The organism is Mesorhizobium sp. M0293 (assembly GCF_040321735.1).
Classification (GTDB): domain Bacteria; phylum Pseudomonadota; class Alphaproteobacteria; order Rhizobiales; family Rhizobiaceae; genus Mesorhizobium.
In genome coordinates this window covers 54320-108154 of sequence record NZ_JAMYSA010000007.1, presented here as the reverse complement: position 1 = coordinate 108154, position 53835 = coordinate 54320, and the positions used below count along the sequence as shown (strand labels likewise).

At 62.6% G+C, this 53835-nt stretch carries 61 protein-coding genes and 1 pseudogene (2 of these 62 only partly in view); 32 read left to right on the top strand and 30 right to left on the bottom strand.

What is annotated here, in order from left to right:
- Both NKJ06_RS05135 and NKJ06_RS05130 read right to left on the bottom strand, forming a co-directional pair.
- On the bottom strand, positions 1–567 hold the beginning of the coding sequence (locus tag NKJ06_RS05135; protein ID WP_352627700.1) for an ABC transporter substrate-binding protein. Its footprint begins 702 nt before the window's first position; 567 of the gene's 1269 nt are visible here — the first part of the coding sequence; its start codon is at positions 565–567; the stop codon falls past the left edge of the window.
- A gap of 209 nt (positions 568–776) precedes the next feature.
- Positions 777–1679, bottom strand: coding sequence for a transglycosylase SLT domain-containing protein (locus tag NKJ06_RS05130; protein WP_352627699.1), 903 nt, complete (start codon positions 1677–1679; stop codon positions 777–779).
- Between the two features lie 181 nt (positions 1680–1860).
- Between NKJ06_RS05130 and NKJ06_RS05125 the strand changes: the two genes are divergently transcribed.
- Positions 1861–2430, top strand: a complete 570-nt coding sequence (locus NKJ06_RS05125; protein ID WP_352809284.1) for a methylated-DNA--[protein]-cysteine S-methyltransferase — start codon at positions 1861–1863, stop codon at positions 2428–2430.
- A gap of 13 nt (positions 2431–2443) precedes the next feature.
- On the opposite strand, the gene NKJ06_RS05120 is transcribed toward NKJ06_RS05125, so the two are convergent.
- Positions 2444–2773 carry a hypothetical protein gene (locus NKJ06_RS05120; RefSeq protein ID WP_352627697.1) on the bottom strand — a complete coding sequence of 110 codons (330 nt, stop codon included), beginning with the start codon at positions 2771–2773 and terminating at the stop codon, positions 2444–2446.
- 277 nt (positions 2774–3050) lie between these two features.
- On the opposite strand from NKJ06_RS05120, the gene NKJ06_RS05115 reads away from it, so the two are divergent.
- The 3 genes and pseudogenes from NKJ06_RS05115 to NKJ06_RS05105 all read left to right on the top strand — a co-directional run bounded on the left by NKJ06_RS05115 (position 3051) and on the right by NKJ06_RS05105 (position 3986).
- Positions 3051–3263: a cold-shock protein gene (locus NKJ06_RS05115; protein WP_010910991.1), complete on the top strand. Its 213-nt coding sequence runs from the start codon at positions 3051–3053 to the stop codon at positions 3261–3263.
- A 272-nt stretch (positions 3264–3535) separates the two neighbouring features.
- A complete protein-coding gene (locus NKJ06_RS05110; RefSeq protein WP_352627696.1) occupies positions 3536–3736 on the top strand; it encodes a hypothetical protein in 201 nt (66 codons plus the stop codon).
- Positions 3733–3986 (top strand): annotated as a pseudogene (locus NKJ06_RS05105) (hypothetical protein). Before NKJ06_RS05110 ends, NKJ06_RS05105 begins: the two are co-directional and overlap by 4 nt.
- Before the next feature lie 124 nt (positions 3987–4110).
- Here the strand turns inward: NKJ06_RS05105 and NKJ06_RS05100 are convergent.
- The 3 genes from NKJ06_RS05100 to NKJ06_RS05090 all read right to left on the bottom strand — a co-directional run bounded on the left by NKJ06_RS05100 (position 4111) and on the right by NKJ06_RS05090 (position 6573).
- Positions 4111–4719 (bottom strand): glutathione S-transferase family protein, encoded by a 609-nt coding sequence (locus NKJ06_RS05100; protein ID WP_352627695.1) that lies wholly within the window; start codon positions 4717–4719, stop codon positions 4111–4113.
- A 115-nt stretch (positions 4720–4834) separates the two neighbouring features.
- The gene (locus NKJ06_RS05095) at positions 4835–5683 is read right to left on the bottom strand and encodes an EAL domain-containing protein (RefSeq protein ID WP_352627694.1); all 849 of its coding nucleotides are present in this window, start codon (positions 5681–5683) and stop codon (positions 4835–4837) included.
- Positions 5680–6573, bottom strand: coding sequence for an EAL domain-containing protein (locus tag NKJ06_RS05090; protein ID WP_352627693.1), 894 nt, complete (start codon positions 6571–6573; stop codon positions 5680–5682). Before NKJ06_RS05090 ends, NKJ06_RS05095 begins: the two co-directional genes overlap by 4 nt.
- Positions 6574–6793: 220 nt before the next feature.
- Between NKJ06_RS05090 and NKJ06_RS05085 the strand changes: the two genes are divergently transcribed.
- Both NKJ06_RS05085 and NKJ06_RS05080 read left to right on the top strand, forming a co-directional pair.
- Positions 6794–7996, top strand: coding sequence for a pyridoxal phosphate-dependent aminotransferase (locus tag NKJ06_RS05085; protein WP_352627721.1), 1203 nt, complete (start codon positions 6794–6796; stop codon positions 7994–7996).
- A 133-nt stretch (positions 7997–8129) separates the two neighbouring features.
- Entirely contained in the window at positions 8130–8276 is a 147-nt protein-coding gene (locus NKJ06_RS05080; RefSeq protein WP_352627692.1) for a hypothetical protein, read from the top strand.
- 221 nt (positions 8277–8497) lie between these two features.
- Here NKJ06_RS05080 and NKJ06_RS05075 read toward each other — a convergent pair whose 3' ends face one another.
- The gene (locus NKJ06_RS05075) at positions 8498–8893 is read right to left on the bottom strand and encodes a (R)-mandelonitrile lyase (protein WP_352627691.1); all 396 of its coding nucleotides are present in this window, start codon (positions 8891–8893) and stop codon (positions 8498–8500) included.
- 310 nt (positions 8894–9203) lie between these two features.
- Here NKJ06_RS05075 and NKJ06_RS05070 point away from each other — a divergent pair, with 310 nt between their 5' ends.
- A complete protein-coding gene (locus NKJ06_RS05070) occupies positions 9204–11255 on the top strand; it encodes an elongation factor G (RefSeq protein ID WP_352627690.1) in 2052 nt (683 codons plus the stop codon).
- Positions 11256–11985: 730 nt separating this feature from the next.
- Positions 11986–12483 (top strand): methyltransferase family protein, encoded by a 498-nt coding sequence (locus NKJ06_RS05065; RefSeq protein ID WP_352627689.1) that lies wholly within the window; start codon positions 11986–11988, stop codon positions 12481–12483.
- Positions 12484–12550: 67 nt separating this feature from the next.
- Here NKJ06_RS05065 and NKJ06_RS05060 read toward each other — a convergent pair whose 3' ends face one another.
- Both NKJ06_RS05060 and trxB read right to left on the bottom strand, forming a co-directional pair.
- Entirely contained in the window at positions 12551–13447 is an 897-nt protein-coding gene (locus tag NKJ06_RS05060) for a LysR family transcriptional regulator (RefSeq protein ID WP_352627688.1), read from the bottom strand.
- A gap of 78 nt (positions 13448–13525) precedes the next feature.
- Positions 13526–14500 (bottom strand): thioredoxin-disulfide reductase, encoded by a 975-nt coding sequence (gene trxB, locus NKJ06_RS05055; RefSeq protein ID WP_352657065.1) that lies wholly within the window; start codon positions 14498–14500, stop codon positions 13526–13528.
- Between the two features lie 247 nt (positions 14501–14747).
- Between trxB and NKJ06_RS05050 the strand changes: the two genes are divergently transcribed.
- Together NKJ06_RS05050 and NKJ06_RS05045 are read left to right on the top strand one after the other, a co-directional pair.
- Positions 14748–15227, top strand: a complete 480-nt coding sequence (locus tag NKJ06_RS05050; RefSeq protein ID WP_352627686.1) for an Lrp/AsnC family transcriptional regulator — start codon at positions 14748–14750, stop codon at positions 15225–15227.
- A 224-nt stretch (positions 15228–15451) separates the two neighbouring features.
- Positions 15452–16246 carry a glycosyltransferase family 2 protein gene (locus tag NKJ06_RS05045; protein WP_352627685.1) on the top strand — a complete coding sequence of 265 codons (795 nt, stop codon included), beginning with the start codon at positions 15452–15454 and terminating at the stop codon, positions 16244–16246.
- Positions 16247–16250: 4 nt separating this feature from the next.
- On the opposite strand, the gene NKJ06_RS05040 is transcribed toward NKJ06_RS05045, so the two are convergent.
- The 6 genes from NKJ06_RS05040 to NKJ06_RS05015 form a co-directional block, all read right to left on the bottom strand.
- On the bottom strand, positions 16251–16913 hold the full coding sequence (locus tag NKJ06_RS05040) for a D-glycero-alpha-D-manno-heptose-1,7-bisphosphate 7-phosphatase (protein ID WP_352627684.1): 663 nt from the start codon (positions 16911–16913) through the stop codon (positions 16251–16253).
- Complete coding sequence (locus NKJ06_RS05035; protein ID WP_352627683.1) at positions 16906–17478, bottom strand: D-sedoheptulose-7-phosphate isomerase; 573 nt, start codon at positions 17476–17478, stop codon at positions 16906–16908. The genes NKJ06_RS05040 and NKJ06_RS05035 overlap by 8 nt, the downstream gene beginning before the upstream one ends.
- A gap of 7 nt (positions 17479–17485) precedes the next feature.
- The gene (gene rfaE1, locus NKJ06_RS05030) at positions 17486–18979 is read right to left on the bottom strand and encodes a D-glycero-beta-D-manno-heptose-7-phosphate kinase (RefSeq protein ID WP_352627682.1); all 1494 of its coding nucleotides are present in this window, start codon (positions 18977–18979) and stop codon (positions 17486–17488) included.
- A gap of 136 nt (positions 18980–19115) precedes the next feature.
- Entirely contained in the window at positions 19116–19748 is a 633-nt protein-coding gene (locus tag NKJ06_RS05025; protein WP_352627681.1) for a LysE family translocator, read from the bottom strand.
- A 37-nt stretch (positions 19749–19785) separates the two neighbouring features.
- Complete coding sequence (locus tag NKJ06_RS05020) at positions 19786–20202, bottom strand: hypothetical protein (protein WP_352627680.1); 417 nt, start codon at positions 20200–20202, stop codon at positions 19786–19788.
- The gene (locus NKJ06_RS05015; RefSeq protein ID WP_352627679.1) at positions 20192–20428 is read right to left on the bottom strand and encodes a type II toxin-antitoxin system Phd/YefM family antitoxin; all 237 of its coding nucleotides are present in this window, start codon (positions 20426–20428) and stop codon (positions 20192–20194) included. The genes NKJ06_RS05020 and NKJ06_RS05015 overlap by 11 nt, the downstream gene beginning before the upstream one ends.
- A gap of 157 nt (positions 20429–20585) precedes the next feature.
- Between NKJ06_RS05015 and rfaD the strand changes: the two genes are divergently transcribed.
- From rfaD to waaC, 3 genes are read left to right on the top strand one after another with little or no spacing between them, the layout of a single operon-like run.
- A complete protein-coding gene (gene rfaD, locus NKJ06_RS05010) occupies positions 20586–21536 on the top strand; it encodes an ADP-glyceromanno-heptose 6-epimerase (protein WP_352627678.1) in 951 nt (316 codons plus the stop codon).
- Positions 21509–22516 (top strand): lipopolysaccharide heptosyltransferase II, encoded by a 1008-nt coding sequence (gene waaF, locus NKJ06_RS05005; RefSeq protein ID WP_352627677.1) that lies wholly within the window; start codon positions 21509–21511, stop codon positions 22514–22516. The genes rfaD and waaF overlap by 28 nt, the downstream gene beginning before the upstream one ends.
- On the top strand, positions 22513–23487 hold the full coding sequence (gene waaC, locus NKJ06_RS05000; RefSeq protein WP_352627676.1) for a lipopolysaccharide heptosyltransferase I: 975 nt from the start codon (positions 22513–22515) through the stop codon (positions 23485–23487). The genes waaF and waaC overlap by 4 nt, the downstream gene beginning before the upstream one ends.
- 96 nt (positions 23488–23583) lie before the next feature.
- On the opposite strand, the gene greA is transcribed toward waaC, so the two are convergent.
- Positions 23584–24057: a transcription elongation factor GreA gene (gene greA, locus NKJ06_RS04995; RefSeq protein ID WP_095090920.1), complete on the bottom strand. Its 474-nt coding sequence runs from the start codon at positions 24055–24057 to the stop codon at positions 23584–23586.
- Positions 24058–24329: 272 nt separating this feature from the next.
- Complete coding sequence (locus tag NKJ06_RS04990) at positions 24330–24863, bottom strand: tetratricopeptide repeat protein (protein ID WP_352627675.1); 534 nt, start codon at positions 24861–24863, stop codon at positions 24330–24332.
- Between the two features lie 147 nt (positions 24864–25010).
- Here NKJ06_RS04990 and NKJ06_RS04985 point away from each other — a divergent pair, with 147 nt between their 5' ends.
- The 6 genes from NKJ06_RS04985 (at position 25011) to NKJ06_RS04960 (ending at position 30250) form a co-directional block, all read left to right on the top strand.
- Positions 25011–25436 (top strand): DUF3775 domain-containing protein, encoded by a 426-nt coding sequence (locus NKJ06_RS04985; RefSeq protein WP_352627720.1) that lies wholly within the window; start codon positions 25011–25013, stop codon positions 25434–25436.
- A 186-nt stretch (positions 25437–25622) separates the two neighbouring features.
- The gene (locus NKJ06_RS04980; protein ID WP_352627719.1) at positions 25623–26708 is read left to right on the top strand and encodes an extensin-like domain-containing protein; all 1086 of its coding nucleotides are present in this window, start codon (positions 25623–25625) and stop codon (positions 26706–26708) included.
- A 116-nt stretch (positions 26709–26824) separates the two neighbouring features.
- Complete coding sequence (locus NKJ06_RS04975) at positions 26825–27628, top strand: extensin-like domain-containing protein (RefSeq protein ID WP_352627674.1); 804 nt, start codon at positions 26825–26827, stop codon at positions 27626–27628.
- 74 nt (positions 27629–27702) lie between these two features.
- Positions 27703–28404 carry an LssY C-terminal domain-containing protein gene (locus NKJ06_RS04970; protein WP_352627673.1) on the top strand — a complete coding sequence of 234 codons (702 nt, stop codon included), beginning with the start codon at positions 27703–27705 and terminating at the stop codon, positions 28402–28404.
- Positions 28405–28459: 55 nt separating this feature from the next.
- Positions 28460–28834, top strand: a complete 375-nt coding sequence (locus NKJ06_RS04965) for a hypothetical protein (RefSeq protein WP_352627672.1) — start codon at positions 28460–28462, stop codon at positions 28832–28834.
- Between the two features lie 105 nt (positions 28835–28939).
- Positions 28940–30250 (top strand): hemolysin family protein, encoded by a 1311-nt coding sequence (locus NKJ06_RS04960; protein ID WP_352627671.1) that lies wholly within the window; start codon positions 28940–28942, stop codon positions 30248–30250.
- Between the two features lie 27 nt (positions 30251–30277).
- Here the strand turns inward: NKJ06_RS04960 and NKJ06_RS04955 are convergent, their stop codons facing one another.
- Positions 30278–30532, bottom strand: a complete 255-nt coding sequence (locus tag NKJ06_RS04955; protein ID WP_352627670.1) for a DUF1127 domain-containing protein — start codon at positions 30530–30532, stop codon at positions 30278–30280.
- 224 nt (positions 30533–30756) lie between these two features.
- Between NKJ06_RS04955 and NKJ06_RS04950 the strand changes: the two genes are divergently transcribed.
- The gene (locus NKJ06_RS04950; RefSeq protein ID WP_352627669.1) at positions 30757–32286 is read left to right on the top strand and encodes a winged helix-turn-helix domain-containing tetratricopeptide repeat protein; all 1530 of its coding nucleotides are present in this window, start codon (positions 30757–30759) and stop codon (positions 32284–32286) included.
- Positions 32287–32334: 48 nt separating this feature from the next.
- Here the strand turns inward: NKJ06_RS04950 and NKJ06_RS04945 are convergent, their stop codons facing one another.
- The 3 genes from NKJ06_RS04945 to NKJ06_RS04935 form a co-directional block, all read right to left on the bottom strand.
- Positions 32335–33261, bottom strand: a complete 927-nt coding sequence (locus NKJ06_RS04945) for a DMT family transporter (protein ID WP_352627668.1) — start codon at positions 33259–33261, stop codon at positions 32335–32337.
- 286 nt (positions 33262–33547) lie between these two features.
- Positions 33548–34012, bottom strand: coding sequence for a cupin domain-containing protein (locus NKJ06_RS04940; RefSeq protein WP_352627667.1), 465 nt, complete (start codon positions 34010–34012; stop codon positions 33548–33550).
- A 27-nt stretch (positions 34013–34039) separates the two neighbouring features.
- Positions 34040–35080, bottom strand: a complete 1041-nt coding sequence (locus NKJ06_RS04935; RefSeq protein WP_352809278.1) for a helix-turn-helix domain-containing protein — start codon at positions 35078–35080, stop codon at positions 34040–34042.
- Between the two features lie 277 nt (positions 35081–35357).
- Here NKJ06_RS04935 and NKJ06_RS04930 point away from each other — a divergent pair, with 277 nt between their 5' ends.
- Genes NKJ06_RS04930 through NKJ06_RS04915 form a run of 4 tightly spaced genes read left to right on the top strand, consistent with a single transcriptional unit; the run spans position 35358 to position 38265 of the window.
- Positions 35358–36419, top strand: coding sequence for a methyltransferase (locus NKJ06_RS04930; RefSeq protein ID WP_352627665.1), 1062 nt, complete (start codon positions 35358–35360; stop codon positions 36417–36419).
- Positions 36420–36457: 38 nt separating this feature from the next.
- A complete protein-coding gene (locus tag NKJ06_RS04925) occupies positions 36458–37333 on the top strand; it encodes a class I SAM-dependent methyltransferase (protein WP_352627664.1) in 876 nt (291 codons plus the stop codon).
- 29 nt (positions 37334–37362) lie between these two features.
- Positions 37363–37629 (top strand): cyclic nucleotide-binding protein, encoded by a 267-nt coding sequence (locus NKJ06_RS04920; RefSeq protein WP_352627663.1) that lies wholly within the window; start codon positions 37363–37365, stop codon positions 37627–37629.
- A 30-nt stretch (positions 37630–37659) separates the two neighbouring features.
- On the top strand, positions 37660–38265 hold the full coding sequence (locus tag NKJ06_RS04915) for a cupin domain-containing protein (RefSeq protein ID WP_352809276.1): 606 nt from the start codon (positions 37660–37662) through the stop codon (positions 38263–38265).
- Positions 38266–38401: 136 nt separating this feature from the next.
- On the opposite strand, the gene NKJ06_RS04910 is transcribed toward NKJ06_RS04915, so the two are convergent.
- Complete coding sequence (locus NKJ06_RS04910) at positions 38402–39007, bottom strand: NADPH-dependent FMN reductase (protein ID WP_352627661.1); 606 nt, start codon at positions 39005–39007, stop codon at positions 38402–38404.
- A gap of 86 nt (positions 39008–39093) precedes the next feature.
- On the opposite strand from NKJ06_RS04910, the gene NKJ06_RS04905 reads away from it, so the two are divergent.
- The gene (locus NKJ06_RS04905) at positions 39094–39462 is read left to right on the top strand and encodes a winged helix-turn-helix transcriptional regulator (protein WP_352627660.1); all 369 of its coding nucleotides are present in this window, start codon (positions 39094–39096) and stop codon (positions 39460–39462) included.
- A 503-nt stretch (positions 39463–39965) separates the two neighbouring features.
- Here NKJ06_RS04905 and NKJ06_RS04900 read toward each other — a convergent pair.
- Together NKJ06_RS04900 and NKJ06_RS04895 are read right to left on the bottom strand one after the other, a co-directional pair.
- Positions 39966–40361 carry an acyl-CoA thioesterase gene (locus tag NKJ06_RS04900; protein WP_023761257.1) on the bottom strand — a complete coding sequence of 132 codons (396 nt, stop codon included), beginning with the start codon at positions 40359–40361 and terminating at the stop codon, positions 39966–39968.
- 106 nt (positions 40362–40467) lie between these two features.
- Positions 40468–41409, bottom strand: coding sequence for a phosphoribosylaminoimidazolesuccinocarboxamide synthase (locus tag NKJ06_RS04895; RefSeq protein ID WP_352627659.1), 942 nt, complete (start codon positions 41407–41409; stop codon positions 40468–40470).
- Between the two features lie 259 nt (positions 41410–41668).
- On the opposite strand from NKJ06_RS04895, the gene NKJ06_RS04890 reads away from it, so the two are divergent.
- The 3 genes from NKJ06_RS04890 to NKJ06_RS04880 are packed head-to-tail and all read left to right on the top strand — an operon-like array spanning position 41669 to position 45410.
- A complete protein-coding gene (locus NKJ06_RS04890) occupies positions 41669–43285 on the top strand; it encodes a GMC family oxidoreductase (protein ID WP_352627658.1) in 1617 nt (538 codons plus the stop codon).
- On the top strand, positions 43282–44496 hold the full coding sequence (locus tag NKJ06_RS04885) for a mandelate racemase/muconate lactonizing enzyme family protein (RefSeq protein WP_352809274.1): 1215 nt from the start codon (positions 43282–43284) through the stop codon (positions 44494–44496). Before NKJ06_RS04890 ends, NKJ06_RS04885 begins: the two co-directional genes overlap by 4 nt.
- Positions 44493–45410: an NAD(P)-dependent oxidoreductase gene (locus tag NKJ06_RS04880; protein WP_352627656.1), complete on the top strand. Its 918-nt coding sequence runs from the start codon at positions 44493–44495 to the stop codon at positions 45408–45410. Before NKJ06_RS04885 ends, NKJ06_RS04880 begins: the two co-directional genes overlap by 4 nt.
- A gap of 79 nt (positions 45411–45489) precedes the next feature.
- Here NKJ06_RS04880 and NKJ06_RS04875 read toward each other — a convergent pair whose 3' ends face one another.
- Entirely contained in the window at positions 45490–46428 is a 939-nt protein-coding gene (locus tag NKJ06_RS04875; RefSeq protein WP_352627655.1) for a diacylglycerol/lipid kinase family protein, read from the bottom strand.
- Between the two features lie 676 nt (positions 46429–47104).
- On the opposite strand from NKJ06_RS04875, the gene NKJ06_RS04870 reads away from it, so the two are divergent.
- The 3 genes from NKJ06_RS04870 (at position 47105) to NKJ06_RS04860 (ending at position 49387) form a co-directional block, all read left to right on the top strand.
- Entirely contained in the window at positions 47105–47539 is a 435-nt protein-coding gene (locus NKJ06_RS04870) for a DUF4383 domain-containing protein (protein WP_352627654.1), read from the top strand.
- Positions 47540–47545: 6 nt separating this feature from the next.
- The gene (locus NKJ06_RS04865; RefSeq protein ID WP_352627653.1) at positions 47546–48676 is read left to right on the top strand and encodes a hypothetical protein; all 1131 of its coding nucleotides are present in this window, start codon (positions 47546–47548) and stop codon (positions 48674–48676) included.
- 189 nt (positions 48677–48865) lie between these two features.
- Positions 48866–49387, top strand: coding sequence for a hypothetical protein (locus NKJ06_RS04860; RefSeq protein ID WP_352627652.1), 522 nt, complete (start codon positions 48866–48868; stop codon positions 49385–49387).
- A 67-nt stretch (positions 49388–49454) separates the two neighbouring features.
- On the opposite strand, the gene NKJ06_RS04855 is transcribed toward NKJ06_RS04860, so the two are convergent.
- The 4 genes from NKJ06_RS04855 to NKJ06_RS04840 all read right to left on the bottom strand — a co-directional run bounded on the left by NKJ06_RS04855 (position 49455) and on the right by NKJ06_RS04840 (position 52815).
- Complete coding sequence (locus NKJ06_RS04855; protein ID WP_352627651.1) at positions 49455–49985, bottom strand: dihydrofolate reductase family protein; 531 nt, start codon at positions 49983–49985, stop codon at positions 49455–49457.
- 104 nt (positions 49986–50089) lie between these two features.
- Positions 50090–50713, bottom strand: a complete 624-nt coding sequence (locus NKJ06_RS04850; RefSeq protein WP_352627650.1) for a hypothetical protein — start codon at positions 50711–50713, stop codon at positions 50090–50092.
- An 18-nt stretch (positions 50714–50731) separates the two neighbouring features.
- A complete protein-coding gene (locus NKJ06_RS04845) occupies positions 50732–52354 on the bottom strand; it encodes an FAD-binding oxidoreductase (RefSeq protein ID WP_352627649.1) in 1623 nt (540 codons plus the stop codon).
- Positions 52355–52572: 218 nt separating this feature from the next.
- Positions 52573–52815 carry a DUF1344 domain-containing protein gene (locus NKJ06_RS04840; RefSeq protein ID WP_140745412.1) on the bottom strand — a complete coding sequence of 81 codons (243 nt, stop codon included), beginning with the start codon at positions 52813–52815 and terminating at the stop codon, positions 52573–52575.
- Between the two features lie 109 nt (positions 52816–52924).
- Here NKJ06_RS04840 and NKJ06_RS04835 point away from each other — a divergent pair, with 109 nt between their 5' ends.
- On the top strand, positions 52925–53761 hold the full coding sequence (locus NKJ06_RS04835; protein WP_352627648.1) for a YegJ family protein: 837 nt from the start codon (positions 52925–52927) through the stop codon (positions 53759–53761).
- Positions 53762–53767: 6 nt separating this feature from the next.
- On the opposite strand, the gene NKJ06_RS04830 is transcribed toward NKJ06_RS04835, so the two are convergent.
- Positions 53768–53835 carry the 3' portion of a hypothetical protein gene (locus tag NKJ06_RS04830; protein WP_352627647.1) on the bottom strand. Its footprint extends 901 nt past the window's final position, so 68 of the gene's 969 nt are visible here — the last part of the coding sequence; the start codon falls outside the window, past its right edge — the gene reads right to left on this strand; it ends in the stop codon at positions 53768–53770.

The following is a 53835-nucleotide window of genomic DNA, read 5'->3' as shown; positions in this document are numbered from 1 at the left end:
ATAGGCATTGCCCTGGAAGACGAAGCCCCAGATATCCCGATTGCCCGCCGCACGCTCCTTGTCCATGACCAGCTTGGCGGTGTCTGCCAGTTCCTTCCAGGTCGCCGGCACCTTGGCGCCGTATTTGTCGAGGAGATCCTTGCGGTAGTAGAGCGCCGGCGCATCGGTGAAGATCGGCAAGGCGACAAGCTTGCCATTGACCGTCTGCGACCGGATGATCGAGGGGAAATGGGCGCCGACGACATCCTTGGTCGTGGCAGTCAGATCGACGAGCTGGCTGGCGAGCTGCGGCGCCCAGATCACGTCCGTCTGATAGACGTCGATGTCGCTGTTTCCAGCAGCGAGCCAAAGCCGGTATTGGCCGAACTGGTCGGTCCCGGACGTCGGCATGACGACGATGCCGACTTTGTTGCCGCTGTCTTTCTCGTAACGGTCGAGGATCTCGCGCAGCACCTTGATGCCATCGCCAGTATCGCCCGACACGATTGACAGCTCGACGGCCCGCGCCGGCGTGCCAACCAGCATGGCGGCGACGCCGAGCGTCAGGAATGCGTGAAAAAGCTTCATGATGGTGGATGTCCCTCCGCAGCCGGCGACGGAAAATCCTCCCACGCGCCGGCAGCTTGTCAGACCCCACCTTGCAATGAATGCGGAGCGGCGCTTTGGGTTCCCAAATCACGCGGCTGGAACGGTTTCAGCCATGCGGCGGAACCAGCGTCTCGTCGAGGATCTTGCGCAGCCGTTCAAAGCCGGCGGACGCGGTTCAGGCATCGCGCTCAGGCGTCGGGCTGCAGGCGGCGGCGCTGGCGGTCGACACCAAGGCCGGTTGCCTCGAGCAAGCCCTTGCGCTTGGCATCGAAATAGTAGCCGGTCTGGTAGAGCCAGTCGGCCTTCTTGGCGTTGCCGCCGGCCACCAGCCAAGCGCCGCGCAGATATTTGACCGCGTATTTCAGATTGGTCTCGGCGTCGAACAGGCCCTTGGCCGGTCCGTCATAGCCCATGCCGCGCGCCGTCGCGTGCTTGATCTGCATCAGCCCCCAATGGCCATTGTTGTAGGCTTTCGGGTTGAAGGTGCTCTCACGGTTGACGACATGGCGCACCAAATCCACCGGCACCTGATAGAGGGCGGCATATTTCTCGATCAGCCGCTCGACATCGCCACGCACGCCCGTCGAGCGTTCTTCCGTCGGCCCGATGGGACCCTGCACCAAAGTGGCCGGGTTCTGCGGCACGACATAGGCGACCTGCTGGACGCCGGGCATCCGGTCGCCCTTGGCGGTCGCCGGCATCACGAGCCCCGCGGTCGTATAGGCCTCGGCCGGCTTGACCGGCTCACCCGCATTTGCCGGCGCAGGCGCCTGCCAGGCATTGGCGGTCATTACGGCAGGCACGGCTGGTGCCGTCGGCGTCGAACCGGCAAAGGCGGCGGTCACCGCCGCCGGTTGTGCGGCGGGGTCGAGCGGCAGCTCGGACGTCTGAACGGGTGCGATACCGGAGGATTCAGGCAGCACCGAAACCGTCTCCGGCAACGGCACGGTGAAGCCGGCATCAGTGCCGGCGACGGTTGCGGTTTCAGTAAGAGCAGGTGCGGACTTCATCTGCGAGGTCGACGTGCAGCCGCTGATGCCGGCGGCGGCCAGGATCACGCCGATCGCGATAAGGTTGAGTTTTGCTGGCAAGCCGCGCTCGGGTCCGATTTGTCGGGTTGTTAAGAAATCCCTTACACCAGCGATTCATGAGCGGCAATCGGGGCCATCAGGTGGTTTTCGGGTGGCGAGACTTGCCCTCTGATGCCATATTGTTCTGGATATGTACTGGGACGAATCCCGGTTTTCGCCACTTTGCGGAAAGGAACGCAGCATGGACACCACGTCTTCGATCACGGCCGGCCACGCAGTGTTAGAAACAGTGATCGGTTTCATGGGCATTGCCTGGAGCGAAAAGGGCCTGATCCGGCTCTGCCTGCCCGAACGCAGCCGCGAAGCGGTGGAGCGGCGCCTGCTGCGCCATGGCGGCGTTTCCGCCTCCACGGCCCAGCCGCCCTGGGTGGTCGAGCTGATCGCAGCGATCAAGGCCTACGCGGCGGGCGAGGACGTCGATTTCTCCGGCGTACCGGTCGATCTCGATGGGGTCGACGATTTCCGCCTCGCGATTTACGACGCAGCGCGAAGGCTCAGCTTCGGCGAAACCACCACCTATGGCGAGTTGGCCAAAACCGCCGGCCATGCCGGGCTCGCCCGCGAAACCGGGGCCGCCCTCGGCGCCAATCCGGTGCCGCTGGTCATCCCTTGTCATCGCATCCTTGCCGCCGGCGGCAAGATCGGGGGCTTCTCGGCGCCGGGCGGTTCGGTCACCAAGGAGAAGATGCTGGCCATGGAAGGCGTGCGTGTCGGCCCGCCGCCACCGGCGCAGGTTTCGTTCGGGTTCTGACGCGGACAAGTGTCTAGTTGTTGTGGAAGAACCGCCGGCGGAAATGCCGGTCATTGTCCGGGCGCTTGCAGTTGTAGACCGGGCAGGACCTGGTGTCGGCACTCGGCACGTAGGCGCGCGTCCTCACCTCGCCCATCGTGCAGAATTGCTGGCTCTGCACATAGCGGTCGTAAAGCGGCAATCCCGGCACCCGCGTCGACTGGTAGCGCAGGATGACGGCGCCCTGCCGGGCGATCGTCGCCTGAACCTTGCCGCAGCCCATGCTGGTCGGGTCGTAGCGCGAGATCGCCTGCGCTTCGGCGGCCACCAGCGTCAGGCAGGCGGCAAGCAGAATGGTTTTCATGGTCCTCTCCCCTGATCCGCCGCTCGAGGACAGCGCGATCTGCCGCAACGTTTTCAGCAGATTGGGGCAGCCGTTGGGCAGCACCTCAATCACGGCTTTCTCACGCAGTCTTGTATTTTATGCGAAACCAGCCTATATGCCTCCCATTGATATTTCGGCCGATCGATCCGGGCCTCGCGATCTTCGCGTTTGCTGACGTCTATCTCCAAAATCTCGATGCACACCGGCTGGACCTCGGTCCGGTCAAACTAAAGCAAATGTTGAAGGACTATCTAAAATGGCAACAGGAACGGTCAAGTGGTTCAACGCCACCAAGGGCTTCGGTTTCATTCAGCCTGACGCGGGCGGCGCGGACGTTTTCGTCCACATCTCCGCTGTCGAGCGTGCTGGACTGTCGACCCTGGTCGAAGGCCAGAAGATCAACTTCGAGATCGAGCAGGACCGCCGCACTGGCAAGTCGTCCGCTGGATCTCTGAGCAAGGCAGCCTGATTTTGCGATAGCGCGCGCCGGGCGAGAGCCCGGGGCGCGCGGCAAGTCACGGATGTACTGACAGTCGCGCGAGAAGCGCGCTGGAGTGGAAGACCCGACAAGCTGGATCAGCAGATAGCTGCCAGCCCGGACCGGACGCTCCCGATCAGGCTACCAAGCATGGGAAGGCGGGATTTATCCCGCCTTTTTTGCTGTCTGGGGTTTAAACGCCACGGCCAGAACCTATAGTCCCACTTGTGGTACTTTTGACCCATTTAGTGGTACTATTCGCCATGACCAAGCTCGAGCAAATCGAAAAATCCGTCGCCGAACTGAGCGCCGAGGAACTGAAGGCGTTTGCCACTTGGTTCGAGGCGCTTCGGGCGGACATGTGGGACCGGCAGATCGAAGCCGACGCGAAGGCGGGCCGATTGGACAAGCTCGCCGAACAGGCACTGGCGGATCATCGCGCTGGCCGGACGCGCCCTCTGTGAATCACGTCGCCTCCCCATCGTTCTGGGAGGCTTATGAAAAACTGCCATTGCCCATCAGGGCAAAGGCTGACAGGCGTTTTGCCAGACTGCGTTCTGATCCCTTTCATCCATCACCGCATTTCAAACAGGTCGGACGCTATTGGTCGGCGCGAGTTGACGACAATTACCGGCTGTTGCCATCCGCACCAATGATGACGTGATCTGGTTCTGGATCGGCGTCCATGCCGATTACGACCGTCTCCTGAAATAGCCAATCATCTCACTCAGGCAGCCATTCACGCCTCGGCCGAAGGCCGCAAGTCCGACCGGGCGTCGCGCCTGTTGGCGCGCCCCGTCCGGAGCAGCCGCGAAGCCCCGACGGCGTGAGGACAAAACTAAGGCAGCCACTCGATCGGCACGTGCCCCGGATCAGCCTCCACTCGGCCAAGCCAGGCGGCCACCGCCGGATAGGCGTCGAGCTGGAAGCCGCCCTGCTCCGCCGTATGCGTATAGGCATAGAGCGCGATGTCGGCGACGCTGAGCGCGCCGCCGGCGAAGAAGGCATTGTTTTCCAAATGCCTGTTCATCACGCCGAGCGCCTTGTTGCCGCGCTCCAGCGTCACCGCAAGCCGCTCCGGCGTCGCATCCGCGGCTCTTTCAGGGAAAGTCAGCAGCGCCTTGCGCACGGCGATGTAAGGCTCGTGGCTGTACTGTTCGAAGAACAGCCATTGATAGGCGAGCCCCCGCTCGTATCTGCCCGCCGGCAGGAATCGCGTGCCTTCGGCGAGATAGAGCAGGATGGCGTTAGACTCGGCCAGCCGCCGGCCATCGTCGAGCTCGAGCAATGGCACCATGGCGTTCGGGTTCTTGGCGACAAAATCGGCTTTGCGCGTATCGCCGGTGTGCGAACTCACCTCGACATTGGTGAAGGCAAGGCCAAGCTTGGCCATCAGCAGGCGCGGCTTGTAGCAATTGCCGCTGTCGATCATGCCGTAAAGTATCATGGCTGTTCCCCGGAGCGCTGTCTCTGCTGCCGCGATTATCGCAGCGGCGGCGTCCTCAACCAATGATTTGTTTTGGTACGACGATCGGCGCCGCTGATGTGTGAATACCGGCGCCCTAGCCGAACAGCGAAACGACATTGCCACCGGTACCCAGCAGTGTATCGATGACCAACGGCTTTTCCTCAAATATGGTGCCGGCGAGCGCGGGACGGGCGAGGAGAAAACCCTGCAGCAGGTCAACGCCGCCTTCGAGCGCGACGCGCAGATGGGTGGGCTGCTCGATGCCTTCGACCAGCACCTTGGCGCCGCGATCATGCAGGCTGGAAACCAGCGGGCGGAAGAACCGTTCGGCGGCGGCGTGGCGGCAGAACTCGGCGAACCAGGCGCCGTCGATCTTGACGATATCGGGCCTGAGCAGGCTCACCCGCTCCTCGGTCGAGTGCCCGGTGCCGAAATCGTCGATGGCGATGCGGATGCCATCATGCCGCATTTCGCGCACCAGCCGGGCGAGAAGCGCGTCATCGGCCGCCTGCTCGGTGATTTCGCAGACCAGCATGCCCGGTGCCAGGCCGAAATCGCCGAGGCGTCTGGTCATCAGCCGGATCTCGGCCAGCGCCCGCCCGGGATGGTCGTTGATCAGCGGATTGTAGTTGAAGAACAGGTCGAGTCCGTCGACGCCGATGTTGCGAAAATTCATGAGGTGCAGCGCCCGGCACATGGTCTCGACAAACAGCCGGTCCGGGGCGGCAATGCTGTCGAAGAAAACCCGTGGCGCACCGGGGCGGCCGGCACGGTGCGGCTCGATCAGGGCTTCGACCGCGACAGCATGAAGGAACCGGCCGCGCGGCGCGAAAATCGGCTGATAGGCGCTGCGCAGCCGGAACTCGCCATGGATGCCGTATGCGATACCGATTTCATCGACCTGGATCGCATCGCCGACATTGCGCCGCCGCTCAAGCCTCATGGCGCCACCCGGCGCCCGAAGGCCTTCACCGGCTGCGCCGAGGGGGTTGCCACGGCAGGGGCAGCCGTGTCTGCGGCAGCGGCGACGGGTGCCTGCCTGGTCTTGTCGAAGACGCGAAAACTGGTTGGCGCCAGTTCGGGCCGCGCCAGCACGAAACCCTGGACCATCGACGCTCCCGATTTCTCGGCAAGCTCCAATTGCCAGCTCTCCTCGATGCCTTCGAACACCGTGCGGATGCCTTGCTCCTCGAAGCTTTTCACCATGGTGGTCAAAAGCGCGAAGCCGGCGCCTGATTCCATCAGCTGCGTGATCCAGTAGGCATCGAACTTGACGATATCCGGCTTCAGTTCCTTGATACGGTTGATGTCGGAATCGTCGGCGCCATAATCATCGACCGCGATGCGAAAGCCGTTGGCCCTCAGTGCCGCGACGAAATTGTGCAGGGTTTCCTGCGATGCCGATCGCTGCTCGGTCACTTCGCAGACGATCCGGCGCGGATCGATGCCGGCCTCATGCAGCACCAGCCGCATTTCGCGCAAGGCACCGTCGGCAACGGTGCGTTCGGTGAACACCGACGGGTCGAAATTGACGAAGATCGACGCCTCCTGCGGCAGGCAGGCGCCGGCGTTCAGAAGATGCAGCGTCCTGGTCAGCGCCTCGATATGCAGACGGTCGGCGGCTGGGCAGGTCGAGAAGAAATTCATCGGCGATTGCGGCTCGCCGTCACGGAACGGCCGGATCAGTCCCTCGAACGCGACCACTGACAGCTTGCCTTCGTTGAAGGCGAAGATCGGCTGGAAGGCGCTCTGCAGCGTATAGATGCCCCAGACACCGGTGGAGGTGCCGTCGTCCTGACGGATGATGTGGGCAAGCCCGATGCTGCGCGACACGGTTCCTCGCTCCGCGACCTTGCGGAATTGGTCTGCGATCCTGCCACTCAAGCCTCTACCGCTCGTTAATGAATTTATTGTTGCCGATCACGGGGTCCCGATCACAGCTCCTTGACGGCTGGATCAGCCGACAATGCTTGCACTGCGCGAAATCATGCGACATGAGAAGCGCCGCGGCCGCTTCTGGTCGCACCGATCTTCCATGGAGACGTTCAAGGTCATGGCCTTTCTTGCCGACACCCTTTCCCGCGTAAAGCCTTCCGCCACCATCGCGGTGACACAGAAAGCGCGTGAGCTGAAAAATGCCGGCCGTGACATTATCGGCCTCGGCGCCGGCGAGCCGGATTTCGACACACCCGACAACATCAAGAACGCGGCGATCGAGGCGATCCGCCGTGGCGAGACCAAGTATCCGCCGGTTTCGGGTATCGTGCCGTTGCGCGAGGCGATCGCGAAAAAGTTCAAGCGTGAGAACAATCTCGACTACAAGCCTGAGCAGACCATCGTCGGCACCGGCGGCAAGCAGATCCTGTTCAACGCCTTCATGGCGACGCTGAATCCGGGCGACGAGGTCGTCATTCCGCGCCCCTACTGGGTCAGCTATCCCGAGATGGTGGCGATCTGCGGCGGCACCTCCGTGTTTGCCGAGACCTCCATCGACAACGGCTTCAAGCTGACCGCTGCTGTGCTGGAAAAGGCGATCACGCCGAAGACCAAATGGCTGCTGATGAACTCGCCGTCGAACCCGTCGGGCGCCGCCTACACCGAGGCCGAACTCAGGGCGCTGGCCGATGTGCTGTTGAAGCATCCGCATGTCTGGACGCTGACCGATGACATGTACGAGCACCTGACCTATGGCGATTTCGTCTTCAAGACCATCGCCGAGGTCGAGCCGAAGCTCTACGAGCGCACGCTGACCATGAACGGCGTGTCGAAAGCCTATGCCATGACCGGCTGGCGCATCGGCTATGCGGCCGGTCCCGTCCAACTGATCAAGGCAATGGACATGATCCAGGGCCAGCAGACATCAGGTGCCTGCACCATCGCGCAATGGGCCTCCGTCGAGGCGCTCAACGGCCCGCAGGACTTCATCGCCAGGAACAAGGCGATCTTTCAAGGGCGGCGCGACCTCGTCGTCTCGATGCTCAACCAGGCGCGCGGCATCACGTGTCCGTCGCCGGAAGGCGCTTTCTATGTCTATCCCTCCTGCGCCCAGCTGATCGGCAAGAAGACCAAAGCCGGTAAGCTGATCGACACCGACGAGACCTTCTGCTCGGAACTGCTCGAGACCGAGGGTGTCGCCGTGGTGTTCGGCTCGGCCTTTGGCCTCGGGCCCAACTTCCGCATCTCCTACGCCACCTCGGAGACGCTGCTGGAAGAAGCCTGCACGCGTATCCAGCGCTTTACGGCATCGCTGACCTGATTACAGAGTTGACCGTGAAAATGGCAACGCTCTAATCAGACCTTACGGCAGAGTGGTTGCGGGTTGGCAGGAGGAAGTTAAGGCGAACAGGATACTGTGCGAGGCGGCATTCTAGCTGGCGGGAGGCGTATTGATGCTGGAATTCCTAGAGATTTTAAGTCGTGGATTTGGCGGATCCCTTCGCCCAGAGAACCGCCTCTGGCGAATCACCGAATATGCGTTGATTGCAATATTTTTGACAAGTATCGCCAGTTTTGTTGCTTATTTTACTCTATTATAGGCACAAAAGTCAGAGTTGTCCGCCCGACCTTGCAACGATAAATATTCCACATTTCGCTACGAACTAGGCTCAAGCCGGGTTTTCTTGTTTGCAATGCGTCTCAGCCCTCTTGCTTCGCCTCTTTGGCCGAGCGCGCCTCGGACGGCGACCAGCAGCGATGGTGAGAAACGCGGCAATCGCCGCCGTCAGCATCGCGGCGTGGAACCCGCCGGCATAGGCACTCAGCCGCCATATTGCGCCGACGTCACCGCTTCCAGCCAGTCGACATGGACACCGTCGATCGCCTCCTGCATGGCGATATGCGTCATCGTCGATTTCGACGCCGCGCCGTGCCAGTGCTTTTCGCCAGGCGCAAAGGAAATAACGTCTCCGGCCCTGATCTCCTGGACCGGTTTGCCCCATGTCTGGGCAAGCCCGGCGCCCACGGTAATGTAAAGCGTCTGGCCAAGCGGATGCGTGTGCCAGTGGGTGCGCGCGCCCGGCTCGAAGCTGACCAGCGTGGCCCGCAGCTGCGCCGGCGCCTCTTTCTCGATGATCGGCGTCTGCAGCACCCGGCCGGTGAAGTATTTTTCTGGCGCTATGATGGTCGGCACGCTGCCGCAGGCAATGATCTTCATGGTCGGTGGTCCTTGAAACGGAGGGCGATAGGCCGCCCATTCCAGTTTCGGCCGATATCAGCCAACGTGCAACAGCTTCCGGCTGCCAACTCCAGCGTCCGGTCGGCGCGTGTCCGCGGCAGAGCGCCGGATTTCTATTTTTCTTGCCCTGCCTGCAAACAAGTGGGACGATGGCTTTGGGCAGGTGGCGCTTGAAAAGAACCCCGCCCGCGACGGTCGAACAGGCCGGCCGCCGCTCAGGACCGATTGACCAAGCCTGAACCATGCATGCCAGTCGGTCCTACGGGAAACGCCTGAGTGGAGGTCAGTCATGGGTACTCGCGCCGGAGAACGACGCACGGGACCGAAATGCATTGCCATAGTCGGTCCCTTTGCAAGCGGTAAGACGACACTTCTCGAAGCCATCTTGGCCCGTACGGGCTCAATTCCCCGACAAAATCCCGTTTCATCAGGCAATACCGTTTCAGATCATTCGCCCGAGGCGCGCGCCCATGCCATGAGCGTCGAGGCGACAATCGCCACCACCGAATTCATGGGCGAGCAGATCACTTTCGTCGATTGTCCCGGCTCCATCGAATTCTCCTTCGAGGCCGAACCGGTACTGGCCGCCTGCGACCTCGCCGTGGTCGTTGCCGAGGCCGATGAAAAGAAGATCCCTGCCCTGCAGCTGATCATGCGCAAGCTCGACGATCTCGGCGTGCCGCGCATCCTGTTTCTCAACAAAGTCGACAAGGCAATCGCCGGCGTGCGCGACACGCTGAAGATGCTGCAGCCGGCAAGTTCGGTGCCGTTGCTACTGCGCCAGATTCCGCTGCGCAAGGACGGCGTCGTTATCGGTTCGATCGATCTGGCGCTGGAGCGTGCCTACATCTATCGCGAATATGCCGAGAGCGAGGTGGCTCAGATACCGGGCGACGACAAGGCGCGCGAGCTTGAGGCGCGCTTCTCCATGCTGGAGACGCTGGCCGACCATGACGACCAGTTGATGGAACAGTTGCTCGAAGAGATCGAGCCGCCCAAGGACGCCGTCTTCGACGACCTTGCCGCCGATCTGCGCGACGGCGCGGTGACGCCGGTGCTGATCGGCACCGCCGAGAAAGGCAATGGCGTGCTGCGCCTCTTGAAGGCGATCCGTCACGACGCGCCCGACATCGAGGCGACCCGCAAGCGGCTCGGCGCAGCCGACGGCGCGGCCACCGTGGTCCAGGTAATCAAGACCATCCACACGCCGCATGGCGGCAAACTGTCGGTGTCGCGTATCCTCTCCGGCCAGGTCGTCGACGGCTCCGAACTCTGGCTGCCCGGCGGCGATACGGCCAAGGTCTCCGGCATCTACCGGATGCTTGGCAAGGACCAGGTTAAGCTCACCATCGCCAAGGCCGGCGACACGGTGGCGCTGGGCAAGCTGGAAGAGGTCAAGACCGGCCAGACGCTGAGTTCGGCCAAGGGCGGCATCAAGCCGCTGCTTGAGTTCGAGCCGCCGCAGCCGGTCTTCGCCTTCGCGTTGCGCCCCAAGGAGCGCAAGGACGAAGTGAAGATGTCGGCCGCCATCCAGCGGCTGGCCGAGGAAGACCCTTCGCTCAGTCTGCGCCACAACCAGGACTCGGCCGAGACCGTGCTGTCGGGCCATGGCGAGATGCATTTGCGCGTCGTGCGCGAACGGCTGGAGGGCAAGAACCAGATACCGGTCGAAGGCCATGCGCCCGCGGTGCCCTATCGCGAGACGATCCGCAAACCGGCGCAGCAGCGCGGCCGTCACAAGAAGCAGTCCGGCGGCCATGGCCAGTTCGGTGATGTGGTGATCGAGATCAAGCCGCTGCCGCGCGGCTCCGGCTTCCAGTTCACCGATACCATCACCGGCGGCGTCGTGCCGAAGACCTACATCCAGTCGGTCGAAACCGGCGTGCGCGACTATCTGAAGTCCGGGCCGCTCGGCTTTCCCGTGGTCGATGTCGCCGTCAACCTGTCGGACGGCTCGTATCACGCGGTCGATTCCTCCGACATGGCCTTCCAGATGGCGGCCAGGCTGGCGATGAAAGAAGGCATGGCCGCCTGCTCGCCGGTGCTGCTGGAACCGGTGATGAAGGTCGAGATCGTCACGCCGTCCGACGCCACCTCGAAGATCATCGCGCTCATCCCGCAGCGGCGCGGCCAGATCCTCGGCTATGACGCGCGGCCTGACTGGCCGGGATGGGATGTCGTCGAGGCGACCATGCCGCAAGCCGAGATCGGCGACCTGATCATCGAACTGCGCTCCGCGACGGCGGGCGTTGCCAGCTACCGCGCCGTCTTCGACCACATGGCCGAACTCACCGGCCGCCTGGCCGACGACGCGATGAACACCAACGGCAAGGCTGCCTGACCCGTAGCACCATCACACGCCCCTCGAACCCGGTTCGAGGGGCAGAAAAGAAAACGACGCCCGGCGGGGACCGGGCGTCGTTTTGTTTGCGGACCGTTTCCTTGGGAGGTAAAACGGCAGGTCCGCCGCATTTGGTTCCGCCGAACTTCGGCGGAGAAACGGTTCGGACGCGGTAGCCGCCTGAGCCCGGGCCGTACGAGTGATGCCCCCATCTCCCGTCCGAACCACACCGCGTCCTATGATCTACTTAGCAGGTCGCGGGCGTCGGCGATATGTTACCCGAGGTTACATGTCACTGTTACGTGGCAATTCTGATGGATTTTTTGGCCGCCCCAGCAGGGCACAGGCAACAAAAAAGCCGGATCAACGAAGATCCGGCTGAGTTTGATTGGAAGTGCCTGTTAAGGCTAACCTCCAGAGGGGAACACTCGAGGGCGCTAATGGGAGGAGAACGCGCCCAGGAGATGATCTATATATGTGCTCATCATGCCCAAGAAACAAGCATCTATTTTGCAACACACGCATGCAAAAAGGCGCAGGCTGTGGTCTAACCCATTCCAGGACCCAATAGGACCAGCAAAATCGTCAAAATGGAGCGCTGAACTGGGCGATTGCCACTACAGAATCGCCAATCGTCGCTGGTTTTCGGCTCGAAATGCCAAAACTGCGCAATGACGTGGAAGCGGGCAGCAGGCGTTCATTTCTAAGGCAATAAGGCAGGAAGCAGCCAATGCGGACATTTTCGGCGATCGCCGGCAGTGCGGCCTTCTTCATCGCAGCCCCCGGCGTGGTTGCCGGCCTGGTGCCCTGGCTGTTGACCGATCGCTGGAGCTTGCCGTGGTCGAGCCTGCCGGGCTTTGTCCCTGTTGGCGGGCTCCTGATCGTCGCCGCGATCGCCGCACTCCTGCATGCCTTCGGCCGCTTTGCCCTCGAAGGCCTGGGCACGCCCGCTCCGGTCGCGCCGACCGAGAGACTGGTGATCGGCGGCATCTACCGCCATGTCCGCAACCCGATGTATGTCGCCGTGCTGTCGATCATTCTTGGCCAGGCGCTGCTATTCTCCAGCTGGACGCTGGTCGCCTACGCCGTCATCGGAGCGATCGCCATGGGCTCCTTCGTGCGGTTCTACGAGGAGCCGACATTGGCCCATCGCTACGGCGCCGAATACGAGACCTACCGTCGCAACGTCCCGGGCTGGCTGCCTCGCCTGACGCCCTGGCGGGGCTGAAGCAGCGCCGCCGCAGGGATATGTTGAGGTTCAGTCAGGCCGCATCACCTGAATATCGATATGCCCCTTAAAACGACCAGCTACGGGCCTTGGCAATGATGAAGTCCCGAAAGACGTGCAGCTTGGCCTGGTTCTTCATCGCGTCGGGATAGGCGAAATAGGTGTCGAAGGACGGCACTTCGGTTTCCGGCAGCAACTGCACCAGGTCGGAATCCTTGCTGATCACGTAATCGGGCAACATGGCGATGCCGGCACCGCCCTGCACCGCGCGCTTGATCGACAATATGTCGTTGATCTGCAGCGTCGGCACCCTTTTTCCGCCTTCGAAATCGCCGACCGTTTCCAGCCAGTTCAGCTCCGACAGATGCGCGGGCACGGGCACGCCGAAGGTGACGATGCGATGGGCCTTCAGCTCGGCGACCGAAGCCGGCTTGCCGTGCTTGGCGACATAGGAAGGCGCCGCGTAGAGGTGGAAATGCACGGTGAACAGGCGGCGCTGGATCAGGTCCGGCTGCTGGGGCTGGCGTAGACGGATGGCGCAATCGGCCTGGCGCATGGTGAGGTCGAGTTCCTCGTTGGCGAGGATCAGTTGCAGGCTGATTTCGGGGTAAAGCTCGATGAACTCCTGCACCCGCTCGGTCAGCCAGCCGGCGCCCAGACCCACCGTCGTCGTCACCCTGAGCACGCCGGAGGGGCGGTCCTTGGTCTCGGTCAGCCGTGACTTGATGGTCTCCAGCTTCATCAGCACGTCATGCGCCGTGCGGAACAGCATTTCGCCCTGTTCGGTCAGCACCAGCCCGCGGGCATGGCGGTTGAACAGCGGCACGCCGACATCATGCTCGAGCGCGCTGACCTGCCGCGAGATCGCCGATTGCGACAGATGCAGTGTCTCGGCCGCATGGGTAAACGACCCCGCTTCCGCCGCAGCGTGAAAGACGCGAAGCTTGTCCCAGTCCAACGCCATGATTCCCCTCGTTCTGTTTGGCGTCTGAATGAAAAATCAGGCTTTTACACGGCGTTTCTAAGCCGCTTTCTGAACTCTCTACTCGGCCGCTTCGCGGTGCACTTCGATACCGGCCAGATATTTCTCCGCCTCGAGTGCGGCCATGCAGCCTAGCCCCGCCGCCGTCACCGCCTGGCGATAGATGTCGTCGGTGACATCGCCGGCCGCGAACACGCCGGGCACGTCGGTGCGGGTCGAATCCGGCGCCGTCCACAGATAGCCGTTCGGCTTCTGCTTCAGCTTGCCCGCAAACAGTTCGACCGCCGGTGCGTGACCGATCGCCACGAACACGCCGTCGACCTTGAGGTGCGTTTCCTGGCCGGTCACCGCATGCTTGAGCTTCAGCCCTTCGACCGAAGGCGGCAGTGGCGTCTTGCCGGGACGGCCGGTGATCTCGTCGACGATCGTGTCCCAGATGACGCGGACATTGTCCTTCTTCAGGAGCCGCTCGCGCAGGATGCGTTCGGCGCGGAAATCGCTGCGCCGATGGATGACCGTCACGCTCTTGGCGAGGTTCGACAGATAGAGCGCCTCCTCCACCGCCGAATTGCCGCCGCCAATCACCGCGACATCCTTGCCGCGATAGAAGAAACCATCGCAGGTGGCGCAGGCCGAGACGCCAAAACCCATGAAGGTCTGTTCGGTCGGGATGCCCAGCCACTTGGCCTGCGCGCCGGTGGCGATGATCAGCGCGTCGGCGGTGTAGGTGGTGCCGGAATCGCCCTTGGCGCGGAACGGCCGTACGTTGAGATCGACCTCGGTGATGATGTCGTTGATGATGTCGGTGCCGACATGCTCGGCCTGCTTCAGCATCTGCTCCATCAGCCACGGACCCTGGATAGGGTCGGCGAAGCCGGGATAGTTCTCGACATCGGTGGTGATCATCAGCTGGCCGCCTTGCTGCAGGCCAGCGACCAGCATCGGCTTCAGCATGGCGCGGGCGGCGTAGACCGCCGCCGTATAGCCGGCCGGGCCGGATCCGATGATGAGAACGGGCGCGTGCTTGGTGGTCATCTAAAGCCTCTGTGGAGGGCTGCCGGCAATTACGGCATGGAAAACTCGTCGCTATCGCGCGTAATGTAAGTGTTGCCCACGACGCCAGCAAGGCAAGTTGGCGTTCGTCCCCGGAAAGCTTTGTCGCACCCTACCCCCGCTTGATCCCGAAAAATTCCGGGCGAGGGATGGAATGGACAGCGAAGTCGTTTAATTACAAAATCACGCAAGATTCTTGCGCGTTGCCGCTGACTTCTCGAGAGCCCTCATGCCGCTCAAGGCCGACCTCGACGCCATCGACTGGAAGATCCTGCGCGAACTGCAGGGCGACGGCCGCATGACCAATGTCGAACTGTCGAACCGCGTCGGCATTTCGGCGCCGCCATGTCTGCGCCGCGTCAAGCGGCTGGAGGAAGCCGGAATCATCCGTGGCTACCGCGCCTTGCTCAACGCGCCGGCGCTCGGTCTCGATGTCGTCGCCTTCTGCCTGATCGGCCTTCATCACCAGGCCGACGCCGAGCTGCGCATCTTTGCCGAGCGCACCCGAGGTTGGCCGATCGTGCGCGACGCCTGGATGGTGTCGGGCGAATCCGATTTCCTGCTGCATTGCGTGGCGAGCGACCTCGGCGCCTTCCAGACCTTCGTCATCGAGGAACTGACCTCTGCCCCCAATGTCGACACGGTGCGCACCGCGCTCACCATCCGCCGGGTCAAGGACGAAGGGCTGGTCTCGTTCGCACAGGCTTGAGCCGGTCGAACGGCGATGCGAATTCTCGGCTTCGCCACACCAGGGCCGCTTTGGCGTTCGATAGCCTCTCGTGTAGAAAGCCGGATCGTTTTGCCGTGCCCGCTCTGGTGGGTTTCCTGGAGCAATTCCGGGAAAAATGTGTAACGGTTTCCGTCCGGGATTGCTAAAAAAGAGATGGCGCAACCAGCGCAAATTCCGAGAACAGGGTGCCGCGGGGTGAGATCATGACTCGATTTGCTAGCCCCGTTTCGGCGCTCATCATCTGCATGAACGAAGCCGACATGATCGGTCAGTGCCTGGAAAGCGTCGACTTCTGCGCCGAGATCGTCGTCGTCGATTCAGGTTCGACGGACAGCACCCTGGATGTCGTTCAGGAGTTCGTCGCCAAGGGCTACCCAATAAGGCTGTTTCACAACGATTGGCCCGGTTTTCCGCGCCAGCGGCAATTCGCGCTCGATCAGGCCACGCAACCATGGTGCCTTTCGATTGAAGCCGACGAGGCCATCGACGATCTGCTCAGGCGGTCGATCATGGACGTGACGCAGCCTCGCAATAATGCCTTCGACGGGTGGTACGTAAGACGCCGCGACAAGCTGAAGGGCTATGGCTATGCGCACCGCTGGGTGCTGCACAACAGGCTGCTGCGCCTTTTCCGCCGTGACAAGGCCACCATGGACCTCAACTTGCGGGTCCATGAATCATTCGAGGTGCCGGGCAAAACCGGCACGATTGAAAATGGCGTGGTGCTGCACCGCCGCGAAATGACTATCGCCGAGGACCTTGCCAGGGCCAACACCTATTCCAGCCTCAAGGTTGCCACGCTGGTCGAACGGGGCAAGAAGCCCGGCCTGATAAAACTGGTGCTGTCGCCGCTCGGCAACTTCCTGAAGTTCTACCTGGCTAAGCGCTACTTCCTGTGCGGCCGGCACGGCTTCGTCTATTCGATGATGGTGATGGTGTATTCGTTCGCCACCGAGGCCAAGCTTTATGAGGCTTGGCGAGACAACGATCCGGTGTGAGCCATCACGGCTCGCCCGACACGGCGCCAAGTGCCGCTATCGCGGCGAGCAGGCGGCCGAAATCCTCGCGGTCGCGCCAGGGCCTGACCGTAAAGCCCGGTTGAACAGCCGCCTGCCCGTCGACCAGCCAGCCCTGCGAGAGGCCGGCGCGCTGTCCCGCCTCCATGTCGGCCTTCTTGTCGCCGACGATCAGCGAACGCTGCAGATCGAGCTCGAGCCGTTTGGCCGCCTCCAGCAGCATGCCCGGATTGGGCTTGCGCATCGGATGATCGGCGATCGCAAGCGGGCGGGAGCCCGCTTCGTGATAGGCGCAGGCGAGGACCATATCCACCGATGCGTTGTCGGCGCGCAGCAGGTCGAGCACGCGGCCATTGACGGCGGCGAAATCGCCCCAGCCGTAATAGCCGCGCGCGATGCCCGACTGGTTGGTGACGATGATGACGGGAATGCCGGCGCGGTTGGCGGCGGCGATCACCTCGGCGATATCCTCGCGCAGCATCATTTCGGCCGGATCATCGGGATAGCCGGTATCGACATTGATGGTGCCGTCGCGGTCGAGGAACAGCGCCGGCGTGCCAGCCGGAAACACCGTCCGGCCGATCCGCTCGACCCATAGGCCGGGCTCCGCCAGCGGATAGCGGCGGCCAGACGTCGTGGGGTCAGCCATCGCTGAGGCGCGCTTCGACCACCTCGCACAGATGATGATAGAGGCACAGATGCCCCTGCTGGATGATCGGCGTCGAGGTCGACGGCACGTTGAGCAAGATGTCCGTCAGCGGCTTCAGCTTGCCGCCGGTGTCGCCGGTCAGGCTGATCACCGTCATGTCCATCATCCGCGCCTGTTCGGCCGCGGCGAGGATGCTCGGCGAATTGCCGCTGGTCGAGATCGCCAAAAGCACGCCGCCGGCCGAGCCATGCGCCTCGACCTGGCGTGAAAACACGGTATCGAAACCATAGTCATTGCCCCAGGCAGTCAGCACAGCTGCGTTGGCCGGCAGCGCGATGACATTGTAGGCCTTGCGCTCCTTCAGGAAGCGGCCGACCAGTTCACCGGCGATGTGGATGGCGTCGCTCGCCGAGCCGCCATTGCCGGCAATCAGCAAGGCCTTCTCCGACGAAAGCGCCGTCACCACGGCGCTCACCGCCCGCTCCATCTCGCCGGTCAGGTCGCGCTCGACCATGGCGGAAATCGCTGCCGCCGAGCGGACCAGGTAATCGTTCAAGTCGGACATGAAAACCTCAGTTTGTCGCGCCGCCGGCACGCAATTTGCCAATGGTGCCGGTGGTGCTCTTGCCGGCGACGAGATCGACCAGCACGACGCGTCCGCCAGCCTTCTGCACCACATCGGCGCCAACCACGGTGTCGACCGTGTAATCGGCACCCTTGACCAGTATGTCGGGCAGCAAGGCCTCGATCAGCGCCAGCGGCGTATCTTCCTCGAACACCACAACCGCATCGACCGAGGCAAGGGCTGCGAGCACGCATGCGCGGTCGTGCTGGTCGTTGACCGGTCGCCCGGCGCCCTTCAGCCGCCGCACCGAGGCGTCGCTGTTGAGGCCAAGCACCAGCCGGTCGCACTGGCTGCGCGCCGCGTGCAAGAGACTGACATGGCCGGCATGCAGGATGTCGAAACAGCCATTGGTGAAGCCGACGCTGAGGCCCTCCTCCTTCCACGCCGCCACCATGCGCGCGGCCGATGTGGCATCGAGGATGGCGTCCTTGTGGGCGGTCGGCCCATGTGAGCGGAACAGCGCGCCGGTGAGTTCCTCGGCCGTCAGCCGGGCAGTGCCGCGTTTTCCGACCACGACGCCGCCGGCGGCATTGGCGATCGAAGCAGCCATGACGGTATCGGCGCCTACGGCCAACGCCAGCGCGAAGCTCGCGATCACCGTGTCGCCGGCGCCCGAAACGTCGAACACTTCGCGCGCCTGGGTGGCGATGTGGCGCGCCTCGGTCGGGCCGACCACGCTCATGCCCTTTTCGCTGCGCGTCGCGACGACGAAGTCGAAGCCGTGCGCCGAAATCAGCTGGCGCGCTGCAGCCACAATCTCGTCATCGGCGAACACCGCATGGCCGACGGCCTCGCCAAGCTCCTTGCGGTTGGGGGTGATGGCGGTCGCCCCGGCATAGCGCGCATAGTCGCGGCCCTTCGGGTCGACCAGCACCGGCTTTCCTGCCTCGCGGCAGATGGCGATCAGGTCGGCGGCGACACCGTCGAGCAGGATGCCCTTGCCGTAGTCGGACAGGATGACGATGTCGGCGCGCGTCAGCGCGGCGCGGAAATGCCTGATCAGACCGGCGCGCTCCGCAGCACCGAGCGGCTTGATCTCCTCTTCATCGAAGCGCAGCACCTGCTGGTTGAGCGCGCTGAAACGGCTCTTCGACGAGGTCATGCGGCCGCGCTCTTGCGCGAGGCCCGCCGTGTCGGCGCCAAGTTCCCGCAGCATGCGCACCAGGCTGTCGCCTGCCACATCGGTGCCGATCACCGAGACGGGAACAGCGGTAGCACCGAGCGAAACGATGTTGGCCACGACATTGCCGGCGCCGCCCATCGTCGAGGTCTCGCCGCGCCCGTGCAGCACTGGGATCGGCGCTTCCGGCGAGATCCGCTCGATGACGCCGTTGACGAAACGATCGAGGATGAAGTCGCCGACCACCAGCACGGTAGCCTGGCCGAACCGCGCAATGGCGCGGTGCAGGGGTTCGGGGGAAGGCGGATTGTGCTTGATCATGTCATCTGCGGCGCGCGGGAAAAGTCGATCTCAGATAGGTTACCTTGCTCGATTTACGAGGCCGGTCGTTCATGGCGAAGCCGATATACCGCAAATCCGTGCAGCGCAACGGCAAGGCATGGCCGCGACGGCCCGGTCAGCTCTTCTGCAAGGCGACATGGACGCCCAGCCCCACCAGCACCGCGCCGCCAGCCCGCTGCATCAGCCGCTGGGCACGGCTCGAACGCCGCAAGCGGCCAATCACGGCACCCGCCAGGAACACGCAGACGACATCGGCCGAAGAAAACATCAGATTGACGATCGTGCCCAGCACGACGAACTGCAGCCAGACCGGAAATGCCGCCGAGGCATCGATGAACTGTGGCAGGAACGCCATGAAGAAGATCGCCGTCTTGGGGTTGAGCACCTCGACGGTGATGCTCTCGAAAAAGGCACGTCGTGCCGATTTGCGCTCGATCGCCGGCAGCGCCACATCGCCCTCCACGCGCTTGCGAAACAGCGAGACGCCGAGCCAGATCAGATAGAGCGCGCCGACCAGCTTGACCGCCATGTAGAGCGTCGGCACGGCGTGAAACAGCACCGACAGCCCGGCGGCGGCGGCGAAAACATGCACATAGCCGCCCAGATGGATGCCAAGTGCCGCCGTCAGCCCGGACCAGCGGCCGCGCGCCATCGTCTGCGCGGCGGCATAGAGCATGGCCGGGCCCGGAATATAGGCGAAGATCGCCGTGGTGGCGAAGAACGCCAGGAGCAGTTCGGTCGACGGCATTATTGGTCCCTCACGATCATGCCTCTGTCCTGTCGGTTCAGTCCGCTCGCGGGATGGCTTTGGACCGACCCGTGCGGACAGCCGCGATAAAAGCGGACATGATTTTCTTATGGAATGATGGGCTGAATGCGCCGATGCGCGCACCCGGTTCGAAATAGGCTGACGTTTCTAGGATATCGTGGTTGTACTCATCGACGATGACCCAAAGAGGGATAGGGTCGAGGCCTGCGCGGCGGCGTTCAATTTCCGGGATGCTGGCGGCAATGCGATCGCGGCCCGGCTGCGTGGAAGTGATTGCAAGGATGAAGAGATTCGTACCGCCGGCTTTCCCAGGAAGGACGGCCACGAAGGCGACAGGCCGTGTCTTGCGGCCTTCGGTCTCGCCGTCTCCGTGTTGGCGATACCACAGATATGGATATCTCCAGACGTCGGCGGCGATGGGTCTAATCACCATCCAACTCCACCATGTATTCTTCAAGCATCTCGACATGTTCGGGTGGGGCGTCTTTGGTCGCGTAGACGCGGCGGCTATCGTTGACGAAGCGAGCTTCGTAGGTCTCTATGCTCATCAGGACGTATCTCGGCTTGTTGTGACGAGTGATGGAGACAGGCTGCTGGCTGGCTGCCGCGAGCACGTCTCCAAGATTCTGTTTCAGATCGGTCGATGGATAGCGCTTCATAGGCCACTCCGTTTTACACATAATAGACAAAATAGACAAAACAGACAAGCATAAGAAATGGCGATCGGGCGACCACTGCCTGCTTTATCGACAGCCCACCCTGCCTCCCTTATAAGGGCCGGAATCGGCAAGTGAAACGCGTATCAGGGCCAGCAACATGATCATCGTCACGGGCGGCGCCGGCATGATCGGCTCCAACATCGTCGCCGCACTGAATGCCGAAGGCCATGACGACATCCTTGTCGTCGACGACCTCACCGACGGCCACAAAACAGCCAATCTCGCCGACTTGCAGATCGCCGACTATCTCGACAAGGACGATTTCCTGCCCCGCATGGAGGCAGGTTCGCTCGGCCGCATCGAGGCCGTCTTCCACCAGGGCGCCTGCTCCACCACCACCGAGTGGAACGGCAAATTCATGATGGAGGTGAATTACGCCTTCTCGAAACGGCTGCTGCATGCAAGCCAGGTGCTGCGCGTGCCTTTCCTCTACGCCTCCTCGGCTTCCGTCTATGGCGGCGGCTCGGAGTTTCGCGAGGACCCGGCGCTCGAGCGGCCGCTCAACGTCTACGCCTATTCCAAGAAGCTGTTCGACGACTATGTCAGGCGAACGGTGTTCGATACCGACCACTCCCAGGTCGCAGGTTTGCGCTATTTCAACGTTTACGGCCCGCGCGAGGCGCACAAGGGAGCCATGGCTTCGGTCGCCTTCCATCTGTTCAACCAGGTCGAACGCGGCGAGAACCCGAAACTGTTCGGCGCCTATGACGGCTTCGGGCCTGGCGAACAAAGCCGCGATTTCATCCATGTCGGCGATGTCGCCGACGTCAATATGTGGCTGTGGAAGCGCGGCTCAAGCGGCATCTTCAATTGCGGCACCGGCCGCGCCCAGCCCTTCCGCGCCATCGCCGAAACGGTGATCGATACGCTGGGCAAGGGTGACATCGAGTTCATCGAATTCCCCGACCACCTCAAGGGCAGCTACCAGAGCTTTACGCAAGCTGATATGTCCCATTTGCGCACGGTCGGCTATAATGGCCAATTCCGGACAGTGGAAACCGGTGTCAGAGACTATGTCGAATGGCTGAAAGCCCAACGATCCTCGTGATCGGCCCACGCTGGGTGGGCGACATGGTGATGGCGCAGTGCCTGTTTTCGGCGCTGAAGGAGCTGCATCCCAACGCTGCCATCGATGTGCTGGCGCCGGCCTGGGCCGCGCCGCTGGTCAAGCGCATGCCCGAAATCCGCCAGCAGATCGACTTTCCGCTCAAACCCGGCGCTCTGGAATTCACCCATCGCCGCCGCTTCGGCCGCTTGCTGCGCGGCCGCTACGACGTGGCCTACATCCTGCCAGGAAGCTGGAAATCGGCGCTGATCCCGTTCTTTGCCGGCATTCCGCGCCGTGTCGGTCATCTGCGCGAAATGCGCTATGGCCTGTTGACCGACATCGTAGCGCTGCCCGACAGCATCAAACGACGCACCGCGCAGGCTTATTTCGGCCTCGCCCAGGGCGGCAGCTTCCGGGCGCCACGGCTGACCGTGGACACGAAAAACCAGGTTGATCTGCTCGACCGTTTCGGCCTGGCGCCGCAAAAATTCGCGGCACTGATGCCCGGCGCCGAATTCGGCCCGGCCAAGCGCTGGCCGAGCGAAAGCTATGCCGGTCTTGCCCGCGATTTCATGGACAAAGGCTTGAAGGTCGCGCTGTTCGGCTCGAAGAACGACCGCGACGTGACGGCGGAGATCGCAGCACTTGCCCCTGGCATCGTCGACCTCGCCGGGCAGACGCGGCTGGAGGACGCCATTGATCTGATCGCTGCCGCAAGGCTCGCGGTGTCCAACGACAGCGGGCTGATGCATGTCGCCGCTGCCGTCGGCACGCCGATCGTGGCCGTCTATGGCTCGACCTCGCCTGAGAACACGCCGCCGCTGGCCGAACATCGGGAGCTGGTCTGGCTTGGCCTGTCGTGCTCGCCATGCCACCAGAAAATCTGCCCGCTCGGCCACCTCAACTGCCTGAAGACGCTTGAAGTCGGCCAGGTCGCGGCGGCGGCGGGCCGCCTGCTGGAAATCCCGGCCGCGGCATGAAGGTGCTGATCGTCAAGACATCGTCGATGGGCGATGTCATCCACACCTTTCCGGCCGTCGAGGATGCCAGCCGCAACCGACCGGACGTGACCTTCGACTGGTGCGTCGAAGAGGCGTTCGCCGGCATCGTGGCGTTGCACCCGGCGATCGACAGAATTCACACGGTCGCCATCCGGCGCTGGCGCAAGACGCTGTTCGACGGCGCCACCTGGCGCGAAGCGGCCGGCTTGCGCCGCACCTTGCGCGATTGCCGCTACGACCTGGTCATCGATGCGCAAGGCCTGCTGAAATCGGCCCTGGTGGCAAGACAGGCGGGCTCGCCGATTGCCGGTTTCGACCGCTCCAGTGCGCGCGAACCTTCAGCGACGCTGCTCTACGACGTCACCTATGCCGTGCCACGCGACCTGCACGCCATCGAACGGACGCGACGGCTGTTCGGCCTGGCGCTCGGCTATCAGCCCGATCTTTCGACGCTGGCCTCCGGCATTGTGCCGCCGGCCGGCACTCTGGCCGGCATCGCCGGGAAAACCGCCTTCCTGCTGCACGGCACCAGCCGCGAAGACAAGAAATGGCCCATCCAGGATTGGATCGAAACCTGCCGCCTCGTTGTGGATCGCGGCATGACGCCGGTCACCACCTGGTCGAACGACCGCGAAAAAGCCGTGGCCGAAGCGATCGCCAGCGCTGTTCCGTCAACTGTCGTGGTGCCCAAATCACCGCTGGGCGAGATCGCCGCCATCTTGGGCCGCTCGACGCTCGTCATCGGCGCCGACACCGGGCTGACCCACCTCGCCAGCGCCTTCGGCCTGCCGACAGTTGCGGTGTTCCTGGCGACCGAGCCAGGCCTCACCGGCCCACGCGGACCCTATGCATCGACGCTTTTGGCGGTACGTGGAGGGCGTGTTGCGCCGACTGATGTGATGACGGAGGCTGACAGGCTGCTGGCCCTTAGGTCACAAGCGCCGGCATAGAACCTTTCAGAATTCGTTCTGGGGCATACTTAAAGTACGCACCGGAAGCGCAGAAAACCGCGCTAGTCGGCCGCCAGAGTAGAATTATCAAAGGTCCTAGATGAACTGCACCTGGACGATCTCGTAACCCCTTGCGCCACCAGGCGCGTTGACCTCGATGGCGTCGCCGACTTCCTTGCCGATCAGCGCGCGGGCGATCGGCGAGGAGATCGAGATGCGGCCGGACTTCACGTCCGCTTCCTGGTCGCCGACGATCCGGTAGGTCTTCTTTTCCTCGGTGTCCTCGTCGACCAGCACCACGGTGGCGCCGAACTTGACCTTGTCGCCGCTGAGCTTGCTCACGTCGATCACCTCGGCGCGCGCGATATAATCTTCAAGCTCGTTTACACGGCCCTCATTGAGGCTCTGCGCCTCTTTGGCAGCATGATATTCGGCATTCTCGGACAGGTCGCCATGCGAGCGCGCTTCGGAGATCGCCTCGATGATGCGCGGCCGCTCTTCCTGCTGGCGCCAGCGCAGTTCTTCCTTCAATGACGCGAACCCCTCGCCTGTCATCGGGACCTTGTTCATGATGCCTGCCTTTCCTGCTGCCACCCCCGCGTTTCGGGGGAAGCCTTGTCGATGGGTACAAAAAGAAAACGGTCCGACAGCCTCGGGCTAACGGAACCGTGTCACCGCAATTTCCCCGAATATAGCAATCTTCGCGGGTTTTTCACGCCCAAAAATCGGTTTTGCAAAAATCATCCCCGCTTTCATCAGTCGGGGGCGGCCAATGAGAGTGAGGGGTAACAAAAAAGCGGCCGCGATCGCTCACGGCCGCTTCGAATAGCCCTGGGCCCTGTTCAACTCCGCATGAAATGGTCGATCTGCTCAGCCAGCATGCCGTATTCGCGCGAGCCCTTGCCGGTCCGCTTCTCGATCTCCATCAACTGCTGCTGCGCGCCAGCGAGATCGCCGATCTGCAGATGCGCTTCACCGAGATATTCGCGCACCAGCGTGTAGTTGGGATCGATGCGCAGCGCTTCTTCGTAATAGCCGAGGCCGACGGTGACGCGGCCGGAATGGCGGTGCGAATAGCCGAGATAGTTGAGGATGCGCGGATCCTGCTTGTTGGCGGCGAGGCTGAGCACGGCGATCGCCTCGTTATAACGCCCGGCCATCGCCAGGTCGTGCCCGGCATAGTAGATGCTGTCGTCGTCCAGCATGCCTTCCTGGGGCGCGACGCACTTCTTCTTCTGCTTGTCCCAGACCATGCCCTTCTTGCATTGGGTAGTCGTATTAGTGTCGCCACCGCTGCCGGCGGCGAACACCGGAACGGCAAGGAACTGCAGTGCGACAAGGGCAGTCGCCGCCTGGATCAGCATTCTTTTATGCATCGAAGCCTCCTTGAGGGGTGAGAATGCCACACTAACGCCGGGCGGCTTACGTTTCATCCCGTAAAAATGCGTGCCGGAGAACATCAGGTGACGGATGCCGCAAATCCGCTATCATCGGCCAGGATTTCGGCACTTGGGAGACTGCTCGTGCAGCGGCGGCTTGAAAAGGACTGGGAGCTTTCGATCGGACCCGACACCGTGCGCCTGTTCATCCTCAAGGCCAAGGCGCTGAGCGCCGCCGTCAACGAAGACTATGCCGACGGCGCGGAGCACGAGGTCGAACTCGATGGCGAGTCCCATGCCAGCCATCACCATGACGGCCTTGCCGAGGAAAGCTCCGAGAATCTCACCGAGGAAGAGCTGCGCGAGCTGATCAACGACCTGAATGTCGATGAAGCAGCCGAACTGATCGCGCTGGCCTGGGTCGGTCGTGGCGACTACGACGCCACCGAATGGGCGGACGCGCTTGCCACGGCGCGCGAACGCGCCAACAAGCGCACCGCAAAATACCTGCTTGGCATGCCGCTGCTTGCCGACTGGCTGGAAGAAGGCCTGGAAGCGATCGGCGCGTAACGACGTGGTTACCGTTCGTGATGCGGCCAAGGCAACCTCCCGCCGTCAGCGCCGTTGAGGGCCATGGGGTCGATTGTCATTTCCCGAACAGGCAGGATTGCGTTGATCATGGCCGTCACGGCTCTGCTGGTGATGCCGGCCGACGCCCGACATCGCCATCGTCGTCACAAGCCGCTGACGCCGCGGGTGGAGCAGCCGCTGACACCGCGGGCCGACCAGCCTCTGACACCGCGGGGTGGACAGCGCCTGAAATCGCGGGGCAAACGGCAGCACACACCGAAGCAGACACAGCAGAAAACGCAGGAACAGCTGCCCTCGCCTGCCGGTATTCCGGTGCCCAGGCCCGGTATTCCGGTGCCCGGGCCCGGTATTCCGGTACCCGGGCCACGCCCGGCGGACGCTCCGAAGGCCGACGCTGCAAAGACGGACGAGCAGAAGACGGAAGGTCCAGAGACAACCGGAGCACCCGACCGGTTCAATGAAGAAAAATCTCATCAGAAAAAGCAGGCACGCCCCGAGCCGTCGACCTCGGAACCGTCAGCCGATACGCAAAGCGAGCCTGAGCCGCCGGCAGTTGCGCCGACGCCGACACCGAAACCTGACATCGAAGAAGAGCCCGAGGTTGAGCCTCCGATCGTCGTCCCGCAGCCGCCGCAAAAGCCCGCCGATGCAGGCGACAACAAGATGCTGCCCGATCCACGCTCGGCTGACCGGCCCGACGGGAAAATGCCCGCCGAGGAAGTCGCCTGCCGCGAACGGCTGAAGACGCTTGGCGTCGAATTCGAGGAGCACAAGGCGGAAAGCAATCCCGAAATCGGCTGCTCGATCCCTTACCCGATCGTGCTCAAGACACTCGGCAAGTCGATCGCCATCGCGCCGGGCACCGAGCTCAATTGCCCGATGGCCGAGGTGGCCGCGCGTTTTGCGGCAAATGTCATCCAGCCGGCCGCGAAAGCCGATTTCGGCGCCGATCTGAAATCGATCAGCCAGGCATCGGCCTTTGTCTGCCGGCCACGCAATGGCACACGAAAACTGTCGGAACATGCCTTCGGCAACGCGCTCGATATCGCCGGCTTCACGCTATCGGACGGCAAGAAGATCGAGGTCGGCCCGGCGCCGCCGGAGCAGGACGCCAAATTCCTCACCGCCGTGCGCAAGGCCGCCTGCGGGCCGTTCAAGACCGTGCTTGGACCGGGCGCCGATTCCGATCATTCCTTGCATTTTCATCTCGATCTCGAACCGCGCCGGCATGGCGGGACGTTTTGCCAGTGAGCGTGGTTGGCCGGGACCGCGTGCCGCAATTCGGCCGCAGGCATGAACGCGGGCGCTGAGTTTTCCTTTACCCTTGATCGTTAAAATGCCGGAGATCTGGGAATAGGATTCCGCCGATGGCCGGGACATTTCGCGCCGCCGCGATGGTTGTGCCCTTATCAAAACGCGCTGCGATGGTGGTCGCCGGCCTTGCCCTTGCGGCGCTTTCGGCCTGCAACACCGGCAGCGTGCTGTCGCTAGAACCGGCTGTCGACGTCGGCTCCCAGACGGCGGCCGTGCCGCAATACGCAGGCATGCAGAAGCTTGTTCCATCCAACCCCTACATGACGCAGGCCGCCTATCCGCGCATGGATGAACCGATGTCGCCGGTCGAGCAGATGCCTGCCAGCGAAACCGATTGCCGTCAGCAATTGAAGCGCCTCGACGTTGCCTTCACCGACCTGGCGCCGATCCACGAAGGCCAGTGCGGCATCGACTATCCGGTCAAGGTTTCGGCCATCGGCAACATCCAGATGAAGCCCGCCGCGACGCTGACCTGCGACATGGCCGCCACCTTTGCCGGCTGGACGAAGAACGAACTCGTTCCCTCCGCCCGCTGGCGCTATTTCTCCGGCGTCAAGACCATCCACCAGGGCTCCAGCTATTCCTGCCGCAGGATTGCCGGCGAAGGCGTGTTGTCGGAGCATGGCAAAGGCAATGCGCTCGACGTCATGAGCATCGAGCTCAACAATGGCGACGACATCGACGTGCGCAAGCCCGGCCTGTTCGCCTTCCGCACCCGCGGCTTCCTCAACAATGTGCGCGCCGACGGCTGCCAGTATTTCACCACCGTGCTTGGCCCCGGCTATAATTACGACCACCGCAACCATTTCCATTTCGACATTAAGAACCGCAAGAACGGTTATCGCGCCTGCCGCTAGGTCGATGCTGGGTGCCCTTTGCCGAAGTGCCACGACACCGCCTAAAGTGATGCCGGAACGTTTGAGCGGCATTCATGAGCCAACGAAGCCTTCGGCGACGCGTCACGATCTGGGTGGCGGCCTTCCTGGCCGCCTATCTGGCGCTCGCCTATCTCGCAGCACCCGAATTCTGGACATTCCGCGATCGCGGCTTTCGCACCCAACGCTTCGAGATGGTGACGCACACGCCGCAAGGCATTCCCGGCGACCCCATCAATGTCGGCCTTGTCGGCACGCAGAAGGAGGTGGTCCATGCCTTCGCCGTCGCCGGCTGGGACACCGCCGACGCCGTGACCCTGAAGACCGCGGTCGAGATCGGTGAAAGCGTGCTGTTCGACCATCCCTATCCAGATGCGCCGGTCAGCCGGCTGCTGTTCGACGGCCACGCCCAGGATCTCGCTTTCGAAAAGCCGGAGGGCCTCAGCGCCGACCGGCGTCATCATGTCCGCTTCTGGCAGACCGGTGCGACCGGCGATGACGGCCGGCCGCTGTGGCTGGGCTCGGCCAGCTTCGATCGCGGCGTTGGCCTCAGCCACGACACCGGCGCTGTCACCCACCATATCGGCCCCGACATCGACGCCGAACGCGATTTCCTGATGCGCGATCTGGCTACCGCCGGCACGCTGATTTCGACCGGCGACATTGCAGGCATTGGCGCAACGACCACCGGACGCAATGGCGGCGGCGACCCTTATTTCACCGATGGCGAGGCGATTGTCGGCGTGCTCAAACAGTAGATCGCGCGGGCCCTGCAAGCTGAGACGATCCGGCGGTTTCAAAAGGGAGGTTCTGATGTTCGACGCGGAAAGTGTGGTGGATAGCTACTGCAAGGCCTGGTTCGACCCGGAGCCTGAAGAGCGTCGCCGGCTGTTGCTCGCCTCATTCGAACCGGAAGGCACATACATCGATCCGACGGTGCATATCTCCGGAGCCGAGGCGCTGCTCCATCATATCGATCAGGTCGTGAAAGCCCGTCCGGGCTTCTGGCTCGAACGAACGACCTCGGTCGATGTCCATCATGACTTCCTGCGTTTTGGCTGGGTGCAGAGAGGCGAAAACGGATTTCGAGGTGCCGACAGCATGGATATGTGCCGCGTTTCCAAGCAGGGAAAGCTGTCGCTGGTCGTGGGCTTTTTCGGACCCTTCAGACCAATGCCAAATCCCTGACGGTCCCTCACCGTCGCTGATGCCGCCTGACCGAAATACCGGTCATTTCTCAAAAAACACGCCGGACTATTTTCGAAGACCGCGCGGCAATGCTATTGACCGCTCATGCTATACGTTGAAATCGCTATCGTGGTCGTACTCATCTGCGTGAACGGCCTTTTGTCGATGTCCGAGCTTGCCATCGTCTCATCACGCCCAGCCCGGCTGAAAGCGATGATCGACCGCGGCGTCAATGGCGCCGGCCGTGCGCTTGAGCTTGGCTCGAATCCCGGTAAGTTCCTGTCCTCGGTGCAGATCGGCATCACCCTGGTCGGTGTGTTGTCCGGCGCCTTCTCCGGTGCCACGCTCGGCGAGCGGCTGGCGCAGTTCCTGGCCTTGACTGGCATCCGCGAGACCGTTGCCGATCCGCTCGGCGTCGGCATCGTCGTTGCCATCATCACCTATTTCTCGCTGATCGTCGGCGAGCTGGTGCCCAAGCAGATCGCGTTGCGTGACCCTGAAAGGGTCGCCGCCAGGGTCGCTCCGGTGATGACCATCCTTGCAACCGTCTCGGCGCCGCTGGTCTTCCTGCTCGACTTCTCCGGCCGCGCCATCCTGTGGCTGCTCGGCCAGCGCGGCGAAAGCGAGGAGAAGGTCACCGACGAGGAGATCAAGATGCTGGTCGCCGAGGCCGAGCATCACGGCACCATCGAATCCGACGAGCGGCGCATGATCGCCGGCGTCATGCGGCTTGGCGACCGCGCCGTGCGCGCGGTGATGACGCCGCGCACCGAGGTCGACTGGATCAATCTGCAATCCGACGAGGCGGCCATCCGCAAGCTTTTGATGGAAACCCAGCATTCGCGCCTGCCGGCCGGCGACGGCGGCGTCGATGTCATGGTCGGTGTCGTCCAGACGCGCGACGTGCTGGCGGCAATGCTTGCCGGTCGCGTGCTCGACCCGCGCAGGCACGTGCGCGCCGCACCCATCGTCTACGATCAGGCCGACGCACTGGATGTGCTTTCCAAGCTCAAGGAATCCGACGTACCGATGGCGCTGGTGCATGACGAATACGGACATTTCGAAGGCATCGTCACCCCGGCCGACATCCTCGAAGCCATCACCGGCGTGTTCCGGGCGGACACCGATGCCGGCGATGAGGAAAACGCGGTCAAGCGCGAGGACGGCTCATGGCTGCTCGCCGGCTACATGCAGGCCGACGAGATGGCCGACATTCTCGGCATCGACCTGCCGGAAAACCGCGACTACGAGACCGTCGCCGGCTATGTGCTGGCACACATGCACCATCTGCCGGCGACCGGCGAACGCGTCGACGCGCAAGGCTGGCGCTTCGAGGTGGTCGATCTCGACGGCCGCCGCATCGACAAGCTGATAGCCACCCGGCTGCCCGGTGCTCACCGCGAGGCGGTGCGCTGACTGTCGACGCGATGTGCCGCATTCGCTCTATCGTTCCCAGAAGGGCTTGGCGATCTCTCCCTCGACCTGCCGTATCGTCAGACCGATATCGTCGATCAAATGGGGATTGTCCTTCGACATTTGCCTGAGTTGCCAGCGAAAGCGTACCCGCTCGCGCCAGGTCCGCTCGCGCAAGGTCTCGACAATGCTTCGCAGGATCGTCAGAAGCCGACGCGACGCCGGCCCCACGGGCGTTCCCGGCCGCGCTACACAATGCGGGGCCGATGCAAGGGTCTTGGTCATGGCAACCTCCATATGGTTTGAGGGCCGGAGGGCTCTCGAAAGAGGTTGAATTCTGCGCGATACGAACGGCGCCGTAATTAAGCCCTCCCAAATAGTTCTCAAAACTTCCAAACCGGCTAGAACAGTTCACCGGTTCACGGAACCGGCAAACTGCTCTAACTCTTTGTTTTGACGCAATTCCGGACGGAAAACCGTTTCACACTTTTCCTGGAATTGCTCTATAGATGCGCCCTATGCAGGGATCGCGTTTTGCCTTTGGTCCGTTCGTGCTTGATCCGAGTGCGGGAACGCTGCTTCGGAACGATGTCCCCGTTGCCGTTGGCTACCGCGGGCTAAGTCTGCTTGCGGCGCTCGTCGGACGGCCCGGCGAAATCTTGGGGAAGGCCGAGTTGATGGACGCGGCGTGGCCGGGCACGGCCGTCGAGGAAGGCAACCTCACCGTCCAGATCGCGCAGCTGCGCAAGCTGCTTGGCCCGCCCGGGGATGGCAGTGATGGGGGCGGTGAATGGATATCCACCGTTCCGCGCGTCGGCTACCGCTTCACGGGAGTCGTCGAACAGCTCGGCAGCGCGAAGCGAAAATCTCTGCCGCTGCCCGACAAACCGTCGATAGCCGTGCTGCCCTTCGTCAATTTCAGCAACGATCCCGAGCAGGATTCCTTCGCGGATGGGTTGACCGAGGACCTGATCACCGACCTGTCCAGGATCTCCGGCCTATTCGTCATCGCTCGCAACTCGACCTTTGCCTACAAAGGAAAGGCGATGGACGTGCGCGAGATCGCCGGGGATCTTGGCGTGCGTTACCTGCTTGAGGGCAGCGCAAGACGTGCCGCGGATCGCGTGCGCATCAACGCCCAGCTGGTCGATGCGGTGAGCGGCGAACATCTATGGGCGGAACGCTTCGATCGCAGCCTGGAGGATATCTTTGCCGTTCAGGACGAGGTCACGGCCAAGATCGTCGAGGCGTTGCTTGGCCGGCTGCGCGCGCCGCTGCCGCGCAATCGGCCCCAAAATCTCGAGGCCTACGACCTCTGCGTGAGGGCGCGCAAGCTGATCGATGATTCGCCGCAGACGGCGCGAGAAGCGCATCTCATGCTCACGCGCGCGGTATCGCTCGATCCGGAATATGCCGAGGCCTATCGCTGGCTTGCCATGAACCATTGGATGGGATGGGTGCATTGGGGCGAACCCATTGAACCAAACCGTAGCCTTGCTTTGGAGCTGGCGCGCAAGGCCGTGGCGATCGATCCCAACGATGCCGGCTGCCACTGGGTCCTTGCCAACCTGCTAGCCTATGAACGCCGCTTCGCCGAGGCGGATGCGGAATTCGCCAAGGCGTTCGAGCTCGACCCGAACGAGGCCGACGCCTGGGCAACATTGTCCGACATCGCGGTCCTGGCCGGGCAAGTCGAAGAGGGCCTTGAGCACATTCGCAAGGCGTTCCGGCTGAACCCGTTTCCGGCAAGCTGGTACTATCTGACGCTCGGCGCTGCGCAATACGCGGCGCGCGAGTACGAAGCCGCCATCGAGACACTGCGCAGGGACGAGACCTATCGCACAAGCTCACGCCGTTTCCTTGCGGCAAGCCTTGCGCAACTCGGACGGCTCGACGAGGCGCGCGCGGAGGTCGAAATGTTCCTCATCAGCAACCCGCATTTCACAACCCGCCACTGGGTCATGACGGAGCCGTTTCGCGACGCCGCCATGCAGGAGCATTTCGTCGATGGCTTCCGCAAGGCCGGTCTTCCGGAATGACGCGCCGGCGTGACCCGATGGGGTTCCCTGGCGGGACGACTTGCGTCCTCAAACCGCCGCCTCGATTGGCTCGGCAAGCCTGGGATTTGCCCGCGCGGCGATCAGGCAGCCGGCGACGATCAGGCATGCTCCAGTCAGCGTGGTCCAGGTCGCCTCCTCGCCGAAGAAGAACCAGCCAAGTGCTACCGCCCAGATGAAGGCCGAGTATTCCGTCGGGATCAGATATTGCGCTTCGGCGCGGGCGTAGGACCAACTCATCAGGAATTGGCCGGCTAGCGACAGTACCGTCACCCCGGCCAGCGGAAGCCAAAGATCGGCCGGCAGGGCGACGGCGAGCCACGGCGCTGCGAGGCCGAGGATGATCGCAACGAAAAGGTTCTGGAACAACATGATCTCGATTGGCTTGGCCAACTGCGCCTGTTGCCGGGCAAGGATCAGATTGTAGCCGTAGAACACCGTCGATACGAGCACCGCTGCCGTGCCGAGCATGGCATCCTGCGAATAGCTTGCCTGCCCGAACTGGCCGGCCATGATGATCGCGACGCCGGCGATACCGGCCAGCGATGCCCAGACAGCCTGCCGGCGGATTCGTTCGCCCAGCAGCAGCGCGGCGAGGAAGAGCGCAAACAAGGGCGCGACGAAGCTGAGCCCAATCGCTTCCGCGAGCGGAAGCCTGGCGAGCCCCCAAAAGAAGGATATCAGGACGATGCCGACAATTGCGGCACGCAGCGCATGCAGCCTCAGCACCGGAAGGGTTGGCTTCGAGCGCGGCCCCGCCGACCAGGCCGCACCCGCGACGACAGTCGCGACCATGCTGCGCCACAGCACCGTGTTGTAGACGCCCACGGCAATGACCAGGGTCTTCATCGCCGCATCCATCCCCGACAGCAGGAAGATCGCGAGCGCGCATACGAGCACCGGGATCATCGGGGAAACGGCGCCGGTCAGGCTGGATGTCTTCACGGCTACACTCATGTGACGGATTGCAGCCGGATATCTCAAGGCAAAGGGCGGGACCAGATGGCAGGACCGCGCATATGGAGGTCCAATCCCGATTGACGTCACGTCCGCCGCGGCGCCAAGGCACCAGCACCACTTTCCCCGTCGAGCGGCGCTCTTCCAGCAGCCGATGCGCTTCGCCGCGCCGTGCAGCACTCTTCCACCATGTGCCGGCACTCTTGCTGCGCGCCGGCGAGGCTGGATGCGATCTCGTCGTGCCGTGCGCTTCCCCCGCGGATGCCAGCCTCTATTGCGAAGCCAGTCATTCTCTTGCCGGCCAGTCGCGCAGAAGCGTAATCCCGAACTTCGGCGCGGCTACCTTGAGCCGTTCGATATCGGCGGGTGACGGCGGCCCGGCCACCTCTCCCTCACGCAGTTCGCGGCCACCTTCGGCGAGAAACTGCTCGAATCCGCTTGGCGTGCCTACCAGGATGTAGCGGACTGGCTGATTGCCAGGGTTCATGAGCTGGTGCGGTACGCCGCGTTTCAAAAACATGCTCTCGCCCGCCGACAGCGTTTTCGGCTCGCCATCCACAATCGCGGTCAACTGCCCTTCGATGACGTAGACCGTCTCGTCGTCGTTCGCATGAACATGGATCGGCGTCTTCGTCTGCCCGTCACTTCTGTTTTCGAGGAGACAAAGCAGACCTTCCGTCTGTTTGCCGGAAACCAGTTGCTTCATGACGACGCCTGCGAGCACAAATTCTTTCGATTCGAGATCTGTCATTGGTTCAACCCTGCCCGACATCATGTCTCAGCGAGCGAGCCGGTCAGGCACCAGATATGCTTCACGGCTCGATTCTCTGCGCACCTCCGAAGGTCTCACCCCGAAATGCTGGCGAAACGCGCGGTTGAACGTCGACAGATCGCCGAAGCCGGCGCTGTAGGCGATAGCGCCGATCGTCAGACCGGCATGGCGCGGGTCGGCCAACCTACGGTGAACCTCGGCGAGACGCTGGCCGCGCACGAATTTCGACAATGTCGTGCCTTCGGTCTCGAACAGCTTGTGGATGTAGCGCGGCGTAACGCCTTGACAACGTGCCAGCGTGGCGGCCGACAGATCTCCGTCCCCGAGATTTTCTGCGATATGGGCCTTGAGCATGCGCAGCCGCGCGGCCCGCAGGCTGCGCCCCTTTGCTATCTCAGCGGCGTCACGCGTCGCTCCGACCGCCAGGGCGCAGAGATCTTGAATATGCGTCGCGACAGCATGCTGTAATTCCGGTGTGCTCAGCGCGCGCTCGTCTTCAAGAATATCGAGATATCGCACCAGCAGTCGCAGCACACTCGCGTCGGGCGGCAGTGGCCGTAAGAACGCGTCCTCGACGCCAGGAGCCCGCGCCGTCAACAGCTTGCGTGGCACTGCAACGCTTGAGAACCGCGCCGGCCCCGGCAAGACCATCCTGCTGGTGTCGGCGTTGGACGAGAGGAGGCCGGCGCCGGGTTCCACGGTTGCCTCCCGGCCGAGTTGAGAGACGACACGCTGGCCAACCTCGTGGACATGCAGGATGACGTCGTCATTGCCATCGGACAGAAGTTCGCGGGTTCGATGGGCCTCGCCCCCCGCGGTCACTGTCATCCGCATGACGCTGATGCCCTGGCTGTTGTCCGAGATATTGGCGCTGCCCAGCGTGTAACCCGCCATCTCGACATGGAACTGGCCATCGGATGACCACGGAGGAGCAAGCACGCGCCGCGCCACCGGGCGGCCGAAGGTTTCGTTCCATCTCAGTAGCCGTTGTCGTGGCGGGAGATTTTTCGTCGAGAAACGGAACGAGGTGATTTCATTGGATGTCATCAGGCTCTCCACGGCCGCTCTGCCAGAATTGCGCCGCGCTCATGCCTTCAGTCCACCCCGACGCTATCTTGTCCATTGCCGGTCAAACGCCGAATGGGCCCACCGGTTCCCCCATCGGGACGGAGTTCACTTTTCCCCAAAACTCCGTTCGCTCCTGCCCAAGAGCCACCAGCCGGCATCCCCTATCGTGCTTTCACCGTGGCGCGGCTGAAAAGCGCGACGCCGAATGCCTGTTATCGGATTTATCAGGCTGTTTGCCCGAATGAGGAGAAAGGACATGGACGCAAGCATCAGTGCGGCAGTGAGGGCGGAAACCGCGGAGCAGGCGAAAGCCGTCGAGCCGTCGCCCGATCGCATCATGCGGCTGGGCTTCGGTTTTCGCGGCGCGAAGGCGCTTCTGAGCGCCGTCGAACTCGATCTCTTTTCCCATCTTGCCGTGGCGCCGCTCGATGGCGAAACGCTGCGACAGCGCCTCGGGCTGCATCAGCGAGGCGCGCGCGATTTCTTCGATGCACTCGTCGCATTGGGAATGATAGATCGATGCAGCGGTATCTACAGCAACACGCCGGAGACGGATTTCTATCTCGATCGAAGCAAGCCTTCCTACATCGGCGGGATACTTCGGCTGGCCGATACGATGGTCTATCCGGTGTGGAATTCGCTGACCGAAGCACTGAGGACGGGCGAACCGCACAGCGGGATCAAGGACGGCCAGGACCTGTTCGACTTCGCCTATTCCGACCCGCCTTCGCTGGCCCGGTTCGCGCAAGGAATGACCGGTTCCAGCCTCCCCGTCGCGACGGCACTCGCACAGTGTTTTCCGTGGACCGACTATCGAACGTTCATCGATGTCGGCGCCGCCGAGGGAGCGGCCGCGGTCGAGATCGCCAAGGCTCATCCGCACCTCACCGGCGGCGGCTTCGATCTGCCGAAAATGCAGCCCCTGTTCGAGGCCTATGTACAATCTCGCCGCGTCGAGGATCGGCTCCGATTCCATGCGGGCGATTTCTTCAGCGAACCACTGCCGTCGGCCGATGTCCTGGTGATGGGACAAATCCTCCACGACTGGGGCCTGAAAGTGAAGCAAGAACTCCTCTCCAAGGCATTTGCGGCGCTTCCGAACGGCGGCGCGCTCATCGTCTATGACCAGATGATCGACGACGAGCGGCGCGAGAACGCCGCCGGCCTGCTGATGAGCCTCAACATGCTGGTCGGGACACGCGGCGGCTTCGACTACACCCACGCCGACGCAACCGGATGGATGCGCTGCGCCGGCTTTGGCGACGTGCGCCACGCGCCCCTGACAAGCTCCCATTCGATGATCGTGGGGCGCAAGTAGCCGCGCCTCGAGCGGCCGATACCCGAAAGGAGAATGAGATGAACGATCCCAATTTCGATCCGCAGCAGCCGAACGGCCACTCCGCAACCCGCACAGACTCGCGCCCTTATGCTCTGGGCTATTCCGAGGGTGAATTCATGCGGCTGCAGAAACAGGGAGAATTCTTCAGCGATCTGACCGAGGACATGATGCGGCGGGCCGGCATCGAGGAAGGCATGCGCGTGCTCGACATCGGCTGCGGTGTCGGCGACGTGTCGCTGATCGCCGGGAGGCTGGCCGGGTCCTCTGGCAAGGTGCTCGGCATCGACCGCTCGGCGGATGCCGTCGCCATCGCGCAACGCCGCGCAGCCGAGGCCGGGCAATCCAATTGGATGCGGTTTGCGATAGCCGATATCGAAACGTTCTCGCCGGAGGGCACCTTCGACGCCGTGATCGGTCGCCTGGTGCTGATGTATTTGCCCGATCCTGCCGAGACGCTGCGGCGGCTGTGCCGGCATCTGCGCCCGGGCGGCGTCGTCGCCTTTCAGGAACTGGTCATGCCGATGGCAAGGAGCAATCCCGACGGGCCACAATTTCGCCGGTGCATCGAATGGATCATGGGCACTTTCGATCGGGCGGGGTTCGAACTCGAGATGGGTAGCAAGCTGTTCGCCACGTTTGTCGCCGCCGGACTGCCGGCGCCCCAGATGATCGCGTCAAGCCGAACTGAAGGTGGCCCGCATTCCCTCGTCTACGACTATCTCTCCGGCGTTGTGCGCAGCCTCCTGCCAATGACCGAGCAGGTCGGCGTTGCCACCCCGGCAGAGATCGCCATCGATACGCTGGCCGAGCGGCTGCGAGAGGAAGCCATCCAGCACAACGCATGCATCATGTTGCCACCCTTTGTCGGCGCCTGGACGACAGTGCCGAAATAGACCGCGCGTCGCGAGGACTGGAGCCTGGCATGACCCAATGGATCGAACCCATCGGCTATGCGGCGTCACTTGCCGTCTTCGCCTCTTTCTGCGTCACCGAGATGTTTCCGCTGCGCTGCTTCGCCATCGCCAGCAATGTGTTGTTCATGGCTTACGGATTTCTCGAGCGGCTTGCGCCCGTGCTCCTGCTGCACACGGTGCTTCTGCCCATCAATATCGTCCGATTGATCCAGCTTCGTCAGCCGGGACTGTGGCGGAAAACGACGGCGATCTTCCGAGAGACGCGACAGCGCTGACAGAGGCTGCTCAACCGAAGGAGATATGGAATGCCGGAACCAGCATTTTCGGAAAACCGCATGATATCAGGCCAACTCGGCCATATTGTCGATCCGCATGGCGTCCAGGCCATCGACATCATGGGACCTACGATCCAGTTCCTGACCGAACCTGGGGAGGAAGACAATTCCCCGTGCCTCATGCGGGGCACAATTCCGCCCGGCGTGATCGTGCCGCTTCACAGCCATCCGGATCTCGAGACCTTCATCCACGTTTCCGGTGAGTTGGAAGGGCTTTCAGGATCGGCCGTGCTCTTCGATTGGATCCGCATCAAGCCCGGCGATATTTTCCATGTGCCGGGCATGGCCATGCACGCCTTTCGAAACCTGTCCCATCAGCCGGCGGTCTCAAACATCGTCACGACTTCCAGGATGGCCAAATTTTTCAAGGAAATCGGCACGCCGGTCGTGGCTGGAGCGCCACCTGTCCCTCCCTCCGAAGCGGCTCTGCGGCACGTCATGGAAACCGCAACGAGATACGGTCACTGGAACGCCAACCCGCGAGAAAACGCCAGGGTAGGGATATGTCTGGCGCCGGAGTTTGGACAACACTGGCATGGACGACAGGCGTCGTCCGAGGTGGCCTCAAATTCATAATCCCCCCGCGTTACGCTCGTTCTCGCCGATCGCATCATCCGGTCAAGACAGGCGCGGGAGGCGCACGCCTCTGACAATTGAAAAGGGCGGCGCAAGCGCCGCCCCGGATCCTTGGGAGGATAATTCAAACCGGCGGTCAGGCCGCCTTGACTTCCTCGGCGACGGCGTCGGCCTGGCGCGCTGCCTTGAGTACCTTGGCCCACCACGCAACGTCGTTGACCAGCGCGGTCGCGGCCTGGTTCAGATGCTCGAGATCTTCCAGCTTCTTCTCGCCCTGGCGGACGGCAAGGAAATCGCCCCAGGCGATATGGACGGCGGACTTGACCGGCGCCATCTGCAATTCGACCGCATGAAGGCGGAGCTGTTCGACGGCGCGAGAGCCGCCGACGCTGCCATAGCCGACGAAGCCGGCCGGCTTCTTGTTCCACTCATTGGCCGCGTAATCGATGGCGTTCTTCAGCACCGCCGTCGGACCATGATTGTATTCGGCGGCGGTGAAGATGAAGCCATCGAATTCGGCGACCTTCTTCTGCCAGCGCTGTGCCACTTCATTCGTCGACGGCACCCAGGCAGAGGATGCGACCTCGTCGAAGAAAGGCAGCGGGAAGTCGCGCAGGTCGACGACTTCGACGTTGATGTCGGCATGTGACTTGGCGATCTTGGCGATCCATTCGGTCGGCACATCGGCGAAACGCGCGGCGCGTGTCGAACCGATGACAATGGCGATTTTGGGTTTGGACATGAAGGGCTCTCCTTGCAGTACTGGTATCGTTTGGATACCGGCGCTATATGAGATACTGTCAACTCGAGACGCAAGGAGGCACCTTTTTGTTACTGAGGCACCCGCACCGCACCGAGGACTGTCGCGCCATCTCGGAAATCCTGCAGCGCGTCGGCGACAAATGGACCGTTCTGGTCGTCGGCAAGTTGGGCGACGGACCGCTGCGCTTCAACGAGTTGCGCGCAGCCGTCGGCGGTATTTCACAGAAGATGCTGACCACCACCTTGCGCGGGCTGGAGCGCGACGGCTTCGTCACCCGCACCGTATTTCCGACCATTCCGCCGCGTGTCGACTATGAGCTGACCGAGCTCGGTCACGAGTTGCTGATTCCGGTCAGTGCGCTGGGCGAATGGGCGCGCAAGAACACTACACGCGTTAGAGCGGCACGTGAAAAATTCGACAGTGTGCATGCCTGAGACCCTTGCATGGCAAGGAATCCGGAGTTTCGCGGTGAGCGAAATTGCCCGTCGACAAATGAACTTCGCGCTTCTCTAAGCGAGGCCCCGCAATTTTGTCTTGGGTGCCTGAGGCCGACCAACGCACGCGCCACTCTGACGACGACAATCGCATACCAAAGACAACCATTTCAGGTTCTTGGCGCCATGCCCTCGCAAGGCGCCGGGCTGCAGATCGTGCATGTCGCGGCTGGCTCCCTAACGCCCACATTGCCATGCAAGCAGGTGGTGGACGGAAGGTCTTCTTTGACTGCGGCATAGGCGGTTACGCCAAGCAGGCAGGCCACCGCGACCAAGGCTGCCACAAGCCAGCTGTTCAGCATATGTTGACGCATTGTTTCTCCCCCAACGCCCGCAGAATCGGGCCAGGAGGCAACCATTGGATGTCGCGAAAACGCGTCCCCCGCATGGGCGATGTTACAGGCGGTGTTACAAATGACTAAGCTTGGAAGAACCGGCTTCCGTCAGCCTTCGGCGGGAACCGCTTTCGGCTTGCCTTCGCCGTCCAACGCCACCATGACGAAATCGGCATGAGTGACCTTTTCCATCAGATCGGAGAGGTAGCGCTGCGCCCAGGCTTCGACCTTGAGCGTCATCGAGGTGCGGCCGACGCGCTCGACATGGGTGTAGATGCACAGCGTGTCGCCGATCTTCATCGCCTTGGCGAAAGACATTTCCTTGACCGCCGCCGTCACCACCCGGCCCTTGGCGCGCTCAGCGGCGCGGATGCCGCAGGCCAGGTCCATCTGCGCCATCACCCAGCCGCCGAAGATGTCGCCGGCTGCATTGGCATCCGAAGGCATGGCCAGCGTGCGCAGCGTCAGGTCTCCGATCGGCCGTCCATCCGCGTAGTGCACCATGGGGAAAATCCTTCGAGACCGGTTGCCCTCGATCCCGTAACGTCATGGCGCCGACAGGTCAACGCGACCACAGCCCGACTGCCCCCGGCGAAGGCTCACGTGACTGCTAAAAATAACGCTCAAGGTTCGAGCGAATGCGATCGAGCACGCTGTCCCCGGAAAGGTCGGGAGAGAATTCCTTGCCCGTGATCGCCTCATAGGCCTGCGCATAGACCCGCGAAGCCTGTTCGACGATCTCGTCCGGTATTTCAGGTATGGGGTCCTTGTAAGGATCGCACCGGGCCGAGACCCACGAGCGGATGAAATCCTTGTCGAAGCTCTCCGGCCTGCTGCCGCTGGCGAGCGCCTGTTCGTAGCTCGCCGCAATCCAGTACCGGCTGCTGTCGGGCGTATGGATTTCGTCGGCGAGAATGATGGTCCCGTTCTTGTCGGTGCCGAATTCATATTTGGTATCGGCGAGGATGAGGCCGCGCTCGGCGGCGCGCTGCTGGCCGCGGGCGAACAGCCGCAAGGCATAGTCCGATACGGTATCCCACTGCGCCGGCGTGAGCAGGCCCTGTTCAAGGATCTCGGCTTTGGACAGAGGCTCGTCGTGACCACCATGCGAAGCCTTGCTGGTCGGCGTGATGATCGGCTCAATCAGTTTTTCATTGTCGCGCAGGCCGTCCGGCAGGCGCATACCATACATCTCCCGATCGCCGCGCCGGTACCTGGTCAGGATCGAGGTGCTGGTGGTTCCCGCCAGATAACCACGCACGACGATCTCGACCGGCAGGATGTCGAGCGTTGTGCCGACGACGACGTTTGGGTCGGGGTATTCGAGAACATGGTTCGGGCAGATATCGGCGGTTTCCTCGAACCAGTACCGAGCCGTCTGGGTGAGGATCTCTCCCTTGTATGGGATCGAAGTCAGGATGGTGTCGAAGGCGCTGAGGCGATCGGTGGCGATGATGATGCGCCTGCCGTTCGCCAAATCGTAGTTTTCGCGGACCTTGCCGCTGTAGTGGCCCGGCAGTTCGGGAATGAACGCGTCAGGAAGGGTCCGCATATGATTTCCTGCCTTCCGCAGATTGGCCAGAGCACGATTCCGAAAAGCTGCAGACTTTTCGGAAAAAATCATGCGCCAAAATAATGCCATCGCATAGGCCGTCGAGCCGGTGCATATCAAGCGCGATTGTCGGGAATCCCCGCAAACCCGACCAGTTCGACGGTCGCTTTTTTCACAACTGATGCCGGATGGCGCGGCGACGCGGTCAACCTGTCACGTCTAGGCTGCGGCCAGATTTCCGGAGCCAACCAGACCCATCATGCAGACCTATGATTTCATCATCGTCGGCTCCGGCTCGGCCGGCTCGGTCCTGGCCGATAAACTGTCGGCGTCGGGGCGCTTTTCGGTGCTGGTGCTGGAGGCCGGCGGCACCGACCGCCGCTTCTACGTGCAGATGCCGCTGGGCTACGGCAAGACCTTCTTCGATCCTGATGTCAACTGGAACTACAAGGCCGAGCCGGACCCGGGCCTCGCCGGCAATGCCGACCACTGGCCGCGCGGCAAGCTGCTCGGCGGTTCGAGTTCGATCAACGCCATGGTCTGGATCAGGGGCGCGCGTGAGGATTTCGATGCCTGGGCGGCCGCCGGCAATCCCGGCTGGGGCTATGACGACCTGCTGCCCGCCTTCAAGGCGCTCGAGGACAACCAGGCCGGCGCTGATGCATGGCGCGGCACGGGCGGTCCGCTGCATGTCACCGACTGTTCGAACGCCGTCCATCCGCTGACCAAGCGCTATCTCGCCGCCGGCCAGCAGGCCGGCCTGCCGTTCAATCAGGATTTCAACGGTGCCGCCCAGGAAGGCGTCGGCATCTACCAGATCTCGACCCGCGACGGCCGCCGCATGTCGGCGGCGCGCGCTTTCCTGCGCCCGGCAATGAAACGCGCCAACGTCCGCGTCGAGATGAATGCACTGGCGACCAGGGTGTTGTTCGAGGGGAAGCGCGCCGTTGGCGTTGAATATCTGCAGAACGGCGAGACGAAGACGGTGCTCGCCGGCCGCGAGGTCATCCTGTCGGGTGGTTCGGTCAACTCGCCGCAATTGCTGCAGCTGTCCGGGGTCGGCCCCTCCGCCCTTCTTGGGAGCCTGGGCATTCCCGTCGTCCACGCCAACGAGAATGTCGGCGCTCATCTGCAGGACCATGTCGGCATCAACTACACCTTCAAGGGCCGGCTGCCGACGCTTAACCAGACGCTGCGCCCCTGGTGGGGCAAGCTGCTGGTCGGCATGCAATACATCCTGACGCGTTCGGGCCCGCTGTCGCTGTCGATGAACAATGCCGGCGGCTTCTTCCGCACCGACCCGGCGGCCAGCCGCCCCAACATGCAGCTCTATTTCCAGGCCTTCTCGACCGTCATTCCAAAAAGCGGCGAACGCCCGATCCTGACGCCCGACCCGTGGCCGGGTTTCTCCATCGGCCTGTCCAACTGCCGCCCGTCGAGCCGTGGCGAGATCATGATCCGCTCCAGCAATCCGCGCGACTACCCCAAAATTGTCGCCAATGCCTACTCCACCAATGCCGATGTCGAAGAGATGCTGGCGGCGGTGAAATTCGTGCGCAAGATCGCCTCGATGCCCGCAATGGCCGAGATCATCGAGGAAGAGGTGCTGCCCGGTCCATCAATCACCTCGGACGCCGACCTAGTCCAGGATTTCAGGAAGCGCTCCGGCACCGTCTATCACCCGGTGTCGACCTGCCGCATGGGGCCTGATCCCGCGCGCGCCGTCGTCGATCCGCGTCTCAAGGTGTACGGTGTCGAAGGCTTGCGCATCATCGACGCCTCGATCTTTCCCGACAACATCACCGGCAACACCAACGCCGCCTCGATCATGACCGGTTGGAAGGGCGCCGAACTGGTTCTGGAGGACCAAGAATGAAGATCACCGACGTCAAGACCTGGGTAGTCGGCAACCCGCCACCCGGCATCGGCGGCAAGTATTTCATCTTCGTCAAGCTGACCACCGATGGCGGCGTCGTCGGCTATGGCGAGGCCTATAACGCCACCTTTTCCGCCCATGTCACGGCGAAAATGATCGAGGACATGGCCGAGCGCTACCTCGTCGGCCGCGATCCGCACGACATCGAGAACTTCTTCCGCCGTGCCTATTCCTCCGGCTTCACCCAGCGCCCCGACGTGTCCGGCATGGGCTGCTTCTCGGCGCTGGAAATGGCCTGCTGGGACATCATCGGCAAGGAAGCCAACAAGCCGGTCTACAAACTGCTCGGCGGCCAGGTGCACGAGACGCTGCGCACCTACACCTATCTCTATCCGCACACCGGCAGTGTCCATTCGGAGGACGCACCGCACGGCAGGAACGTCTACAACGACCCCGAAATGGCGGCGGCCTGTGCGCTCGAATATGTCGAGCAGGGTTTCAACGCGGTCAAGCTCGACCCGACCGGCCCCTACACCGCCTTCGACGGCCACCAGCCGCGCCTTATCGACATCGATGTCTCCACCCGCATGATCAAGGCGATCCGCGAGGCGGTCGGCACCCGCGCCGACATATTGTTCGGCACGCACGGCCAGTTCACGGCGTCGGGCGCGCTGCGCATGGCGCGCGCCATTGAGCCCTATGATCCCTTGTGGTTCGAGGAGCCGGTGCCGCCGGATATGCCCGAGGTGATGGCGCAGGTCGCCCGCGGCACGTCGATCCCGATCGCCACCGGCGAGCGGCTGACGACCAAATTCGAATTCGCCCGCGTCATCGAGAACCGCGCCGCGACCATCCTGCAGCCGGACCTCGGCCGCTCCGGCGGCATCCTCGAAACCAAGAAGATCGCCGCCATGGCCGAGGCCTACCACATCCAGATCGCACCGCATTGCTATTGCGGACCGATCGTCGGTGCCGCCAACATCCAGTTGGCGGTGACGTTGCCCAACTTCCTCATCCTCGAATCCTTGAAGCAGTGGGACGGTTTCCACGCCACGCTGCTGAAGAAGAAGATCGAGTGGCAGGACGGCAACGTCATCCCGTCGAAGGAGCCCGGCCTCGGCGTCGAGCTCAACGAAGCGGTCTGTGACGCTCATCCCTACACCGGCAAGGACCTGCATCTGCAGATGATGCAGACGCCGCTGATGCCGTGAGCGAAAGCTACGCCTTCATCGGCCTTGGCCATCTCGGCGGCAACCTTGCCGCCAGCCTGATCCGCAACGGCTTTGCCGTCATTGTCTTCGACCGTGATCCCACTGCTGTCGAGCGCCTCGTTGCGCTTGGGGCAGCGGCAGCGAATAGCCCGGCCGACGCGGCGGCACGGGCCGGCAACGCCATTACGTGCCTGCCCTCGCCGAAGGTCAGCGAAGCGGTGCTGGCCGGCCCCGGCGGCTTGCTCGAAGAGCTGCCCCGGAGCGGCACCTGGATCGAGATGTCGACCAATGGCCGCGACGAGATTCTTCGCCTCGCCGCCCTCGCCTCGGCCAAGGGCGTCGAGACACTGGAATGCCCGGTCACCGGTGGCGTGCATCTGGCGGCGGCCGGCAAGATCACCGCACTGGTCGGCGGTGATCCAGCACTCTACGAGCGTCATCGCCCGGCGATCGAAGCGATGTGCGCGAAGTCGTTCCTGATGGGACCAATCGGCTCGGCGGCGGTGATCAAGGTCATCACCAACATGCTGGCCTTCATCCATCTCGTCGCCGCCGGCGAAGCATTGATGCTGGCCAAGCAAGGTGGGCTCGACCTCGCCCAGTCCTACCACGCCATCGTTGCTTCCTCCGGCAACAGCTTCGTCCACGAGACCGAAAGCCAGCTCATTCTCAACGGCTCCTACGACATCGGCTTCACCATGGACCTGGCGCTGAAGGACCTCGGCTTCGCGCTCGCCATGGGCGAGCAGTCAGGTGTGCCGCTCGACCTCGCCACACGCGTCAGCGCGATTTTTGAGCAGGGCAAGGCTGCCTATGGCGGCGGCGCCTGGTCGACCCAGATCGTCAAATTGCTGGAAGATGCCGTTGGCACCGACCTGCGCGCACCTGGTTTCCCGGCCAAACTCGAACTCTGACGCCAGCTATATATCGAACGATTTCAGGGCGTTGTATGGATCGGCGGATCCATCTGAATCAATCTGTCAACGGCTGGATTCAGTATCTCAGCGTCAGCGCACCCGGCAGGATCTCGAAGGTCGCGGGTATGCGTCCGGGCGACTCGCCGTCTATGTCGACCAGCGCGCCATTCTCTTGCACATCGCCGAGCGGCTCGACCACCACCTTCCTGCCGCGCAGGATGGTGATGTCAGGATGGTCGCGGTGCCGGCCGCCATAGAGCAGGCGGATGTCCCAGATCAGCTTCAGCTTGCCGGCCGCGCGCAGGATGACGATGTCGAACTGCCCGTCGGTCAGTTCGGCATCCGGCGCGATCATCATGCCGCCGCCGAAGAATTTTCCATTGGCCACCGCCACCAGCGCCATGCGCGCCTCGACCGGGGCGCCTTCGTCGACGGTGATCCTGACGTCCTGGAAGCGGTAGCGGATGAACTCGACCACGGTGCGCCACAGGAACAGCGCCTTGGCCGACATCCTGCCCTTGCGCTTGTCGGCATTGACGGCACGATCGGTGGCGCCGGACAGGCCCAGGCTGGCGATGTTGATGAAGTGGCGGCTGGCCAGCGCGCCATGATCGTCGATGTAGCAGATGCGCCCGGCATCGACCTTGCGAGCCTTGGCCTCGGCGATCCGCTTCAGCACCGCATCCACCTCTTTCGGCAGGCCGAGGCCGCGCGCGAAATCGATGCCGGTGCCGCACGGCAAGAGGCCGAGTTCGGTCGTCCGGCCGGTCTCCTGGAATGCCTGCAGCAGGCCATCGGCCACTTCGCTGGCGGTGCCGTCACCACCGGCCGCGATCACCAGATTGAAACCTTCAGCCGCAAGATCGAGCGCCAGCCTTTCGGCATCACCTTCGGCCTGCGTCTCGCGCAGCTCGAATTCGCCGAAATGCTTTTTCAGCGACGCGGCGACATCAGGCCAATGCCGTTTCAGCCGGCCGCCACCGGCAATCGGATTGAGAACCACCCCGACTTTCAATACGCACCCTCCCCCAGCGCCGAGCAAGCAGCGCTCGATCCTTTGCCGGCATTGAAGCTCGCGCCCGCCGGCGGAGCAAGTGGCGAAACGCGCTGTCCTGTTTTCGGCGTGACCGGCAAATGCGGCAATGATCCCCGATAATCCCGCTATCCACAGGCCCTGGGCCATTCCCCAAGACCCTTACCCGGCGTACGTTAAACCCATCTCAGGCGGCTACCGATCGCCCAGCCGAAAGGCGAAGTGAAAGGCGGATTTCCTGAGGCCCGTACGGCCCGAAGCGAGAGCAGGCTTGCCTGTTTCGAGGGACGGAGCCGAAACCTACGGGGCCGCGGAAAGCGTGCCAACGCCGACGGCGGACCGATGCTGCCATGAAGGACGGCAAAAACCTTCGATGGTGCGCAGGGCAAAGCTCGCAAGGGTGGCGACCGGCGTGGTCCCGAACGGACGCTGCTTTCGGGTGGCGGACTGGCAGGACCGTCAAAATCAAGGCCGGCAAGGCGCGACGACTTTACGGAAGTTGCTGCCGCGACCGTGTCCTGATCTGACAGGGAGGCGCTGGGAGAAATCCCGGCGCCGACTGTCTTTTTGTCCCCATATTTTTACGGTGTTTTCGGTTGGGGCTGCAACCGGCGGTAAAATCAGCTAACGTTCGGCGTCACTCGGAGGGGGATACTTCATGACGCTGATCCAGAAGCTTGCTGTTGCCTATGCCTTCCTGTTTTTCGGTGTCGTCGCCATCGGCTACATACCGGCGTTCAACGATGCCAACGGCAATCTGTTCGGCCTGTTCTCGCTGCAATGGTATGACGACCTGCTGCACGCCTTCTCCGGCGTCTGGGCGCTCGCCGCAGCCTTCATCTCGCACCGCCAGGCGGTGTTCTATTTCAAGCTGTTCGGTTCGGTCTACCTGTTCGACGGCGTGCTCGGGCTGATCACCGGTTCCGGCTGCCTCGATGCCGGCATCTTCATCAACGGCTTCCGCTCCCTCAACGACATCGAATTTCCGGCCCGCTTCTTCGCCAACCTGCCGCACATCGTCATTGGCGGCTTCGCCGTCTATGTCGGCTTTTGGCTGGCAAAGCGCATACACGACCACTTCGCCACGGCCTGATCGGGCATGTTCCTGTTTCGCTGGCTGAAGCGTATCATCAAGACGATCCTCTGGCTGATCGTCATCGTCATTCTCATCCCGATCGCCGGGCTGAGCTATGGCTTCCTGACCACGTCGTCGCTCGACAAGACGCCGCTGCCCGGCATTGCCGACGGCGCTCCGCCCAAGGCGCTGGCCGACAAGGTCCGCGCCGAGATTCCCGGCTACCAGCGGCCGGAGGAATCGACCTTCCTCACCTACCCGGAATGGGCGATCGTCTACGCCGCACGCGAATATGCCGGCTTCGTCAACAAGGACCAGCCGAGCGGCTTCCCCTACTGGTCCTATGTCGGACGCTTCTGGCAGGACTACGCCATGGTGATCCGCGCCAGCTCTCCCTACAAGTTCAACTACGCCAACCACCAGATGCTGGTCATCATCGGCACCAGCCACTCGATCGAGCATATCCTGCAGTGGGCCTATGAAAACACCGTCGGCCGCATCACCGAGGCGACATCAGCCAAGCGAACCGCTGCCGACATCTATCAGGCCAAGGTGGCGGCCGACTATGCCGCCTTCCTCGATCAGGTGCCGTGGTACCAGTTCCCCTATGCCGAAAAGCGCGCCGGCCTGTTTGCCGTGCAGCCAGCGCCGGGCGACAGCTCCATCCGCACCAGCGAACGCAAGCTGGCATTCAGCCTCGCCGACACCATCAAGCAGGCCTATGCCGACCTGATCAAAAAGGCACTCGCCGCCACGACGAACCCGGCCTTTCTCGATATCCATGTCTGGGCCAAGGGGCCGGTCGGTGAAGCCACACGCGACGAGCCGGACACCTTGCTCGAACGCGACATGGGTGCCGACGGCGCCATCTTCGTCACCAAGCGCTATCAGGTGTTCACCGACATGATCCCGCGCCTGATCGACAAGGGCGTCTCCTTCGTCGAGATCGGCGGCAACGACGAGATCATGATCACCATGCTCTCCACTGACTCGATTGCCATCCCCGAAGGCATGCGCATCCTGTTCAGCTATCCTCTGCCGGCCGATCCGGGAACGCGCCGCACCGGCATGGTTGTCGCCGTACGCAAGCTGCATCTCGTGCTGCCGGCGCTGATCAAGTCGGGCGCCAGGCTCGAACATGTCTATGACTACTGAGACGATCCGGCCACTTTCCGCAAAGATCGGCTATCGCGAGCGCCCCGCCACGCTCATTCCACAATCGCGGCCAAATCCCGCCTTGTTCGCGCGCGATGGAATGTTGCATGTCGCCCAAAAGCGGAAACCGGTTTTGGGATCATGACATGCGAATGGGCTGCCAGGGAGCCATCTCGAAGGGACGAGACCGTGATCAAGACCGCCCTTGTCGCCATGACCATCGTCGGCTGCGACTGCGACGCCAAGCTTTGCGAATATATCGGCGAGACGCCGGCCAAGTGGTCGACCGTCGCCGAGTGCGAAGCGGCGATGAAAAGCCAGATGCTGCACGAGCGCAATTTCAACTATCCGCTCGTCTCCGGCATCTGCCGCACCAAGGGCTCGTCGTCCTCCTCGCAGCTGGCCGCGACCGCGTCGCGCCCTGAACTGAAGCCCGCCAGCCGCGTTGTCAGAACCGAAAGCCCGTTGCCGCCTGAACTGAGCCACCGGCCGAGCGTCTCGGTCGGTTCGCCGACGACGGCCATGGAAGCCGACGCCGCCCGGCCCGTCGCCTATGAACAAGTGGTCGATGGCGGAATTGGCGTGCTCTATCGCACGAAGAACGGTTATGCCGTGGTCAAGACCGATCTCGGCCGCGCCGCCTCTGCGACCGCCGATGCCGCGAGACGCTCTGTGAACTGGCTGGCCGGACTGGTGCCGAAGGGACTGTAGTCCGGCTAGCGTCTAGGTTTGACGACCGCAACATGCGGCATCCTATCGTCGCACCGGGTGTCCGAGATTAGGCAGGAATATAGGTTAACCTGATCACGTCATCGCCAATCAGATCGCTAGCCACAAAGCGAAGCGGCGGCCGGGGGCCGGCGAAGAATGGCTTGCCATGACCAAGCACGAACGGATGGAAGTAGAGTTGGTACGCATCGATAAGATCAAGGTCGGTCAGGCTTCGTGCCAGGTTTGGTCCAGAAACTGAAATCTCCCCAGCGAGTTGGGCCTTAAGCCCACGTATCACCGCCTCGACGTCATCCGCGACAAGTGTGGCGTTGGGGCCGACCGACTTCAGCGAGCGCGACACAACCCATTTCGGTTGGCTCCGCCACGCCGCCGCGAATTCATGCGCCTCCGCGCTCCACTCTGGATTGTCTTCGTCCCAATAGCGCATGACTTCGTACATGCCGCGACCGTACACACTGCCGCTCAGGTTGCGCACTTGCTCTATCCAGTGACGAAAGATTGTCGGGCCTGACGGCATTTTCTGGTGGTCGACATAGCCGTCGAGGGACTGGTTCATTCTGAAAATGAGCTTCGCCATGCTGCAAGGTCTCCAACCCAGGGTCTTCAGAATAACTGGGGCCGCCGTTACGCAAAAGAGTGGACCCCCAGCCGAAATCCAAACTGGGACACGACCCTGATCTCCTACAGCTTGACCTTCAGGCTCTGCCAGAACTTGTCGATCAGCGGCTTTTCGGTGGCCGCATCCTCGCCTGCAATTCGGGTGATGAACAACAGCCCATGTTCGGCAACGCCAAAGCCGACGATCTCGAAATCGGCCGTGTCGGTGCGTGTCTTCACCTGAGCGCGAATGCCGGTCAATTCCTTGCCGTCGGCGAGCTTGCGCGTCGTCGGCTGCTGCGTCAACTCAGCACCGGCCTGCACCGATTCCTTGGTCATCTCCTGCAGCATCAGCTGGCTGAGCGACACCGGATTCATCTCGCCGTATTCCTGCACGACGACGATCGTGCCCAGCGCCGACGCCATCAGGTACTGCGTGATATCATCGCCGAGATCGGTCTTGGTCACCGAAATGTCGCTCGGATGGACGAAGGAGAAATCGCTGCCGGAAAAGGTGGCGAAGTCGTTGCGCTCGAGCCTCACCTTGCTCTTTCTGCCGCCGGGCAGCGTCATGCTTGTGCTCTCGCCGGGATCGATATCGACGGTCACGCCGTCGATCGTCAGCTTGAAAGCCTTGATATCCTCGGCCTGGACCGGTCCAGCGCACAGCGCAATGAGGGTGAGTGCCGCCGCCGATGCCATCCGCATGGGTTGTTCTCCTGCTTTTTATGCCACCCCGCTCAGCGCCTTGATGGCACGGTAGAAGGTCGAGGAAAACAGTTCCGTCGGGTCATATTGCCGCTTTGCCGCCAGGAAGGCCGGCAGCTCGGGATAAGAGGCCAGCAACTCCCTGGCGGTATAATGCAGTTGGTAGGGCAGGAAGAACCGGCCGCCATGCTTGATCGTCACGTCGATCAGCGCCCGGGTCAGCGCCCGCATCCTGGCATTGCCGTCGGCATCGGTCGGCTGGTTGATGTAGAGCACCAGCGAATAGGCAGGCTCCGGCGCGTAGGTCAGCGCGACATCCTCCTTGTGGACGATGCGCACCGAGGCGTTGAGCACCGGCAGCGACTGGTTGCGCAGGATCTCGCGGGCTTCCGTGATGAACTCGACATACGCGGCGCGTGGAATAAAATATTCGTGCAGGATGTCGGTCTCATCCAAAAGATCGTTGAACAGATACGGTACTGAATCGTGCATCGGGTTGTTGCGGGTGACGAGGCAGGCCTCGCCTTCGGCCATGGCTGAGGTGCGCGCCACCGTGCAGCTCTCGAATTTCGGCTCCAGCGTCTTTTCGGTGAACCACTTCAGCTCCTGGAACAGGCTGCCCCATTTCGCCAGGTTGATGATTACCCGCTTCAGCCCGACCGAACCCGGCTCGCCGATACCAGGCTGGTCCGCCGGCGGCTGGTCGGCCACCTTGTCATAGCGGTAGACGATCATGTCCTCGAGGAAATTGCCCGGCGCCGTCGACAGATGGCCGTAAAACAGACCGATCGTCCTGTTCGGCTCCAGCACCTCGGCAAAAAATTTCGGGAAATCGTCGGATTTGATGATTTCGCGAGAGGTCCGGTAGACGGCATTGTCGACGATATCGAGCGTCGCCTCCAGCACAACGCCGAACAGGCCGTAGCCGCCGACGACGTGGCGGAACAGGTCGGTGTTCTCGGTGGGCGAACAGGTGGTCACCGAACCGTCCGCCAGCATCACCCGCATCGAGCGGATCGAACTCGCCACCGAACCCGCCTGATGGTCCATGCCGTGCGCGTTGACCGACAGCGAGCCGCCGACCGAGAAGATGTCGGTGGACTGCATCGCCTTCACCGCGAAACGCGGATGCAAGAGGTTCTGGATGTCGTGCCAGCGCGCACCCGGCTGCAGCGTCACGGTCTTCGCCACGGCGTCGACGGTCACCTTGTTGAATTTTCTGAGGTCGAGAACCAGCGCGTTGTCGTCGAAGGCGTGCCCGCCCATCGAATGACGGATGGCGGCCAGAGACAATTTCAAGCCATTGGCGCGCGCGAATGCCAGCGCGTTGGCGATGTGTTCTTCCTCGCTGACCTCGACGACGCCATAGACCGGCGTCCTCGACAGGCCGCTGGCATCGTTGATGTCGCCGCCCTTTGCCGACCAGGGCAGCGAAGGATCGAACGCCGGCGCATTCTCCAGCGGCTTCAGCGGCAGCGCGATGCCGTCGATATCGGCGATGCGGCCTGCGTTCTTCGGTCCCAAAGGCCCGCGCGCCAGCCGCGCCACGGTGGTGCCGCCCCACAGCACCGCGCCGCCGACGACAGCCGCGCCCAGTAGCAATCGCCGCGACAGGCGAAACCCTTTTTGTTGCTCAGCCATGAATATCCCCCGTTGGCCAAGGGATAGCGTGGCTTCCTGGCAAAAACCATAGCGGCGCTGTCTGGACGGCGTTGCGTCAGCCGTCTCTGGGATATCCAAGCGGGAGACCTCTGGTCGCCTGGCGTTAAGGGTGAAAGACTGTGAAAATGGCCGATCCCCGAAGGGACCGGCCGGGACAGGGAAAAATTCCGTCAACAGATCTGCTGACTCGCTACGCCTTACGAAGCCTTCTTGATCGACGTCACCATGCCGGTCTTGTCATCGACAGTCACCGCCACCTTGGCGCCCACTTTCAGTTTCCCGACCGTCGCTTCCGGCGACAGCTGGTAGATCTTGCCGTCGTCGAGGGTGATCGACTTGGTCGTCGGGTCGACGGCCTGGATGGTGCCCTGAACGGTCGCGGCATAGGCCGTGCCGAGGAAGGCGAGCAGAGCAGCGGTGGTTGCGAGGGTCTTCTTCATCGTTAGCACTCCGTGCTGTTTCACTTTTCCGGGCCGCCGCCTTGGCAAACGACAGCACCGAACGGCCTGAAACTGGAACGGAAAGCCTCCCCTTCGCAAATCACGTTGGGTGAATTTTCGCAAACAATATCATAGGCTTAATTCCGACACATTGCCTGAGACTGATACCATTTCAAGCCGCTTCGGCTTTCCCAACGAACGCACTTCTGTTCGCGAAAAGAGTCGTTTAGCCGGATTGTGGCAAGCGGCTTTCGATCACGGCGCAGCCGCGGCAATCCACCTCGGGCGGCATCACGAAACAGATCGCTGGCCGGTCATCGATACACATTTTGTTTCATGGACAAGTTCAAATCGCCACTCCGAAGCGGATGAAACTCGCGCTCCGGTTGCAAACCGGGAACGGATGCAGGATGGTGTCAACCTCTACGATGAAGGGGGGCCTTCCATGAAGCTTACAGTCCAGACCATGATATCCCTGATGCTGATGCTGGCGCTCGCTCCGGGATCGGCCGGCGCACAAGGCGCGGATCCGGGCGACGACAAGACGGTTATCTTTACCCCGGGCGATCCCGACATGGCGGCGGCGACCGCGCAGGCGCTCGCCGGCTTGGACGACTTCCTCGCACTGTCCGTGGCGCCGCCCTCGGGCACTGACAGGTTCAAATTGAAGGTTAAGGTGCGGGACGGGAACGTCACCGAACACTTCTGGGTCATACCGTTCCGCCGCACCGAGACCGGATTTGTCGGCATACTGGCCAACCAGCCGGAGGGAGTGCACAACGTCGTTCTCGGCCAAAACATAGAATTCACCAGGGACGACATTTCCGACTGGGGATACACACGCGACGGGCATCAGGTCGGCAGTTTCACCGTCTGTGTGATGTTCAAGAAAATGTCGAAGGAAGAAGCCGACTACATGCACGATCAATACGGCTTCGACTGCTGACAGCCATTAGCCGATCTTGTCCTTCGCGCCGATCTTGCGCACCAGCGCTGCCGTCGCCAGCATCGCGCCCATGT

Bases quoted from the DNA above. Each gene is read 5' to 3' on its own strand.
- NKJ06_RS04940 (WP_352627667.1), bottom strand. From the start codon at position 34,012: ATGACAGATCTCGAATCGAAAGAATTTGTGCTCGCAGGCGTCGTCATG.
- trxB (WP_352657065.1), bottom strand. From the start codon at position 14,500: ATGACCACCAAGCACGCGCCCGTTCTCATCATCGGATCCGGCCCGGCC.
- greA (WP_095090920.1), bottom strand. From the start codon at position 24,057: ATGAACAAGGTCCCGATGACAGGCGAGGGGTTCGCGTCATTGAAGGAA.
- NKJ06_RS05120 (WP_352627697.1), bottom strand. From the start codon at position 2,773: ATGAAAACCATTCTGCTTGCCGCCTGCCTGACGCTGGTGGCCGCCGAA.
- NKJ06_RS04925 (WP_352627664.1), top strand. From the start codon at position 36,458: ATGAACGATCCCAATTTCGATCCGCAGCAGCCGAACGGCCACTCCGCA.
- NKJ06_RS04845 (WP_352627649.1), bottom strand. From the start codon at position 52,354: ATGGCTGAGCAACAAAAAGGGTTTCGCCTGTCGCGGCGATTGCTACTG.
- NKJ06_RS05050 (WP_352627686.1), top strand. From the start codon at position 14,748: ATGCCGCTCAAGGCCGACCTCGACGCCATCGACTGGAAGATCCTGCGC.
- NKJ06_RS04890 (WP_352627658.1), top strand. From the start codon at position 41,669: ATGCAGACCTATGATTTCATCATCGTCGGCTCCGGCTCGGCCGGCTCG.
- NKJ06_RS04970 (WP_352627673.1), top strand. From the start codon at position 27,703: ATGAGCCAACGAAGCCTTCGGCGACGCGTCACGATCTGGGTGGCGGCC.
- NKJ06_RS04895 (WP_352627659.1), bottom strand. From the start codon at position 41,409: ATGCGGACCCTTCCTGACGCGTTCATTCCCGAACTGCCGGGCCACTAC.
- NKJ06_RS05045 (WP_352627685.1), top strand. From the start codon at position 15,452: ATGACTCGATTTGCTAGCCCCGTTTCGGCGCTCATCATCTGCATGAAC.
- NKJ06_RS04850 (WP_352627650.1), bottom strand. From the start codon at position 50,713: ATGCGGATGGCATCGGCGGCGGCACTCACCCTCATTGCGCTGTGCGCT.
- NKJ06_RS04870 (WP_352627654.1), top strand. From the start codon at position 47,105: ATGACGCTGATCCAGAAGCTTGCTGTTGCCTATGCCTTCCTGTTTTTC.
- waaC (WP_352627676.1), top strand. From the start codon at position 22,513: ATGAAGGTGCTGATCGTCAAGACATCGTCGATGGGCGATGTCATCCAC.
- waaF (WP_352627677.1), top strand. From the start codon at position 21,509: ATGGCTGAAAGCCCAACGATCCTCGTGATCGGCCCACGCTGGGTGGGC.
- NKJ06_RS04930 (WP_352627665.1), top strand. From the start codon at position 35,358: ATGGACGCAAGCATCAGTGCGGCAGTGAGGGCGGAAACCGCGGAGCAG.
- NKJ06_RS05025 (WP_352627681.1), bottom strand. From the start codon at position 19,748: ATGCCGTCGACCGAACTGCTCCTGGCGTTCTTCGCCACCACGGCGATC.
- NKJ06_RS04855 (WP_352627651.1), bottom strand. From the start codon at position 49,985: ATGGCGAAGCTCATTTTCAGAATGAACCAGTCCCTCGACGGCTATGTC.
- NKJ06_RS04865 (WP_352627653.1), top strand. From the start codon at position 47,546: ATGTTCCTGTTTCGCTGGCTGAAGCGTATCATCAAGACGATCCTCTGG.
- NKJ06_RS05060 (WP_352627688.1), bottom strand. From the start codon at position 13,447: ATGGCGTTGGACTGGGACAAGCTTCGCGTCTTTCACGCTGCGGCGGAA.
- NKJ06_RS04885 (WP_352809274.1), top strand. From the start codon at position 43,282: ATGAAGATCACCGACGTCAAGACCTGGGTAGTCGGCAACCCGCCACCC.
- NKJ06_RS04910 (WP_352627661.1), bottom strand. From the start codon at position 39,007: ATGTCCAAACCCAAAATCGCCATTGTCATCGGTTCGACACGCGCCGCG.
- NKJ06_RS05065 (WP_352627689.1), top strand. From the start codon at position 11,986: ATGCGGACATTTTCGGCGATCGCCGGCAGTGCGGCCTTCTTCATCGCA.
- NKJ06_RS04900 (WP_023761257.1), bottom strand. From the start codon at position 40,361: ATGGTGCACTACGCGGATGGACGGCCGATCGGAGACCTGACGCTGCGC.
- NKJ06_RS05020 (WP_352627680.1), bottom strand. From the start codon at position 20,202: ATGGTGATTAGACCCATCGCCGCCGACGTCTGGAGATATCCATATCTG.
- NKJ06_RS05095 (WP_352627694.1), bottom strand. From the start codon at position 5,683: ATGAGGCTTGAGCGGCGGCGCAATGTCGGCGATGCGATCCAGGTCGAT.
- NKJ06_RS04955 (WP_352627670.1), bottom strand. From the start codon at position 30,532: ATGACCAAGACCCTTGCATCGGCCCCGCATTGTGTAGCGCGGCCGGGA.
- NKJ06_RS05080 (WP_352627692.1), top strand. From the start codon at position 8,130: ATGCTGGAATTCCTAGAGATTTTAAGTCGTGGATTTGGCGGATCCCTT.
- NKJ06_RS04990 (WP_352627675.1), bottom strand. From the start codon at position 24,863: ATGCATAAAAGAATGCTGATCCAGGCGGCGACTGCCCTTGTCGCACTG.
- NKJ06_RS05110 (WP_352627696.1), top strand. From the start codon at position 3,536: ATGACCAAGCTCGAGCAAATCGAAAAATCCGTCGCCGAACTGAGCGCC.
- NKJ06_RS04915 (WP_352809276.1), top strand. From the start codon at position 37,660: ATGCCGGAACCAGCATTTTCGGAAAACCGCATGATATCAGGCCAACTC.
- NKJ06_RS05015 (WP_352627679.1), bottom strand. From the start codon at position 20,428: ATGAAGCGCTATCCATCGACCGATCTGAAACAGAATCTTGGAGACGTG.
- NKJ06_RS04950 (WP_352627669.1), top strand. From the start codon at position 30,757: ATGCGCCCTATGCAGGGATCGCGTTTTGCCTTTGGTCCGTTCGTGCTT.
- NKJ06_RS05115 (WP_010910991.1), top strand. From the start codon at position 3,051: ATGGCAACAGGAACGGTCAAGTGGTTCAACGCCACCAAGGGCTTCGGT.
- rfaD (WP_352627678.1), top strand. From the start codon at position 20,586: ATGATCATCGTCACGGGCGGCGCCGGCATGATCGGCTCCAACATCGTC.
- NKJ06_RS05070 (WP_352627690.1), top strand. From the start codon at position 9,204: ATGGGTACTCGCGCCGGAGAACGACGCACGGGACCGAAATGCATTGCC.
- NKJ06_RS04920 (WP_352627663.1), top strand. From the start codon at position 37,363: ATGACCCAATGGATCGAACCCATCGGCTATGCGGCGTCACTTGCCGTC.
- NKJ06_RS04840 (WP_140745412.1), bottom strand. From the start codon at position 52,815: ATGAAGAAGACCCTCGCAACCACCGCTGCTCTGCTCGCCTTCCTCGGC.
- NKJ06_RS05035 (WP_352627683.1), bottom strand. From the start codon at position 17,478: ATGTCCGACTTGAACGATTACCTGGTCCGCTCGGCGGCAGCGATTTCC.
- NKJ06_RS04965 (WP_352627672.1), top strand. From the start codon at position 28,460: ATGTTCGACGCGGAAAGTGTGGTGGATAGCTACTGCAAGGCCTGGTTC.
- NKJ06_RS04960 (WP_352627671.1), top strand. From the start codon at position 28,940: ATGCTATACGTTGAAATCGCTATCGTGGTCGTACTCATCTGCGTGAAC.
- rfaE1 (WP_352627682.1), bottom strand. From the start codon at position 18,979: ATGATCAAGCACAATCCGCCTTCCCCCGAACCCCTGCACCGCGCCATT.
- NKJ06_RS05075 (WP_352627691.1), bottom strand. From the start codon at position 8,893: ATGAAGATCATTGCCTGCGGCAGCGTGCCGACCATCATAGCGCCAGAA.
- NKJ06_RS04975 (WP_352627674.1), top strand. From the start codon at position 26,825: ATGGCCGGGACATTTCGCGCCGCCGCGATGGTTGTGCCCTTATCAAAA.
- NKJ06_RS05040 (WP_352627684.1), bottom strand. From the start codon at position 16,913: ATGGCTGACCCCACGACGTCTGGCCGCCGCTATCCGCTGGCGGAGCCC.
- NKJ06_RS04935 (WP_352809278.1), bottom strand. From the start codon at position 35,080: ATGACATCCAATGAAATCACCTCGTTCCGTTTCTCGACGAAAAATCTC.
- NKJ06_RS04945 (WP_352627668.1), bottom strand. From the start codon at position 33,261: ATGAGTGTAGCCGTGAAGACATCCAGCCTGACCGGCGCCGTTTCCCCG.
- NKJ06_RS05085 (WP_352627721.1), top strand. From the start codon at position 6,794: ATGGCCTTTCTTGCCGACACCCTTTCCCGCGTAAAGCCTTCCGCCACC.
- NKJ06_RS05100 (WP_352627695.1), bottom strand. From the start codon at position 4,719: ATGATACTTTACGGCATGATCGACAGCGGCAATTGCTACAAGCCGCGC.
- NKJ06_RS05125 (WP_352809284.1), top strand. From the start codon at position 1,861: ATGGACACCACGTCTTCGATCACGGCCGGCCACGCAGTGTTAGAAACA.